At 47.1% G+C, this 57671-nt stretch carries 56 protein-coding genes, 3 pseudogenes and 2 riboswitches (2 of these 61 cut by a window edge); of the genes and pseudogenes, 11 read left to right on the top strand and 48 right to left on the bottom strand.

All coding sequences use genetic code 11. The features are described 5' to 3' along the window. The 16 genes and pseudogenes from M3650_RS18530 to M3650_RS18465 form a co-directional block, all read right to left on the bottom strand. Positions 1-280, bottom strand: partial view of a non-ribosomal peptide synthetase gene (locus M3650_RS18530; RefSeq protein WP_251576864.1) — the 5' end (the start) only. The gene continues 5792 nt to the left of window position 1, outside the view; only the first 280 of its 6072 coding nucleotides appear in the window; it begins with the start codon at positions 278-280; its stop codon lies off the left edge, out of view. Between the two features lie 253 nt (positions 281-533). Then, the gene (locus M3650_RS32655) at positions 534-758 is read right to left on the bottom strand and encodes a phosphotransferase (RefSeq protein WP_369011133.1); all 225 of its coding nucleotides are present in this window, start codon (positions 756-758) and stop codon (positions 534-536) included. A gap of 445 nt (positions 759-1203) precedes the next feature. After that, positions 1204-1884: a phosphatase PAP2 family protein gene (locus tag M3650_RS18525; RefSeq protein WP_251576863.1), complete on the bottom strand. Its 681-nt coding sequence runs from the start codon at positions 1882-1884 to the stop codon at positions 1204-1206. A gap of 52 nt (positions 1885-1936) precedes the next feature. After that, the gene (locus M3650_RS18520; protein WP_019421135.1) at positions 1937-3064 is read right to left on the bottom strand and encodes an FtsW/RodA/SpoVE family cell cycle protein; all 1128 of its coding nucleotides are present in this window, start codon (positions 3062-3064) and stop codon (positions 1937-1939) included. Between the two features lie 10 nt (positions 3065-3074). Continuing rightward, complete coding sequence (gene ftsW / locus M3650_RS18515; protein WP_019421134.1) at positions 3075-4211, bottom strand: putative lipid II flippase FtsW; 1137 nt, start codon at positions 4209-4211, stop codon at positions 3075-3077. Positions 4212-4338: 127 nt separating this feature from the next. Further along, positions 4339-4890, bottom strand: a complete 552-nt coding sequence (locus M3650_RS18510) for a hypothetical protein (protein WP_251576862.1) — start codon at positions 4888-4890, stop codon at positions 4339-4341. Between the two features lie 92 nt (positions 4891-4982). Continuing rightward, the gene (locus M3650_RS18505; protein WP_251576861.1) at positions 4983-6368 is read right to left on the bottom strand and encodes a sensor histidine kinase; all 1386 of its coding nucleotides are present in this window, start codon (positions 6366-6368) and stop codon (positions 4983-4985) included. A 4-nt stretch (positions 6369-6372) separates the two neighbouring features. Further along, positions 6373-6582 carry a winged helix-turn-helix domain-containing protein gene (locus tag M3650_RS32310; RefSeq protein WP_311295103.1) on the bottom strand — a complete coding sequence of 70 codons (210 nt, stop codon included), beginning with the start codon at positions 6580-6582 and terminating at the stop codon, positions 6373-6375. 26 nt (positions 6583-6608) lie between these two features. Further along, positions 6609-7076 carry a response regulator transcription factor gene (locus M3650_RS18500; protein ID WP_311295102.1) on the bottom strand — a complete coding sequence of 156 codons (468 nt, stop codon included), beginning with the start codon at positions 7074-7076 and terminating at the stop codon, positions 6609-6611. 355 nt (positions 7077-7431) lie between these two features. Further along, positions 7432-7606, bottom strand: a riboswitch (M-box (ykoK) riboswitch). A 163-nt stretch (positions 7607-7769) separates the two neighbouring features. Continuing rightward, complete coding sequence (locus tag M3650_RS18495; protein ID WP_251576860.1) at positions 7770-9842, bottom strand: serine hydrolase domain-containing protein; 2073 nt, start codon at positions 9840-9842, stop codon at positions 7770-7772. A gap of 159 nt (positions 9843-10001) precedes the next feature. Beyond that, positions 10002-10796, bottom strand: coding sequence for a GNAT family N-acetyltransferase (locus tag M3650_RS18490; RefSeq protein ID WP_251576859.1), 795 nt, complete (start codon positions 10794-10796; stop codon positions 10002-10004). 140 nt (positions 10797-10936) lie between these two features. Then, positions 10937-11203 carry a CD3324 family protein gene (locus M3650_RS18485; RefSeq protein ID WP_251576858.1) on the bottom strand — a complete coding sequence of 89 codons (267 nt, stop codon included), beginning with the start codon at positions 11201-11203 and terminating at the stop codon, positions 10937-10939. Positions 11204-11446: 243 nt separating this feature from the next. After that, on the bottom strand, positions 11447-11941 hold the full coding sequence (locus M3650_RS18480; protein ID WP_251576857.1) for a Ger(x)C family spore germination protein: 495 nt from the start codon (positions 11939-11941) through the stop codon (positions 11447-11449). A 64-nt stretch (positions 11942-12005) separates the two neighbouring features. Further along, positions 12006-12467, bottom strand: a pseudogene (locus tag M3650_RS18475) (spore germination protein); the annotation flags it as partial. 359 nt (positions 12468-12826) lie between these two features. Further along, the gene (locus M3650_RS18470) at positions 12827-13273 is read right to left on the bottom strand and encodes an RlpA-like double-psi beta-barrel domain-containing protein (protein ID WP_251576856.1); all 447 of its coding nucleotides are present in this window, start codon (positions 13271-13273) and stop codon (positions 12827-12829) included. Between the two features lie 24 nt (positions 13274-13297). Next, positions 13298-13870 (bottom strand): hypothetical protein, encoded by a 573-nt coding sequence (locus tag M3650_RS18465; RefSeq protein ID WP_019421117.1) that lies wholly within the window; start codon positions 13868-13870, stop codon positions 13298-13300. Between the two features lie 268 nt (positions 13871-14138). Here M3650_RS18465 and M3650_RS18460 point away from each other — a divergent pair, with 268 nt between their 5' ends. Further along, on the top strand, positions 14139-14672 hold the full coding sequence (locus M3650_RS18460; protein WP_251576855.1) for a ClbS/DfsB family four-helix bundle protein: 534 nt from the start codon (positions 14139-14141) through the stop codon (positions 14670-14672). A 305-nt stretch (positions 14673-14977) separates the two neighbouring features. Here the strand turns inward: M3650_RS18460 and M3650_RS18455 are convergent, their stop codons facing one another. From M3650_RS18455 to M3650_RS18440, 4 genes are read right to left on the bottom strand one after another with little or no spacing between them, the layout of a single operon-like run. Next, positions 14978-15796, bottom strand: coding sequence for an SPL family radical SAM protein (locus M3650_RS18455; RefSeq protein ID WP_251576854.1), 819 nt, complete (start codon positions 15794-15796; stop codon positions 14978-14980). A gap of 24 nt (positions 15797-15820) precedes the next feature. After that, entirely contained in the window at positions 15821-16534 is a 714-nt protein-coding gene (locus M3650_RS18450; RefSeq protein ID WP_251576853.1) for a 2OG-Fe(II) oxygenase, read from the bottom strand. Further along, a complete protein-coding gene (locus tag M3650_RS18445; protein WP_251576852.1) occupies positions 16527-17075 on the bottom strand; it encodes a methylated-DNA--[protein]-cysteine S-methyltransferase in 549 nt (182 codons plus the stop codon). Before M3650_RS18445 ends, M3650_RS18450 begins: the two co-directional genes overlap by 8 nt. Further along, positions 17059-17724: a bifunctional transcriptional activator/DNA repair enzyme AdaA gene (locus M3650_RS18440; protein WP_483311760.1), complete on the bottom strand. Its 666-nt coding sequence runs from the start codon at positions 17722-17724 to the stop codon at positions 17059-17061. The genes M3650_RS18445 and M3650_RS18440 overlap by 17 nt, the downstream gene beginning before the upstream one ends. Positions 17725-17870: 146 nt before the next feature. Here M3650_RS18440 and M3650_RS18435 point away from each other — a divergent pair, with 146 nt between their 5' ends. After that, positions 17871-18854, top strand: a complete 984-nt coding sequence (locus tag M3650_RS18435; protein WP_251576851.1) for a DNA-3-methyladenine glycosylase family protein — start codon at positions 17871-17873, stop codon at positions 18852-18854. A 78-nt stretch (positions 18855-18932) separates the two neighbouring features. Here the strand turns inward: M3650_RS18435 and M3650_RS18430 are convergent, their stop codons facing one another. The 4 genes from M3650_RS18430 to M3650_RS18415 form a co-directional block, all read right to left on the bottom strand. Further along, on the bottom strand, positions 18933-19850 hold the full coding sequence (locus M3650_RS18430; protein ID WP_251576850.1) for an ABC transporter substrate-binding protein: 918 nt from the start codon (positions 19848-19850) through the stop codon (positions 18933-18935). A gap of 171 nt (positions 19851-20021) precedes the next feature. Continuing rightward, a complete protein-coding gene (locus tag M3650_RS18425; protein ID WP_251576849.1) occupies positions 20022-21641 on the bottom strand; it encodes a helix-turn-helix domain-containing protein in 1620 nt (539 codons plus the stop codon). Between the two features lie 250 nt (positions 21642-21891). Continuing rightward, a complete protein-coding gene (locus tag M3650_RS18420; protein ID WP_285848533.1) occupies positions 21892-23241 on the bottom strand; it encodes an alanine/glycine:cation symporter family protein in 1350 nt (449 codons plus the stop codon). 150 nt (positions 23242-23391) lie between these two features. Continuing rightward, positions 23392-23490, bottom strand: a riboswitch (glycine riboswitch). A gap of 390 nt (positions 23491-23880) precedes the next feature. Further along, positions 23881-24858: an aldo/keto reductase gene (locus tag M3650_RS18415; RefSeq protein WP_251576847.1), complete on the bottom strand. Its 978-nt coding sequence runs from the start codon at positions 24856-24858 to the stop codon at positions 23881-23883. A gap of 290 nt (positions 24859-25148) precedes the next feature. On the opposite strand from M3650_RS18415, the pseudogene M3650_RS18410 reads away from it, so the two are divergent. Then, positions 25149-25636, top strand: a pseudogene (locus M3650_RS18410) (IS30 family transposase); the annotation flags it as partial. 102 nt (positions 25637-25738) lie between these two features. Here the strand turns inward: M3650_RS18410 and M3650_RS18405 are convergent. Continuing rightward, positions 25739-26953 (bottom strand): MFS transporter, encoded by a 1215-nt coding sequence (locus M3650_RS18405; RefSeq protein ID WP_251576846.1) that lies wholly within the window; start codon positions 26951-26953, stop codon positions 25739-25741. Positions 26954-27227: 274 nt separating this feature from the next. On the opposite strand from M3650_RS18405, the gene M3650_RS18400 reads away from it, so the two are divergent. Together M3650_RS18400 and M3650_RS18395 are read left to right on the top strand one after the other, a co-directional pair. Continuing rightward, positions 27228-27809, top strand: coding sequence for a histidine phosphatase family protein (locus M3650_RS18400; RefSeq protein WP_019421096.1), 582 nt, complete (start codon positions 27228-27230; stop codon positions 27807-27809). 165 nt (positions 27810-27974) lie between these two features. Next, entirely contained in the window at positions 27975-29369 is a 1395-nt protein-coding gene (locus M3650_RS18395) for a hypothetical protein (protein ID WP_251576845.1), read from the top strand. Between the two features lie 93 nt (positions 29370-29462). Here the strand turns inward: M3650_RS18395 and M3650_RS18390 are convergent, their stop codons facing one another. Both M3650_RS18390 and aroC read right to left on the bottom strand, forming a co-directional pair. After that, complete coding sequence (locus tag M3650_RS18390) at positions 29463-29933, bottom strand: hypothetical protein (RefSeq protein ID WP_251576844.1); 471 nt, start codon at positions 29931-29933, stop codon at positions 29463-29465. 277 nt (positions 29934-30210) lie between these two features. Continuing rightward, positions 30211-31269, bottom strand: a complete 1059-nt coding sequence (gene aroC, locus M3650_RS18385) for a chorismate synthase (protein ID WP_251576843.1) — start codon at positions 31267-31269, stop codon at positions 30211-30213. Positions 31270-31387: 118 nt separating this feature from the next. Between aroC and M3650_RS18380 the strand changes: the two genes are divergently transcribed. Continuing rightward, entirely contained in the window at positions 31388-32281 is an 894-nt protein-coding gene (locus tag M3650_RS18380) for a LysR family transcriptional regulator (RefSeq protein WP_251576842.1), read from the top strand. 13 nt (positions 32282-32294) lie between these two features. Here M3650_RS18380 and M3650_RS18375 read toward each other — a convergent pair. Further along, positions 32295-32470 (bottom strand): annotated as a pseudogene (locus M3650_RS18375) (nucleotide disphospho-sugar-binding domain-containing protein); the annotation flags it as partial. A gap of 11 nt (positions 32471-32481) precedes the next feature. Next, on the bottom strand, positions 32482-33918 hold the full coding sequence (locus M3650_RS18370; RefSeq protein ID WP_251576841.1) for an MFS transporter: 1437 nt from the start codon (positions 33916-33918) through the stop codon (positions 32482-32484). Positions 33919-34208: 290 nt separating this feature from the next. Between M3650_RS18370 and M3650_RS18365 the strand changes: the two genes are divergently transcribed. After that, positions 34209-35009, top strand: a complete 801-nt coding sequence (locus M3650_RS18365) for an alpha/beta hydrolase (protein WP_251576840.1) — start codon at positions 34209-34211, stop codon at positions 35007-35009. A gap of 591 nt (positions 35010-35600) precedes the next feature. Here M3650_RS18365 and M3650_RS18360 read toward each other — a convergent pair. The 10 genes from M3650_RS18360 to hppD form a co-directional block, all read right to left on the bottom strand. Beyond that, positions 35601-36488, bottom strand: a complete 888-nt coding sequence (locus M3650_RS18360; protein WP_251576839.1) for a metallophosphoesterase — start codon at positions 36486-36488, stop codon at positions 35601-35603. Continuing rightward, positions 36485-36715: a hypothetical protein gene (locus M3650_RS18355; protein ID WP_251576838.1), complete on the bottom strand. Its 231-nt coding sequence runs from the start codon at positions 36713-36715 to the stop codon at positions 36485-36487. Before M3650_RS18355 ends, M3650_RS18360 begins: the two co-directional genes overlap by 4 nt. Next, on the bottom strand, positions 36702-37883 hold the full coding sequence (locus M3650_RS18350; protein WP_251576910.1) for an acetyl-CoA C-acetyltransferase: 1182 nt from the start codon (positions 37881-37883) through the stop codon (positions 36702-36704). Before M3650_RS18350 ends, M3650_RS18355 begins: the two co-directional genes overlap by 14 nt. Before the next feature lie 79 nt (positions 37884-37962). Continuing rightward, positions 37963-39081, bottom strand: a complete 1119-nt coding sequence (hisC, locus tag M3650_RS18345) for a histidinol-phosphate transaminase (protein WP_251576837.1) — start codon at positions 39079-39081, stop codon at positions 37963-37965. A 28-nt stretch (positions 39082-39109) separates the two neighbouring features. After that, a complete protein-coding gene (locus M3650_RS18340; RefSeq protein WP_251576836.1) occupies positions 39110-39769 on the bottom strand; it encodes a 3-oxoacid CoA-transferase subunit B in 660 nt (219 codons plus the stop codon). Continuing rightward, positions 39766-40494 carry a CoA transferase subunit A gene (locus M3650_RS18335; RefSeq protein WP_251576835.1) on the bottom strand — a complete coding sequence of 243 codons (729 nt, stop codon included), beginning with the start codon at positions 40492-40494 and terminating at the stop codon, positions 39766-39768. Before M3650_RS18335 ends, M3650_RS18340 begins: the two co-directional genes overlap by 4 nt. A 22-nt stretch (positions 40495-40516) precedes the next feature. After that, a complete protein-coding gene (locus tag M3650_RS18330; RefSeq protein WP_251576834.1) occupies positions 40517-41698 on the bottom strand; it encodes a homogentisate 1,2-dioxygenase in 1182 nt (393 codons plus the stop codon). A gap of 24 nt (positions 41699-41722) precedes the next feature. Next, positions 41723-42688: a fumarylacetoacetate hydrolase family protein gene (locus M3650_RS18325; RefSeq protein ID WP_251576833.1), complete on the bottom strand. Its 966-nt coding sequence runs from the start codon at positions 42686-42688 to the stop codon at positions 41723-41725. Between the two features lie 26 nt (positions 42689-42714). Continuing rightward, the gene (locus tag M3650_RS18320; RefSeq protein WP_019421080.1) at positions 42715-43326 is read right to left on the bottom strand and encodes a flavin reductase family protein; all 612 of its coding nucleotides are present in this window, start codon (positions 43324-43326) and stop codon (positions 42715-42717) included. Between the two features lie 27 nt (positions 43327-43353). Next, the gene (hppD, locus tag M3650_RS18315; RefSeq protein ID WP_251576832.1) at positions 43354-44466 is read right to left on the bottom strand and encodes a 4-hydroxyphenylpyruvate dioxygenase; all 1113 of its coding nucleotides are present in this window, start codon (positions 44464-44466) and stop codon (positions 43354-43356) included. Between the two features lie 308 nt (positions 44467-44774). Here hppD and M3650_RS18310 point away from each other — a divergent pair, with 308 nt between their 5' ends. Continuing rightward, the gene (locus M3650_RS18310) at positions 44775-45068 is read left to right on the top strand and encodes a YerC/YecD family TrpR-related protein (RefSeq protein ID WP_019421078.1); all 294 of its coding nucleotides are present in this window, start codon (positions 44775-44777) and stop codon (positions 45066-45068) included. 352 nt (positions 45069-45420) lie between these two features. Here M3650_RS18310 and M3650_RS18305 read toward each other — a convergent pair whose 3' ends face one another. The 6 genes from M3650_RS18305 to M3650_RS32650 all read right to left on the bottom strand — a co-directional run bounded on the left by M3650_RS18305 (position 45421) and on the right by M3650_RS32650 (position 50930). Then, on the bottom strand, positions 45421-45582 hold the full coding sequence (locus tag M3650_RS18305; RefSeq protein ID WP_251576831.1) for a hypothetical protein: 162 nt from the start codon (positions 45580-45582) through the stop codon (positions 45421-45423). 146 nt (positions 45583-45728) lie between these two features. Further along, positions 45729-46646, bottom strand: coding sequence for an IS1595 family transposase (locus M3650_RS18300; protein ID WP_483311759.1), 918 nt, complete (start codon positions 46644-46646; stop codon positions 45729-45731). 661 nt (positions 46647-47307) lie between these two features. Further along, positions 47308-47682 carry a 6-phosphogluconate dehydrogenase gene (locus tag M3650_RS18290; protein WP_251576830.1) on the bottom strand — a complete coding sequence of 125 codons (375 nt, stop codon included), beginning with the start codon at positions 47680-47682 and terminating at the stop codon, positions 47308-47310. Positions 47683-47982: 300 nt separating this feature from the next. Continuing rightward, complete coding sequence (locus tag M3650_RS18285; RefSeq protein ID WP_251576829.1) at positions 47983-49326, bottom strand: TldD/PmbA family protein; 1344 nt, start codon at positions 49324-49326, stop codon at positions 47983-47985. Positions 49327-49329: 3 nt separating this feature from the next. Beyond that, the gene (locus M3650_RS18280) at positions 49330-50718 is read right to left on the bottom strand and encodes a TldD/PmbA family protein (protein ID WP_251576828.1); all 1389 of its coding nucleotides are present in this window, start codon (positions 50716-50718) and stop codon (positions 49330-49332) included. A gap of 2 nt (positions 50719-50720) precedes the next feature. After that, complete coding sequence (locus tag M3650_RS32650) at positions 50721-50930, bottom strand: GNAT family N-acetyltransferase (RefSeq protein WP_369011131.1); 210 nt, start codon at positions 50928-50930, stop codon at positions 50721-50723. Between the two features lie 355 nt (positions 50931-51285). On the opposite strand from M3650_RS32650, the gene M3650_RS18275 reads away from it, so the two are divergent. The 3 genes from M3650_RS18275 to M3650_RS18265 all read left to right on the top strand — a co-directional run bounded on the left by M3650_RS18275 (position 51286) and on the right by M3650_RS18265 (position 54129). After that, positions 51286-51597, top strand: coding sequence for an SRPBCC family protein (locus M3650_RS18275; protein ID WP_251576827.1), 312 nt, complete (start codon positions 51286-51288; stop codon positions 51595-51597). A 134-nt stretch (positions 51598-51731) separates the two neighbouring features. Next, positions 51732-52379: a spore cortex-lytic enzyme gene (gene sleB, locus M3650_RS18270; protein ID WP_251576826.1), complete on the top strand. Its 648-nt coding sequence runs from the start codon at positions 51732-51734 to the stop codon at positions 52377-52379. A 271-nt stretch (positions 52380-52650) separates the two neighbouring features. Continuing rightward, on the top strand, positions 52651-54129 hold the full coding sequence (locus tag M3650_RS18265) for an aldehyde dehydrogenase family protein (protein ID WP_251576825.1): 1479 nt from the start codon (positions 52651-52653) through the stop codon (positions 54127-54129). 8 nt (positions 54130-54137) lie between these two features. Here M3650_RS18265 and M3650_RS18260 read toward each other — a convergent pair whose 3' ends face one another. The 3 genes from M3650_RS18260 to M3650_RS18250 form a co-directional block, all read right to left on the bottom strand. Further along, positions 54138-55157, bottom strand: a complete 1020-nt coding sequence (locus M3650_RS18260; RefSeq protein WP_251576824.1) for a sulfite oxidase — start codon at positions 55155-55157, stop codon at positions 54138-54140. Positions 55158-55323: 166 nt separating this feature from the next. Then, complete coding sequence (locus M3650_RS18255) at positions 55324-56367, bottom strand: hypothetical protein (RefSeq protein ID WP_251576823.1); 1044 nt, start codon at positions 56365-56367, stop codon at positions 55324-55326. Positions 56368-56569: 202 nt separating this feature from the next. Continuing rightward, a protein-coding gene (locus M3650_RS18250; RefSeq protein ID WP_251576822.1) for an elongation factor G crosses the window boundary here: on the bottom strand, positions 56570-57671 show its 3' portion. It continues 878 nt past the right edge of the window; only the last 1102 of its 1980 coding nucleotides appear in the window; its start codon lies off the right edge, out of view — the gene reads right to left on this strand; its stop codon occupies positions 56570-56572.

Below are 57671 nucleotides of genomic sequence, written 5' to 3'. Positions count from 1 at the left end.
CCGTTTTCGAAAAATCAACATATTGAGTTTCCTCAACCGAATGTGATTTCACGTATTGCTTGACTTCTCCCTGATCGGTTATCACTCGAATCCGTAAAGCATCATGCTGCTTAATAACGGCTTGAACGGACTGCTTCAATATATCTGGGTTGATGGAACTGAAAAAGGTCACTGTCCTTGAGAGAGTGCACACTGACGTTCTGGGGTATAATTTGTCGATATACCATATTCTTTGCTGAGCACGAGTTAAAGGAAATTGTTTATTGAATTCCTCTTTCATTACATCTCCTCCATTAAAAGGGAATATAAGAAATTCATTGATTTTCATAGTAATATACTCTATCAATGATGTCGAAGTAAGGGGAATTATGTAGTATATTAAAATGTTTGTTTAAGATTGTAATAGATTATGCGCTTTTAGCGAGATAAGTCGGCCAGCTTGTAACCGTGATGCGAATATTACTGAAAAGGACTGCGTCAAATGAATTAGTCTCCGCGACCATTCCTTTTTCACTAGGTTGATAAAGGCGTCCTCATTTCCTTCCTGAACGCGTCTCATGGATCGCAATGTCCTTAACACACCAGCTGTATTGACACTCATCGAAATCAAACATCGTTATAACATTATGATTAACCATAAAATTGCCTACTTTAATGTCGCCGTGAATAAGACCGTATGATTCTTTATCTTGTTTGAGATACTTTAGCCACTCATGTCTTCTCTTTATCAGTTTAAAGGCCTTAGTTAATTCATGCATTCCCCCGGTAATCCTGCCGCAGTTCTTAAACATATCCACATCATTCAACCACTGGTGACAATAAAAAATGAGCTGCTGCTATGAATAATCTCGAAAAGACGACCTTGATCAGAATAAATGGGTCCATTTTTTCTCCTCCATTCTTATACTTGATTAAGAGCGGAAGCAACTCTTTTCCTCCATGTGCAGGAAGTAAAACATCTGGATACAACCACATTGTTCACCTTCTTTCGGGGTGCATTTAGCAACTATAGATGAAACTTGTCGAGCCTTGTTGAAACTGCCTCGGAACTCTCTTGAACAATTGGATTATTACTTCAATAAAATTACAGGTGGCTACGTTTCCAATTTCCGTCTCCCCCGTATTAAGCATAAAAGACTCGCGAGTCTTTAACTCCGCGAGCCTTTGGCTGTCTATACAGGGTAGCAATATATGCAACAATTATTAAACTAAACCGACATGTGTGTTATTCTTTCGATGGCGTTGTTCCATATACCATTGGAACACCCATATCATAAGGGCCAACCAGAACCCGCTCGCCATCAATCCGCCGATAATGTCGCTTGGATAGTGCACGCCAAGATACACTCGGCTTACACCGATCATGGCAATCATGACGCAACTAGACACAATCAGCAAAATACGTCCTGGACGCGAAGCGATATGACGCCACAATAGAAATGCAAGCGCCCCATATAACCCGATTGCTCCCATGGCATGGCCGCTAGGGAAGCTGTAACCGGTCTCCTCTATCAAGCGGTGGACGATTGGGCGTTCCCGATGGATAACTATTTTTAATAATTGATTCATTACCGCAGATCCGCCTAACACGGCGATCAAGAAAATCAATTCCATACGGTGCCCGAGCACGAAGTATAAAAAAACCAGCGTTAACACAGCAATTATAATGGCATATTTGGTTGAGCCTATGGAAGTGAAGAGTTCCATTACTTTGGTTAGACTCGGAGATTCAAAGCTTTGTACGAATGCGGCAATATTCAGATCAAATGGGTTTAGCGGCTGACGGTTGATTGCAATGGCCAACGCGCCAAAGCCCAACAGAAGCAAAAAACCAAAAAACATCGTATAATGATTCGATCGGGGTTTTCTCTGCTTATATCTCAATTTGTGTCCCTCTTTCGTTTAAAAGATCGCTATAGATAGTAATCAAGAAAACCTATATTTCTAAAATAATTTCGTCTTTATGAATATGGACACTTAAGACCAGTCCAATTGAAATCATATTGGTAAGCAATGAGCTGCCTCCATAACTTATGAAAGGCAAGGAAATACCTGTCAAGGGAACCAATCCGATATGCATCCCTATATTCACAAAAATCTGAAAGACTAACATGCCCAAAAGCCCTAGAACAAGGTAAGAGCCCGCTAACTCCCTGCTCTCTTTTACGATGAGAACCAGCCGATAAATTAGCATAAAATACAGCAGCAAAAGTATCGCAGAGCCCAGGAATCCATATTTCTCGCCAATTACGACGTAGATAGAATCCGAATAGGCGTATGGAATAAACCCGCGCCGCAGAAAAAATCCAGTGTCCCCGCTTAATCCGCCTGAACCTATCGCACTCATTGCATTTTTAACATGCCATGACTTATCGGGATCGCTGGTTGGGTCGAGAAAAGTCTGTATTCTCGACATTTGATGAGGCTGCACAAGCTTAGATAACAAATCGTGATCCGCATAGTACAACCAACAAATGGCCCCAATCAAAAGTGCCATCACACTGAAGCACAGCAACATATAAAGGGCACGTATGTTGCCCATCCATAGCATGCTTAGTAATACTCCAACAAAGACAAGCGCAGTGCCTAAATCAGGCTGCTTCATAATAATGATAATGGGAACTAAAAAAACGATGCAAATAGGAAATATGTCTTGAACCAGCCGAAGTTGTTCACCTGCCCGCTTCTGCAGCAGATGAGCGGCTAATAAAACCGTAGCTAGCTTCATCATTTCGGAAGGTTGTAGCTGAAAGCTTCCAATACTCAACCAACGGACCGCTCCGTTAATGTTCTCTCCTGTGAACATGACTAGAACGAGCAGGCCAATTCCGATGCCATACAAGATATAGGACAGCTTTCCAATCAATATGTTGTAATCGAATACCGCCACAAGCAGCATCGGAACGCAAAACACACCGAATAACACTATGTTGTTCATATGAAGGCCATTCAAATTGGTACCCGAAGTGGCTTCGTAAATAGCTACAGTGCCAATGGCGATTAGACAAACCATGATGAGTAAAGTCAATATATCTATTTTTTTGAGTTTGCCGATAAAAATCATATAGAAACCTCTATTTCATTTCTTGTGAATTGTTATTTCGTTCTTGCCACCTTCGATTGTTATCCCGGGATATACTCAGTAAAATTCCAGTGCTTGCCATACACAATATTAAAGAGGAGCCACCATAGCTGATAAAAGGAAGCGGAACTCCCGTAATGGGCAGACTCCCGGTTACAGCTCCAAGGTTCAGCAGGAATTGAATGAATATCATCGTTACGATTCCCATTCCCAGCATTACCCCAAATGGGTCATTACTCCTGATTGCCGCAGTAAAGCCTCGCCAAAGAAACAGAAAAAAAACAAATACGAGCAAAGATGTGCCGACAAATCCGAATTCTTCTCCGATAACAGCGAAAATAAAATCCGTGTGCGCTTCTGGCAAATAAAAAAGCTTCTGGACACTTCGTCCAAATCCTGTGCCCGTGAACCCCCCATGCGCTAAAGCATAGAACGATTGAATCAGCTGATACCCGGAGCCAGACTGGTCATCAAACGGATTTAAAAAAGAGCTGATTCGCTGGAGCCGGTAACTTTTACTGAACGCAAGATAAATAAAAATCGGTACAAGCCCCAGACTTAGCATGAAAAGATGACGCAAATCAATACCGCCGATCACAATGATCGTGCTTGAAATAAAAAACAAAATTAACACGGTGCCGAAATCCGGTTGCATCATGATAAGCAAGAGGATGAAACCAACCATAACCAATAGGGGCAGCACTCCTTTTTTGAAATCCCGGATCCGTTCTCCTTTTTTGCTAATCAAAGCTGATAAGTACACGATGAGTGATAACTTGGTGAATTCAGCCGGTTGAAAAGTAAAGCCGCCCACAAAAAACCATCTTTTTGCTCCATTGATGTTAACACCGCCAATCAACACCAGTACAAGCAGCAATAACGACATAAGCAGAAGGAATGGCGCAACCTTTTTCCACATTGGAAAGGGAATGCTCATAAAAAATAGCATGATAACGAGTCCGGCGAAAGCAAATATGCTCTGTCTTAATGCGTAATACCACGGACTTTCATGCTTAAAGGTGACGATGGACGAACTGGCGCTAAAAACCATAGCCAAACCAAAGCAGACCAGTAAAACCGTTAAAAAAAGCAGCAAAAAATCCGGACGGCCTTTTATTTTACCTTTCAAATCGGAAAACACCTCCTGAAAAAGCGCGGCCGATTGGACTTAATCCTTCATGGAACCCTGCCTTATCATCGGTTTTCGTAGATGATCAAAACAAAAAAGCTCTCCTGTAAGAGAGAGCTTGCGGATATCACCTGTGCAATTGGATAGACAACCCGCTCCCGCCCAGATCAAATTGGCCGCGGTATCCTTTTTTGCCCCATAGTGTCATGGCATTATCCCTCCACACGTAAACATCCAGCCCTTTTTCTCCTGCCCCCAAGGTCCATCCCAGAATGATGTCGGAGAGTCCGTCCTCGTTAACATCCGCAATCCCTGCGTAGTCCAAGCCGTAGCCGAAGCCTTTCGTATCCCAGACAATCTGCCATTCTTCATCCTGCTGCTTCAACAACGCAGCCTTTCGTATCCTTTCGTTACGAGAGCTCTCTTCATATACCACGACAGCCTCATCGATGCCGTCTCCATCCACATCTCCGAATGAAATGCCTTTACTCCCTTCACCATGGGCCGAGACTAGCAACCTAGCTCCGTCAGGCAGTAAAGTTCGAAGGATGTCGCTATGGAGATTCTCTTCAGACAACGGAGACTTAATCAAATCGATGGGGGTAGCAGGCATGCTGCACCCGCCAATCCACAACAACGTAGTCACAATGAGTCCTGTCCACATCTGCTTACCCAACATTCTGTTCCCGGCTCCTCGCTTGTCATTGTTCTATTCTCTATTTTATATGGCTGCAAAAAATAAGAGGTTATGAAAAAGTTAAAGTTCCTTTGTTAGTTGCGTGGAAGATAAATATAAACCTTAGTTCCCTGTCCTGACTGACTGTCGATCTTTAACTGTCCTTGGTGCAGCTTGACGATTTCATAACATATGGATAATCCCAAGCCGCTCCCGGCAGCACTGTTATTCCCCTTGTAAAACTTTTGCAAGACATGCTCGATGTCCTCCTCCGCAATTCCCGCTCCCGTATCCTCGACGGTAATGACGACCTGTTCCTGAGACGATTGGGTGTACACTTTAATGATTCCATTTGGACCAGTAAATTTAAGTGCGTTGTCTAATAGATTAATGAGCACTTGCTTCAACCGATTTTCGTCAGCGTGAATGACGGGCAATGTATCGTCTGCCTGCACCTCCAGCGAAATGCTCTGTCTGGCAGCTCTTGGAGCCAGCTGCTTACCGATATGCCGAAGCAAGTCCGCAAGATGAAGCGGGGTGCGGGATAGCACAATTCGTCCATTGTCCAGCTTAGAGAGATCCAGTAATTCGTCCACCAGCACGGTTAACCTGTCGGTTTCCGACTCAATGATTTCAAGCCCGTCTGCAAGCATAGCCGTACCGTCCTTCGGCTCCGTTTTTAAGGTTACTACCCACCCTTTTATGGACGTTAACGGGGTGCGAATCTCATGGGAGACGGATGAAATGAAATCGTTTTTGAGCTGTTCGTTTCGCCGTATTTTGGCTGCCATCGTATTGAACGTATCCGCGAGCGTTCCCAGCTCGTCCCGGTACCGTTTTTTCGCTCTTGCCGTGAAATCGCCTTCAGCCATTTGTTCGGCTGCCAGCTTAAGCTCCGTAATTGAACCCGTAATTGTCCTGGACAGGAAAATGCCGAGAACGGCAACAATCGCAACGACAATTAGACCGACGGAAATAAATATGACAGTAATATAGCGGATGGTTGCCATCGTGTCGGTTAGAGAAGTGACAAATCTGACTGCCCCCACTGTCATATCCTTAGCCTGCAGCGGATAAGATACGGCTAATACGGTGTCATGCACGGATGGCTCACGTCCCTTCCAGATTCCGACGGTTCCGCTGCATGCCTCTTGCACATCTGGATAATCGAGCATATTTTTCCCGTCTTGAGCTCCCGCAGAGTCCTGAAGAAGCTGCCCGGAAGAACTAATAATCTGCACTTGTGCGGCGGTATTTTGAGAAAATCCGTTTAATAGCCGTTCGGACTGCTTCTCTAATTCTTCCTCGGCAAAATATTGATGAAAAAAAGAAGCGGATATTTCCGCTTGATTCACCAGGATTCGTTCAACATTGTGATAGTAATAATAGTTCACCGACGCAATTAGAAAAATTTCCAAAATACATACTGTAATTAAAATGACGGCAAAATAACTTCCCACTAATCTTTTTTGGATGCCCAAAATTTCATTCTTCCTTTCTCCAACGGTATCCTCGTCCCCAGACGGTTTCGATCAGCCGCGGCTTGGAGCAGTCGTCTTCAATCTTTTCTCTTAGCTTGCGAACGTGAACATCTACGGTCTTGGGATCTCCGACAAAATTCACTCCCCAAATCAGATTCAGAAGGTCGTTTCTGGATAAGGCTTTATCGGGATATTCCAAAAACACCTTAATCATTTGATATTCTTTCGGCGTTAAATCGATTAAACAGTCAGATTTAAATAACTTGTTAGCATCCAGATCAAGCCGGATCGCGCCAGACTCGAGCACCTTGCGTGAGGTCCCCCCGCATGCTGGGTACGGCGCAGCACCGTTCTGATTCTCGCGATAAGCTCTAACGGATTGAACGGCTTTACGATGTAATCGTCAGCACCAAGTTCAAGCCCCCTGATCTTGTCCAAGTCTTGTCCGCGCGCAGTGAGAAAGACAATCACGATATAGGGATCGATTTCTCTTAGCTTCCTGCAAAACTCAAAACCATCTATATCGGGAAGCATGATGTCCAGAACCACTACATCCGGCCGAGTTGCGGCGAGACTCTGTAAAGCCGTCGCTCCAAGTGCAGACTCAGTGACTGTGAATCCGTTTCTTTCCAAATTAATCGATACAAAACGTCTTATATTGTCATCATCCTCAACAATGAGCACATGGTTGCGGTGTAAAGATTCCATAGCTGCCTCCCCAAGGCCCAATCCAATTCATTGGGCTAATAATGAAATAAACGATCACAAAAAAGCTCTCCCTGGCATCAGGGAGAGCTGACTGTTGTATGTGTTATCTCATTCGCTCATTAGTCAAATACGCATATTTAAATAGACCTGCCCTGCCAGTTAGAGCCGCCGGGAATATACGTAAGGGAAACATTTGAGAGCGAAGAGAACACAGTTCTCCCTTTTTGCATAGTGCTGATGATTATATGATACACTACTCGGAAGACTGTCCATTCGGAAGTTCCCCCCTTTTCTAAATAAAATGAAAAAACCCTCTAGTATGACTAGAGGGTGTAATGAATGCACACAAAAAAACATCCGTTCCCCCAAGCCGAGTTTTGGCACTATACAACGTAAAGAGAATCATTCATCTCTTAGCCACGTTATGAAAAGCCTTAATCCGGCAATCCCTGTTCTACCCATTGGCATCTTTCGATGTTTCCGGGCAGTGGCCTGTATTTGTATAGGAGCCTCACCTAACGAGGACATATTTATTACTTCTGAATCGTATCCCTATCGCTTGCAATTGTCAATAGCCAAGGTGAAAATCATAACGATTTGACCAAGTGAGTAAATCTTTCTCTAGTGGAACTCCCCACTTCCCTTAATAAAAGCGGGTTCAGCGCCGCCGCGCAAACCTGCTGCATGATGAAATTATTTCAGTGAAATTCCGAATTTCGCGCCAGCCTCGCCTGCGAATACAACTGTTCCGCTTTGCGGCAGCACGATCTCGTTCTTGCCGCTGACGACCGTGTCGTTCACGCACGCGCCTTTTTGATCGTATACAACGAAGGCGCCTGTTTCCGGCATATCAACCAGCATCGTCTTTCCTGCGGCTGCCGCAGGAATGCTGTACCATTTGGCATATCCATCCGCTTGGACGGTAACAGAAGATTGCTTGCCCGCATAGAGCTGCTTTACAGCCTCTTCGCGAACATACAGGCTGCCGGCTACATCCAAATATTCAATGCCCTTTTTCGTATAAAAATTGTGTTCCATCGCATCTCTGCTGCCCAAAAACGGGATTTGCAGTTCGCTGACCGCTTTGTCCGCCCCTTTTATCTTTTTGTTCGCCCAATACCCAGAAGCATCTGTAACGGTGGAGACTTGGATGGAAGGCATAGAGATGTAATACCACATCGATGTATATTTTTCGTTGACTGCATAATATTTCTTGCCTTCACGATTCGCCCATGCCGCAGCCACATCTGCCGATAATGGATTGGCTTCAAGCTTCTCGGCAGTATATTGCGACAGCGCCGTCTGTCCAAGGCCCGGCAAGGCGGAATACGTTCTAACCCATAAATAGGTCCGTCCGTTGTCCTCTGTAACAAAGCTGGCCTTTTCGCTTCCATCCGCATTAACGAAAGAGCCATCAGCGGTGTACGTGTATTTCGCAACGGGGTATTCAGGCAGCATAATCATGGACACGGACAGCTCGCCATCAGCGCTGACTTCTATCTTGGCCAATTGGTTGAAAGCGCCGTAAATGCCTGCGTTCTTCGCAACTTCCTGCGGCATGTTTGCCTTTACGGGCACGCCATGCGACTTCGCCGGTTTCCGTTCTTTAATAACGCCCTTCTCTTGCAGCGCGCTTAGCAGCATCTCATTCGCCAATAATTGATCGGTCATGCTGTCGCCGCCCGAGGAGAGAACGGCTGCGGCCATGTTATGCTCCGGCAGAACGACCAGCGATGAATGATACAGTATCGTATCGCCGCCTTTCGTGAGCGCCTTAATGCCGTAATCGCTGAATGGGAACATGTTCACACTATCCCAGCCGAGCCCGAACCCGACTGACGAATCGGCATCTTTCGGCCACATGCCTCTTTTGTACTCTTCTTGCTCCATTGCCTTTAGCGATTTGTCAGAAAGAATGCCGTCTGCTTGCCCCGTGAAGATCTTTGCAAACGAAACGATATCTTCAGCTGTTGAATAAATGCCGCCCGTTCCGATGACATTTACGGTGTCTCTTGGAAGCTGCCCTTCATAAGTTGGATAATAGAGTCCTGCCATCCTGGATGGATCTATCTGTTCCAGCGGCGTCTTTGTATTGGTCATGCCTAAAGGCGCTGTAAAATACTTGTGTATAAATGATGTGAAGTCCATGCCGCTTACTCTCTCAACCAGAATCTCAGCTAACGTAAAGCTATCGTTGCAATACACCGAGAACGCGCCCGGATCTGCCTTTAGGCTTTGAACAGCCAGCTGTTCCAATAATGCATCATGCGCATGGGTGTCGTTATCGTCGAACAACATGGCATTCCCAAGCGTAGCTCCGCCAAGACCGGAGGAATGGTTCAACAACATGCGCGGAGTAATTCGTTTGTAACGATCGTCTTTCATTTTAAAGTCGGATATATAACTTGCTACCGGCGCATCCAAATTCACCTTTCCTTCATCCACCAGCTTCATCACTGCTGCCGCGGCGAACATCTTACTCGTTGATCCTACCCCATACATCGTATCGGCAGTCAGTCCCGTGTTCCCCTCTTTATCGTTCGTGCCAGAATGGCCTGATACGACGATATTGCCGTTATCAATGAGTGCGTACTGCACGCTTGTGATACCGTATGTCTCCGTTAAAAGCGCGGCCTTCTCAGCAGCTATTTTCCGGGTTCGGTCGTAGCCAAGTTCATTGTTGTTGCTTTCCGCCATCGACATCATTGGAGCGAGCATGGATAGCATCAGCGTCACTGCCAGTGTCACTGCCAGTCTTTTTCTCATTTTGTTGCCTCCCAGTATTCATTGTGTTAATCATCTATATTACGAATAATGTGCGCCAATCGTTCAATTACTGGCTTATAACAAAAAAAAGCGTGCAACCTTTGCATCTCTTGATACAAGGTTGCACGCTGAAAGCCCGGCATACAAGCGGACTCCATGTCATTGAACTTTCAACATATTTCTATTTTCATACACCGAGATATTGCACACCGCTCTGAATCCGGCTCGCCGATACAGGTTTGCGCCTGCCTCTGACGCTTGCAGCACACATAGCCCGTCATAGCTGTTCTTGATCTCTGATAAAATAGAGTTGAACATGGCGGAGCCCAGCCCTTTTTTCCGCTGCTCTGGCAGCGTCGCTATATCATAAATTCCAACGCTGCTGTTAGAATACATTGCAGATCCTATGCATACTACCTTTTCATTAAGTAACCCAATAAACAATTTCAGATCTGAATGATTGTATAGAGTTGATTCTGAAAGGCTATCATAGTACTTTCTCACGTACATGCCTTCCATACGATTCCCGAATAAAGAGGACAAGGCGGCACCAAATTGCCTTACTTCCATCGGTGAACTGACTTGTCTGACCGAAAAGCCATCCGGCATTTCCGTTGCAGGATGCAAGTCCGATGTATATGCATACATGCCGGCATTGACTTCGGCGAGAAGCAAGCCATGATTCACGATTGCTTGCCGGGTGCTATCTCTTATATTGTCCCAGCACCATAAAGACATCGGGAAATTCTTATCCGTAAAATAGTCCACCGTTTCATGAAGCAGACGCTTATCATCTGCGCTATCTTTGAACAAGACAGTGATATTGAACGTGTCTGCCGGCATGCCGCAATCCACATATAAGAATTCATCCGTTTCTTTGATGGACATTCCTGTGCTTTTATTTGCAACATACGAAACCTTGTATGTAAAGTTGTGTTGAATCATTGCAGCCATTTTTTGATCGTTCATGTGAACCTCCACCACATTTTATTGTTTCCTAAGTTCAGCATATAATAAAATGGCCAAAGTTCTATCCCTTTTATTCTTTACAACTATTCTTAACACACAGGAACAGCCCTAAAAGAAGCTTTTTATTATTCCTTTACATAAACAATTTTCCGTATGCTGTCATATGAAAGGCTGTATTCAATTGCAAGTTGTTGAATGGAACAACCCGCCTTGAATTTTCTCTTTATTTCCTTATTTCTTTCTATTAAATAAAGCCGATATCCTGATGTTTCACCCCATTTTTTGCGGGCAACGCGCGGTCTGGGGATGTATAGGATCTCGCCATTGATATGTTTTTGGATTTCCGATATCAATTCTTTCGGCAATACATCATTGGCATTCTTATATTTCATTCCAACTCACTCCTTAAAAATATTGACTTAAGGAATGCAAGTCTGCGTTCTAAACAAGGTAGACAGTCAGAATGAATGTCGGCGATCATTTATTTATCTCCATGCAACCATCGCCATTTGTTTATCGTGCAGACGTTGCATGGAGTTCCGTGAAGATAATAGCCGAAGGAAAAAACATGTACTCACCTCCACTTATTCATAATTACTCAATTGTACCATAAATGTAATCTTGGATGATTTCTTCTATCCCATACGATTAGCCGGCAGCGGCATGCCTTCCTTATTCAAACGTGCCTGTGCGTACCAGATTGACCTGAACGCGGGACTCAATCTTTGCCTCGGGAAACAGGGTATGCCATTTTTTTTTATAAATAGATCGCGTGTAAGCGTGTCTGCGATTTCTTTGATGCCTTGGTCGCCTAGCTTGCCGTCGAATAAGACAACCCGAACCTGACCGTTAACCAAAGTTCGGGAAAGCTGCCGATTGAGATAAATGTTGGCGCCTTTACTGCTATTAGCCGTGCAAGACACCACTTTGGTCTTCTGCTTCGCTTCCGGTTCCGGATTGATGAGAACAGCCGTGACACGCAATTTATCCTCCTGTTCGGCTTCTTGTGCAGCGTCGTATCCGAGGGCAATGGCAATCCCTAGATTTTCTAGAACGATTGGCTGTACACAGCCATTGAGCACGCATAAGCATAGGATCGCAAGGCACAAGGCGTTCAAGGCGGATTTCATTTTTAGTCCCCCCTTTTATTTTCATTTTTCCACCAGGCTGCAGCATACGTCAGTGCGAACAAAATAGAATGTTGCTGGTGAAGCCAGCTTGGACGGCGGCTTGGACGGCGGCTTGGCCGATAACGATACCGCCGACGATGCCCATTGTCTGTCCAACCTTAGTCGGCAGCCTCGCTCCCGCCTCGCGCAGCAGTTCCATCGTCACTTCTAATATGAGCGTCTTGAACAATGGCGGAAACGGAACTCTAGACCGGGATTCGATCAACCATACAAGCAAGGAGGAAGGAATTATCTCATAATGGAACGTCAGCGCCGCCACATAAGCTGGGGTCAAAAACACGGAAACAAACAAAGCCACCACCCGCAATCCGCGGAGAAATGTCCCGATACCCCAACCAAAATAGCGGTCTTCGGTCGACAGGAAGAAATCTATGAATTCGCTCGGCCCTATAATCGCCTGCGGACTGCCGTCCGCCAGAATGACGACTTTGCCTTCCATTAGCGAATGGCTGGCGAGATCGATACGCATGAGACGGGGCGGACAACCAGATCGGCACTATCGTGGAATTGCGCAAGCAGCTTTTCCCGCAGCGTATTGGCGTAGAGCGTCATCGCTTGACCGCCTCCTTTGGGCTTCGTTAATGTCGCGTTGTGCGCTTATTTTCGTGGTGGTCGCTTTGCATAATCAAACAAATTATTCCCTTTTATTTTACATATCATGCAAATGATGTTATCGCCTCCATTATCATAACTGCAGATGATGCAGTCAGCGCCTTCATTCTTCAAACAGAAAAAAAGAGACAGCCAAAGCCGTCCCCTTCCAGCAAAACAATACCCGTGTTTTTAATAGTAAAAGACCGCCCCAAGGGCGGCCAGAGACTAGATTCAGGAGATGACCGTGTAGCTGAATTTCTTTTTGCCGAAGTTGATAGCTGCTTGATGTGTTGTTGAGTTATATTTTCCAAAATAAACATCGATCCATCGATAGGTAAGCTTTCCGGCATTATTAAGATCGCCCGTATCTTCAACAATGAATGTATTTAAAGAGTATCCTCCAGGAATCGTAATCCGTTGATTATTATTCAATACAATCATTGCTCCAAATCGATATGTAGGTTTATTCCAATTGCTGCTGCCCCACGAAGATGGATGAACAGCAATCCCGCCAATATATGCGCCATTACCACTTGCGAATACAGGACTATTGTCTCCAGAGGCTCCGGTATATGCTGTAAAGTCTTGATTGGTATAAGTGGTATCTGCAAAAGCCGCTGAGGAGGTTGTAAAAGCTAATACAACAGAAATTAACATTGTAAAAAGCGATTTTTTCATAGTCATTCCTCCTTATGTAATCTATTAATTCATGATCTCTCCTGAAGAAGAGTCATAAATGATTTGTTGTAATTTTGTTGAGTTATCAAGACCGACCACTGTAATTGTAGATTGGCCATTTAATACTTGAAGAACAAAATGATAGCCATTAGCCCAATCGATACCAGGCAATAGGTTACGTTCTTGTTTACTCTTTTTTACTAATTGAGGACTATCAATATTGATTTCTTCACTTGAGACGACCATTTCAGGAATATAAGGGCCGACTCCGGGATACACCTTTTCTACAATGCCATCGCGTATGGACACGACTGCCCGTTTATGATCTGGAGTACTGACTTGTAAGTTCCACCTCCTCCTCCTGCCGTCCTGCCCGCTTTTTTTTCCAAGCTCATCATCTACACTTGTCAAATAAAGCGGTACAGCGCCTGAATCCCATTTTTTTGCTTCTAGCATGCCTGCATGTAAGGCTTCCATTACAGTTAATTGTTGTGGATCGAAATGGATAGCTTTGGAATCGGCTATATTCCTTTGAACAACGAAAGCACAAGCAAATATGATGACAATGCCTAACAAAGTGTAGATTTTTTTCTTCATATTTCGAATACCTCTCTACATCTACTTAGTAAACTCTAGCACGTTGCCTATAGACTATTTTAAATCTATCAGATGATAATATATATCAGCAATAGCTAAAAATGACTTATTATGTCATTACATCAAAATAGTTCTTTAATACTATTTATCTTAGAGTACCCCGCTTGATTTCCTTCACGTGTTTCGGTCAAATCAATATAAATATGACGTACTGTTGTCATGTTATTTATGCCATAATACAATCAATTGAATGATAGGAGCTGAATGTATGGCGACGTATGCTTATGCAAGCAAGACGGATTTGAAAGAAGAGATTCACAAAAGATATTTATTATTAGATGGCGAGTATAACGATATTGATGATAGTCAAAAAGACATCAGACTGCCTGAAGTGGATAGAACACCAGCAGAAATTATTGCTTACCAATTAGGCTGGCTCAATCTTGTTATGAGTTGGGACAAAAACGAAAAAGAGGGGGAAGTGGTGCAGATGCCTTCTCCTGATTATAAATGGAATCAGTTGGGCGAATTGTATCAATCGTTTTACAAAAATTATTCGGATTGCACTCTAACTGAATTGCGTCATTTATTTCGCGATTTAGAAAAGAAATGGTTAGATTGGATTGATAATTTAAGTGACGATGAACTCTATACACAAGGTGTTCAGAAGTGGACCGGTGATAATCCGAACTGGCCAATGATTAGATGGATTCATATTAATTCAGTTGCACCATTTACATCTTTTAGAGCCAAGATTCGCAAGTGGAAAAAGAACCATGCGAAAGTGAACCTTCTTCCTTGACCTTAGAACCATTCTTTTCTTCCAAAATGATCTCTGCCTATTGACCAATACCAGCTCTTCTTCCATCCATTTGTCCGCAGTCATGCAACCAGATTATTAATGATGCTGCGTAGCGCTTGTTTTCAAAAGTATACTGCGGACACCAACAGGCCTCCATACCCGATTCGTAGTTTCATGTACCCAAAAAGAATGATTTTCAGTAGATAGCTTCACGGAGGCCGATATTGTATTACGTAATAAATGAAAAACACCATCCTGATAGGATAGTGTTAAGACGCAGCCTGAATAGGGTAATACAATTTTTATTAAGGCGCAAAGCCTTTCTGACTCAAATAGACTTGCTCTTTGGAAAACACCTTTAGCAATCTTTCATATACAATACGATATGCGGAAGGATCGTACCATTTTTCCAGACCAATTCCTTCGTACATTGAATATATACCTAGATTCTTGGTTCTTTTTCCTCCGCTGCCGTCTCCCATGAAATAATCATCCACACAGATGCGGCTGACCAGTCTCTTTAATATTTCCGGAAACTGTTCACTGCTGGGCAACACCGGGGCTATGGTTGCTTGTACCGGCACACCTGCATCTGTCAAAAGCTGCAGCGTCTTTAACCTTGCGCTAATCGGCGGGGCGCCCGGCGTAAAATGTTTACGTATATCTTCTCGGTCTGTTTCAACGGTCATGCTCACTCGCACTCTATCCTTTAATAGAAGTAATAGATCAATATCTCTCCGGACTAATGGACTTCGGGTCTGCACAAATAAAAAATCCGGTGGATCTTGAACCATTACTTCCAACAAGGATCTAGTGACTTTCTCCTTGTGCTCAATGGGTTGGTATGGGTCAGTGCTGGATGACATGAAGATTGTCACCTTCCCTTTTTCCTTCGCTCTGCGAAGCTCTTTGCGCAGAATATGGGCCGCTTCCTGCTTGATGTCCACCCAAGTCCCCCATTCCTCCTTACGGAATATCGAAACAGGCATTTGACGCACATAGCAGTATGAACAACCAAATGAACAGCCTGTATATGGATTCAGGGAGTGGCTATAATCGGACAGAAACCCTGTTCCTTTATTAAGAAGCGTCTTTGGATATTTGTAAAAAAATTCACTCTTCACACCCGAATCCCCCTGCGAATACACTCATTTTGCATTGTGGAAAATGATACCCAGACTGTACCTAATGCCCGATGTAATCGTACTGACGCCGTGTCGAAGCGTAGCTCTATAGTACCCGCGCGAGCCGGAAACAGGACGGTGATTCGTCGGGAAGATAAGCCCTGCTCCTTGTTCCAGTGTAATAACATGTCCCCTGCTTTGCGCCCTCGGCCTTTGCTCCATTAGCAGGAATTCCCCGCCAGTGTAATCCGTCTCTCTCTGATTCAATGCAAATACGACTTGGAATGGAAAGAAAACTTCTCCATACAAATCTTGATGCAGACAGTTGTATCCGCCTGCTTCATATTTAAGTATCAACGGTGTTGAGCGCAGCTGCTCCTGCTGGCGGCACTGATCAAGAAATTCTGGCAGCTCGGCCGGATAGATGGCGTCACGCCCGAGCTGTTCCAGCCAACGATTAGCCGTTTTGGCGAGTTCAAGGTAGAAGGTTACACGAAGCTGTTGCAACAACCCGGGAAGAGGCTCTCGATAATACTTGTATTCCCCACTTCCGAACCGGTATCTGGCCATATCTATTGTACTTCGAAAATTGGATTCCTCATCATACGTATCTATAATTGCACGACACTGCTCTTTGTCCAATAGAGGTGGAAGTGCAGCATAACCCTTCTCGTCCAGCGAGAGCTGCAGCGAATTCCAGTCCATAGAAGCAATGCGCTCTGCGAGACGATTAGGCATGCAGCGGACTCCCTTCGATGAGCGAGCTTTCACATTCCAGCTGCAGCAGCTGCGTCTTCATGTCCAGACCGCCCCGATAACCGGTCAGCGCGCCGTTTTTACCGATTACCCGATGGCAAGGGACTGTAATTAATACCGGATTGGCGCCAATAGCAGCTCCAACAGCACGTACCGCAGCCGGTTTTTGAATGTGATTCGCAATGTCGGAGTAGGACTGAGTCTGCCCGTACGGAATTTCGCACAGCGCGTTCCATACGGCTAATTGAAACGAAGTGCCGTAAAAATCAAATGTCACTGTAAAGGTCTTGCGCTTCCCTTGGAAATACTCGATTAATTCAGCCGCATACGGTTGTAATTTCTCATCATCCTGCACCGTAACGCTGTTCGGAAAACGGCTCTTAACCCAATGGGACAACTCTTCAAATGGCTTATTCTGAGAACCTACGTAACAAAGTCCTTTTGATGTTGCAGCGATATGCATGTGCCATTGTTCATGAACAAGCAAAGTCCAATAAATCGCAGCATTATTTTTTGCTTTCATTGTCCAGCACCTCCGTGGTTATTTTGCTACTGTTTAATTGGCGATAGTCTGTAGGCGTATGCCCCGTTCTCTTCTTGAACAAAGTTATAAAATAAGCTGTGTTGGGGATGCCTACATACAGGGCAATCTCCGCGATTGCTTTATCCGTAGTGGCAAGATACTCAATGGCCTTCGCAATTCTCGTCCGCTGAATATATTCAACCGGAGTTATTCCCTTGATCCGCTTGAAGGTGCGATGCAAATGATAGGGACTGCCATGACACACATCCGCCAGCGTTTCCAGCGTTATAGTTTCACTGTAATTCATGTCAATGTATTGCGTGATTTGAGCCACCCAATCATCATCAGGCAATCGTTGTCCGCTCGGTTTACATCGTTTGCAGGGACGAAAATGTTCTGACATGGCCTGCTGGGCGCTTTGAAATATGCGTACATTTTCAATATTAGGAGGCTTGGATTTGCAAGACGGCCGGCAAAAAATACTCGTGGTCTTTACGGCGTAAAAAAACTTATCATCGTAGGACGCATCGTTTCGCGTTATGGCTTGCCACATTTCATCCGTTATGCCTTCCCCGCCTGTACCTGCAGTATTTGCGATTTGAGTTGCGATGTGCATATACTCATGCTCATGCCCTGTTTGATTCTTCATCGTGTTCGCCTCCACACACAGTATAACCCCAATGATGGCCGTATGTACGCTTCTAAGAATATAAAAGCAAGATATCAAAATTGCATAAAATCATTTTGTGTTACAACTAAGAGTGTAATGTTATTGATATGAATGGGAGGATTTTTATGAAAAGGAATACGATAAATCCGGAGTGGGATGACCCATATTTAATAAACGTGCCCAGTCTTCCGCAAGCCTCCTGGGAAGATAACGGGCAACAATTAAAATTGTCTGTGCCGAAAGAATTCAGCTTTTCCGAAAATATGAAATACCTGTCTAACGCCCCTAATGAATGCTTGTTTCATATTAAGGATCATAGGATCTACAAAGCTGTCCCGATCGGTCAGGAAACGCCAATCATTGAAATTAGCGCGGAACATGAGAACGTGCTTACCATCCGTTTTTTGGGGAATACAACGCCTTCTCGCCAAGAGGTTCGTGCCGCGGTGGCGGGCTATGTAAGCGAGTGGTTTGATTTGGAGACCGATTTGCGCCCGTTTTATGATTTGGCCAAAAATGATTTATTGCTGCACAGAGCGGTCAGTGAGTTTTATGGACTGCGCAATGTCGGAATTCCCGATCTATTCGAGGCATTATGTTGGGGAATCATCGGACAGCAAATTAACCTTGCCTTTGCTTATACCTTGAAAAGACGTCTCGTAGAAAACTTCGGCCGCAGCGTGGAGCTGGATGGAGAGCAATATTGGATCTTCCCCTCCCCTCATGAAATCGCGGCATTGGCGGTTAGCGATTTGGCTGTATTGCAAATGACAACCAAGAAAAGCGAATATCTCATTGGGGTAGCCCAACTGATCGCCGAAGGGAAACTGACTAAAAAACGATTGCTGGCCACAGGGGACTATAAAAAAGCGGAAAAGATGCTAGTAAGTATCCGGGGGATCGGACCGTGGACAGCTAACTATGTTCTGATGCGCTGTCTGAGAATTCCTTCTGCGTTTCCCATTGATGATGTCGGTCTGCACAATGCAATCAAACATCTTATGGGCACCGAACAGAAACCAACCAAAGAAGAGATCTTGCAGCTATCTTCAACATGGACAAATTGGGAGTCCTATGCCACTTTTTATTTATGGAGATTCCTTTATTAAGCTCGTGATGACGAGTACAATCAACAACAAGCGCCATCCGCATATGGATGACGCTTGTTTTACTGAAATGCCTGTCTCTTATTTTTGGGTAAATAGCTTTACCGCTTCTTCCAAAGATTTAAGCTGGCCTATCGCCGAATAATCCAACCATGGCTGTTGTTCAATCGCATGCACATTGCCATTTTTGACGGCCTTCATATTTTTCCAGATAGCACTCTCCTCCAACTCTTTGAACAGCTGCTGTGCGGCAGCGTCGACGGAAACCTCAAGCAAGATATGATCAGGATCGAAATCCGGCAGCAGTTCTCTGGATATGGCTTGCGGTCCTTCCTTTCCTTGTCCCATGTTTTCCAATCCTTTGGCAGGTTTAATCCCCAAGTCTTCGTAAAGCAACGAGCCGTAATTACGGTCTAGCCCGTATACTCTGAATTCTTTTTTGAGCACGCGCAGAACCATCACGGTTTCATCTCCAAGAGCTTGCTTAACCTTTTCTTTCGCACTGGCGGCTTCTTGATTATAGTTGGAAATAAACGCGTCAGCTTCTTTTTCCCGTCCTGTCGCCTTGCCGAGCTGCAACAATTGATCTTGCCAGGTCGAATTTCTAAAATTAAGCACAATCGTTGGAGCAATTTTCTCAAGCTCCTCCTTTTTCCCCTGTATAAGCTCCTCCTGTGCAATAATAAGGTCTGGTTCAATGCTCACGATCGCTTCAAGGTTGGGATCTTGAGAATTTCCTAAATTTTGTGTGTTGTTCATGAGATCAGCTACATGAGGGAGAAACTCCTTTCCTTTTTGGGTGACAGCACCTGCCGGAGTAATTCCCAAAGCAAGCAAATCGCTCGTAAAAGGAATGGATAGCACCGCAATCCGTTTGTCTGATCCTGCTGCTTTGGCATCTTGCTTATTATCGATGGCATCAGCTTGAGACAGTGTTGCTTGATCCGTTCCGCCTTGTGTATTCGTCGACGCTGCCCCGCTGCAAGCCGTAACAACCATTACTAGCAAACAACATATGAAAGTAAACATCATGGTCCGATGGCGTGTAAACATTTCGAAAAAACCCCTTTGAGTTGAATTATTATGTAGGATGATAATGATAATCATTATCATGATATCATTCCTCTGAAAAATCCATGTCATATCTTTAGATTTGAATTTGGATTATCTTCACCTTAATGCCGTGAGCAGCGTCACCGCTTCGTCCAACTGCTGATCGATAGAACGCGGAGCATATACCATCCATTTGTCCCAATCCAATACATATACCCGATTATGCTTGACCGCCGGATGCTGGTTCCAGCTCTCACTCGCTTGCCATTCTTTTAATCTGCTTTTTGCCTCTCCTTCCGTCTTGACCACGATGAAAAGATGATCGGTTTCGTAATCAGATAGATTTTTTGTGGTTGCAGACGTCCAATTAAAAACCGTACCAGGCATATGCTTATCCATTTCTTTTTGTATCCGATCCGGGGGGGTTAACTGCAAGGAACGGTAAAACACATGCCCGATATTTCGTGCGCCATAAAGCTTCATTCTGTTATCGACAAGCGTAAGCAGCCCAACCGTTCCATCGCCGATAACCGCTTTTACTTTTTTTTGCTCGCGTTCCGATCTCTGTTCGTGGCGTTCTATCCACTCTTGAGCTGCCTGTTCTTTGCCCACAAGCCGGGCTATTTCATGCAAATGTCCGAACAAGTCCAATCGCGTCCAGGGAATCGTCACAATCGGTGCAATGTCACCTATATACTTTCTCATTTGCAGCGAAATGTGGTCCTTGCATAAAATCAAATCAGGCTTTTGCTTTAATAAAGTTTGTCTGTAGGCTTCCCATGCCCGATCATAGATCGGCTTGGTCATGGATGGCGATTCCTTATCGATGTGTGTTGCGAATGGCTTTACGCCTAGTGTTAATAAATGATCGGTATAAGGATGCGAAAGAGATACGATATTGCTATGATGTTTCTTAATGTACACGGTTGGCGCTATGCCATTGCACACTTTGAACCTCCTGCTGAAATAAAACTCATCTTTATATCCAACATCACGGGCGATGTCACGAATTTTCTTGCGCGATACCAGCAAGTGCTCCTTTGCCTGGTTCATACGCAAATCGGTCAAATACTCGATTGGGCTTTTCTTCATTTTTTGTTTAAAAAGCTGGGAATAGTACGAGGGGTGCATACCCGCCATGTCCGCCAGCTTCCCTAGGGTGATATCCGTATGATAAGCCTGCTGCATGTACTGAATCGTGCCTTCCAGCGATTTTTCGGTGCGCTCGGAAATAGGCGCCGCTTTGTTATCCAATAGTACGCACAGCAGCTCATGCAAGTACAATTGCTTGCGTGAATCTTCCATTTCGTTTAGAGAAGCTCTGCCCCTAGTCAATAATTGAATCAGATGCCGAACGCGTTGGTACTGCTTGACCCGTATTTCCCCATGTTCGGGAAGCGTTAACTCCTTCTCATACACTCTTCTCAGCTCGGTCCATTCCGTAACGCGAAACATGTCAAACGCAATTCTGTACAGACTCAGACATTGAGTCGGGTCGCTCTCAGCTGCAACTACGAAGCCAGCAGGCAACAAATAAACGGATTTCCGTGATAGATCTATCGGTTGAAGTTCATCGTTCATGTATAATTTTCCGTGACCCTCCGTCACGAACAATAAGGTATGAGAAGCAAGCTCATGTCTCTCCCAGCCCGACGTAGCATCGACTGCTATGCATTCGATTTGTTTGATTTGAAGCAATGCTTTATGTAAAAAAATATGATGTTTCCCTTCGTCCACTTCTCTTTCCTCCAGCTTCATCTAAATCTAAGCATAATAATTTTTCCATATGAGTAAGAATGATTCTCAATGTCAGGTTCTTATTTTCTCATGCTTGGTTCCATCTGTCCAATGTTCACAGCACAGAATTAACAAGATGCCTTGATTTACATAAAAAAATCTCGTCTCCCTAAGAGACGAGATGAACTCGCGGTACCACTCTTGATAACAGATTGAACAACAAATGAAGCAGCTCCGACCTTTCATCCTCTCACTTTTTATGTGTTTTCATATGCTTCAGATAAAGACGGGTTTCCGTCACAACCACACCGGATAGACCTAGCAGTGCGACGAGGTTCGGCAGAGCCATTAAGCCATTCACAATGTCCGAGAGCTGCCAAATCAGCTCAAGCTTGATGAACGCGCCCAGACCGATCAGGACGATGAACACGATGCGGTAAGGCAGAATGGATTTGACTCCAAATAAATATTCCATGCAGCGTTCTCCGTAATAATTCCAGCCTAGAATCGTGGTAAAAGCGAACAGTATAAGGCAAAACATCAAAATGATGGATCCATACGGCATAGCTGCATCAAACGCCGCTTGGGTCATCTCTGCCCCATCAGTCGACCCGTTCCAAACCCCGGTTATAATCAATGTCAATCCCGTCAGAGAACAAATAATAATCGTATCGAAAAATGTGCCCGTCATGGATACAAGCCCTTGCTCCGCAGGCCACTTCACCTTTGCCGCAGCTGCCGCAATCGGAGCGCTGCCCAGACCAGATTCATTGGAAAATACACCTCTTGCGATACCATTCCGAATCGCCATCATGACCGTTGCGCCTAGGAATCCGCCCCCTGCTGCTGTCGCGTTAAAGGCGCCATGTAATATGAGCGACAGCGCATGAGGAATCTGATCCGCAAAAACAATAAGGACAATGCTGCTCGCTATTAAATAAATAATGGCCATCACAGGTACGACTTTGGTCGTTACATGCGAGATGCTCTTGAGCCCCCCAATTGTCACCAATGCTGTCAAAAGAGTCACAACACCCGCCGTAACCACTACGGGGATGCCCAAGCTTGACTGCGCGGAAGACACGATTGCATTGATTTGCGGGAAGGTGCCCACTCCAAACAGTGCAACCAATACTCCGCTCACGGCGAAGAAAACGGCAAGCGGTTTAAATTTAATGCCCAAACCTTTTTCAATGTAATACATGGGGCCGCCTGATATCTGTCCATTATCGTCAATCTTCCGAAATTTTACGGCCAATAGTCCTTCTGCATACTTGGTTGCCATTCCAAAGAACGCTGCCAACCACATCCAAAATAACGCACCAGGTCCACCTATTTTAATCGCAGTAGCTACCCCGACAATGTTGCCCGTACCGATCGTTGCCGCCAAAGCGGTAGCTAGCGCACCAAAGCTGGTTACGTCACCTTCGCCTTCATTTTTAGCTTTGAACACGAGCTTCAGGGCAAGAGGCAGACGAATCACCTGCAACAATCCAAGGCGGAATGTAAATATAATTCCCGTTCCTACCAACAAAATAAGAAGCGGCGGCCCCCATACAAAACGATTCACGCTGCCTAACCATTGTTCTAACATGTGCATAGAAATTCCCCTCATGATCTTTATTTATTGCCGAACGACATGAAAAAGAGCCAAATCGGTTGATTTGACTCCGGGGACATTTTTGCAGAATAGCAAATACGAGGATAAGTGAAACTAGTCACAATTCCAACGCAAAACGATGCCTGCACTTCTGCAATCCCTGTCCTTTTACCTGAGAGTTTTAACGTGTGAAATCACCCGTATTGCCCCTTCGGTGCTCCATGACGGAGTCTCTCCAGAGTCCTGTCCATCTACGGTCCTGCTTGCATTGCATTCGAATTCATCATTCGATAAATCAAGCGCCTGAGAGCTTTACCCCTTCGGCCAGACTGCTGCCTGTCTCCCGTAAACTTCATCCAGCTATAAAGTTTTATACTACATTATAGAGAACAGACTATCATTTCGCAAGGCTGATTAAATGGTAATATATCCCCGGAGGCTCACTTTAACCTTCGCTTATGCACGTTCATGAATATATGCAATGAATATGCAATAAAAATGTACATTATGCGTATTTCTCCCTTTTCTGCCTATAGAGCATTATGATATGGGCCTCCAGGATGATAAAAAAATCTCGTCTCATGAAGAGACGAGATGAACCCGCGGTGCCATTCATTTTATCGAATCAGGAAAATTTTACTACTCCGGCAAGCGGTAAACAGCGAACGGCTCTCCATAACGGAAAGGATAACTGATTTGATCCAGCTCTTCCAGTTGATTTGCATCAAGCTTTATCGATATGCTGTGCAGATTCTCCTCTAGTTGTTCAACCTTTGTAGCACCTACGATAACCGTTGACACGGAAGGTCTGTGAATGAGCCAAGACAGGGAAAGCGCACCGGGAGTGCAGCCTAAGTCGTGAGCAACACTGCTAATATTTCTGCTCAGAGTAATGCGGTCATCATTAAGGAACTTACTAAAGTTGGGATCGGTTTCCGCCCGCGAGCCTTCCGGTACCGCTTCCGTAGAACTGTATTTCCCGCTCAAAATACCACCGGCAAGCGGAAAATACGGGATGATGCCAATCCCCTGATCCTGACATAGAGGGACGAGCTCTTGCTCTGGAGTCCGATCGGCGAGAGAGTAGCTTGTCTGAATGGACACATAGCGGTTCAATCCAAGGTGCTCGCTCATGCCTACAGCCTTCATCAACTCCCAAGCCGCATAATTCGATGCCCCGATGTAACGTACTTTTCCCGAACGAACCATGTCGTCCAACGCCCTTAACGTTTCTTCCAGCGGTGTATGGGGATCGAACGTGTGGATTTGATAGAGATCGACATAATCCGTCTTCAGCCGCATCAGACTGTTGTCCAGCTCTTGCTGCAAGTGGTAACGCGACGACCCGCGATCATTCGGACCTTCCCCGCGAACTAACCCGGCTTTTGTCGCCAACACCACGTTATGACGTCTTCCTTCCAATGCCTGTCCGATAATTCGCTCCGATTCGGTGTTCGCATAAATATTGGCCGTGTCTATGAAATTGATCCCGTGATCCAAAGCCTTATGTATAATTCGGACCGAGGTCTGTTTGTCGGAACGTTTCCCGAATGCGTTCGTCCCTAATCCTAATGCAGACACTTTCAACCCGCTATTGCCAAGGCGGCGGAAATTCATGATAACCAGCTCCTCTTTTCAATATTCATAGTGCTGTTTATACGTAGCAATTATACCATTAAGGTAATTTGATTATATAATCATCTTTGTAATTTGAATTAACAATGAAACCATTAGAAGCGTTGTAGAAATCAATACGCATTTTATTAATTTCAATTGTGTACATATTTTACACCTTATGTGTTAAATTATTTAACAACTCATTACATTCACTTGTAACTGCATCTCCACCTTCTTTTATATATTTCCTAACCGAGTCAGCTTGACATGGCCTTCTGGTACAAGGGAGCATTGAAGTTCTTCGACACAAAGGAAAACGCCGCAAACCAGCAGAAACACGCGGACGATTCAATATCGGAAGAACAATCAGCCAGCGTCCCAAGGAAGTACGAAAGCGTGAGAGCTTTGGGCATTGGGAACTCGATACGGTCGTATCCAGTCGTGGTAAAAGCAAAGCCTGCGTAGCTACCTTTGCAGAGTGTAAGACACGCTTGTACCTTGCTGTGAAGATGTCTGATCGCACTGCTTCTTCCATGGAAGAAACATTTGATAAAGTAGCTAAGTCCTATCCTACGCCCACGTTTCAGACGGCGAAGGTCTATTTCGCTGATCCCTATTTGTCATGGCAAAGAGGAACCAATGAGAATGCCAATGGGCTCCTCAGAGAGTTCTTTCCCAAGGGACATGACTTTGCTAGGATCACAGAGGAAGAACTTCACATGCAATAGAATTGATTAATAACCGACCAAGAAAATGTCTTGGGTGGAAAACGGCGTAAGAATCATTCGTGAGTGAACTGTCGCACTTAGCTTGACAATCCGTCTTGATAAAAGAATATACAAACCGCAAAATTTCCAATCGCCCCCCATTAGACAGATTTTCAGGTGCGCAAGCTGGGTTCAGAGGTGCTCACTCTAATGGCGAAGAGCGCTAGCATTGCCGCAACTGCACCGACTGCAATCATCGTCGAAAATAAAATTTTGTCCGATGTTTTCAACAAGAGTGATGCAACCATTGGACCTGCTGCCACACCCACAAACCGCATGCTGCTGTAAAGGGAGCTGATTGTCCCCCGCTGTTCCTTCTCAATGCCATCAGTTATAAAGGAATCCAGGCACGGCAAAGATGCTCCAATGCCTAACCCTGCTGCACTCAGGCATGTAATGACTGCGGCTACGGAATCGAACAGTAAACATCCCCCCACTGCAGCGGCTGACAATCCGAATCCTACACATACGATCCATTTCATCCAGACTTTATTTTCCCCGATACATTTGCCGGTCATAAAGGAAGCCGCACTCAAGATTGCTAATGGAATGGCCATGATGCAGCCTTTCAAAATGCCCTTATAACCATGCATCTCCTCTAATGTTTCAGACAAAAAGAACAGCAGCCCAAACAGCATAAACATGCCGATGCCTCCGATCATAAACAACGCCATGAGCCATCTGAAATTATCCTTTAACAACTGAAGGATTGTATGAAGAAATATTCGGATAGGAACAGGCTTTTTCTCAGGCTTCTGCGGCTTCTTAACAAAAAAGAGGACCAATGTAATGGAGATGAAGCAGAGCACTGGTATAGACCAGAATGGAAGATACCAGACAATAGCAACCAACGCGGATCCCAATATAGGACTTAATACTTTGCCAGAAGTATTGGCCGTCTCAATCATGCCAAGTCCGCTGCTGACGTCTTTCTCATTGTCGAACATATCACCGACCAGAGGCAGCACGATGGGCATGGCGCCCGCCGCTCCGATTCCCTGCAGCACGCGACCTAATAATATGACGGTATAGGAGTTATCCATCCATACCGCAGCTGCGCCGCATACTGCGCCTCCCATCGCCGCGATGAGAAGACTGGGAATAATGACTGCCTTGCGACCTAGCCGATCGGATAAATATCCGGCAATGGGTATGAGTAGAATCGCCATGACTGAATAGCTGGTAATCAGCAAGCTGGTATGGAATGTACTAACATGTAATTGCCTCCGTATCTCAGGAAGAACAGGAATTAACATGGAGTTGCCTAACGTCATGATGAGAGGGATAGATGAAAGAGCTAATAAATCAGCCCGTTTGTCCGTTTGCAAATCGACACCTCCATACAATTAATGAATTCAAATCTCCTCCTCTGGTTAATCTGTGCGACTGATATAAAAGTTATACTTATCAATTCCATAAAATAATCTTATATGTAATAAAATGGTTTGTAACAAGAACATGGGCATTGGTCTGACATTTTCAGCGAAGCCGACATTCAAGGTATTTGTCGGAGTGCTCTATATCGTGAATAAATAACTGCTCCAAGTCTAAAATAGGTCTGGCACGATACTTATTTCAAATAGAGGAGTGGCTAAATACCCAATGTCAACCAAGCTATATGTCATACGCCATTGTAGGGCCCAACAGGGCCTGACATTGAATGATCCCGACACGCCTCTTACGCGAGAAGGTGTTCAACAGGCGAAGCTGCTAGGTGAGTTTTTACAGCGCCAAGGTGTAGTAAGTACAGATAACCTTCTCTCTAGTCCCTACCGTCGTGCGTGTGAAACGGCGAACATCATCGCTGAAAAATTACAGCTTTCGGTGTCTATCAATGACAAATTAAAGGAGCTGAATTTGGGTAATGTCAGCCGTAATGAAGATATAGGGGCCATCCTGGCCGAATTACGTGTGCATTTCGAACACCCGGAAAAGAAATTTCCCCAGGGAGAGTCAAATCACGAGGTGCAGCAGCGGGTTAGCGAGCTGGTAGATCAACTTTTACGGGGCGGTGAACAACAAACGCATCTATTGGTTACCCACCAAATTACAATGACACTGCTGCTGCAGCGTTACGATGCTCGATTCGGTTTCGAGACGTGCATGGAACTGACGAATCCTGATGTTTTCTTGATTGAATTTGCAGATGGAGAGGTACAACAAATACGGCATATTTGGACCTAAAACGGCTGAAAACTTTTATTCGTTTCATTGCAGACGATATGAGATTTGCACAACTCTATTTGTTCACTGTTATATATTTGTACTAGTATTCTGTTTTTAGGGATAACTTTATTTATGTGGGATAAGTTACATATGTAAATAAATTTATATAACGGAGGATGTACGATGCTTGAACGAAACGATGTGCTCACGAACGGAGAAGTTACGTTCGAACCCGATATAAGGAACCTTCCGCAATGTGTTGAAGATGTCAGAAAGGCCATCGTTTCCAATATTCCCGGCCCGCCTGACCCGACGGATTACCACCAACTGCGCGGCAGATTGGAGGCAGTACGCAGAAAGCTGCCTGTTCTGTACCGGGACGCAGTCGTTGAACCATTCCTTAAAGCGCTGGATCAACTGGGTCCAGAAGGGTTCACCGACATTTTAATTCACGATCCCCGTCGCGAAGGACCAGCCTTTCTACTGTTCGATATCGCACAAACCATACTGCAGAACGGTGAAGGCTACAACGCGGATGCCACTGACGCTTTTCAGGAGATGGTAAGCGATCTGTACGACGGTTTTTTAAGCGCTGAAGACAGAGCGAGAGTGAAACGTCCAGACTTGAGCATGATACCGCCGCTCGTTAAGTGGGGGAAGCCGGAATTCGGTCCGTATACCATCCCGATTGACGGAACAGCCCAGATAGGCTTGAAAACGGGTATCGTAAGTCTTCCTCCCGCTCATGCCCAACGGGGCCTGCTGGCCTGGTCCAGCTTGGGCCACGAAACGGGCGGGCATGATATTTTGCATGCCGATACGGGGCTGCTTGAAGAATTAGCGGATACGGTACGAGCGGCTCTTCTTGCGAACAATCTCGGAGATGATTTGGCTGAATATTGGGCTCATCGTATAGACGAGACGGCATCAGACATCCTAGGGGTACTCAATCTGGGACCTGCGGCAGGGATCGGTTTGATTGGTTATTTCCGTGGAATCCGGGCGGCCACTTCGGGAATTCCCGCGCTCAAAAATATCGGTTCGGAGACTGACGTCCATCCAGCTGACATTTTGAGAGGATATTTAGCCGCCTATGCCGTAGGTATCCTGCAATTCGACCAAGCTAATATCTGGGAGCAGCTCATCGAGACAGAAACAGACAAAGATCTGACCCACATCCGTCTGGAAGGAAAAGTTGTCGGCGCTGAGGAAGCCAAGCTGTCTGCAAAGATCGTGGCCGCCGCCATCATGACGACGAAGCTGCATACGCTGGAAAATCACAGTTTGGACCAAATTCAGAATTGGAAAAATCGGGACGAGTCCCTCACTGCGCAATTACGAGCTTTGTTGAGCACCGCGGGTCCGCTGCCTGAACATATGCGGTCTGGATTCTACGCAGCTCACGTGGTCGCGGCCGCCGTGACGGGCGCCTTGGTGCAGCATGCGGAAATCGACATGATTTTTCAGCGGATGATACTTCTGTTAAAATCGATGCATGATCAGAATCCATCGTGGGGACCTCTGCTTGTTTTGCATCCCGGCGATATCGTGCGCCATCGCGTATACCAGGAAGACTGATCCAAAAAACGATAGGAAGCTCCTCACCCGAGCTGGTCTCGGTGGAGGATCTTTCTGCTTGATGGGACTTCTGCCCTATGTGTGGGAAGTTTGTTACGTTCGTAGGGCTTGAGCAAACCATCCGAACACGGTTTTTGACGCCGTGCCTCCAGTACCATGAAAAGCCTCAAACGACCCTGCCAGCGTGTAAAGCGATCGATTTGTAACATCCGTAAACAGGTAACCCGTATAGATTTGGATTGCAGTAGCATTGAGAACTTGATAAGGGTTTTGGGGAGTCGGACTGCTTGTAGTCAATCTTTGAAATGTGAGCTTAAGTGAATTTTCGTCCCAAAAACCAATAAGCGGTTCTCCAAATATAGTTCCGGTAACAGTTCCATCATTACCAATATTTTGAATTTGCAAAAGGCCTCTATAACCATTAGCAACGACACTAAATGATAAGACGGGCAGGCTGGCAATACGGGATTCTGTTTCAGTTATCTGTTCAGTGCTCGGGTATAAATATGGTTCTGTTGATGGGCTCACGCCGTAATAAGGGTATACATGTCTGCACATAGTCATCACTTATTCCTCCAATTTAAATATACTCCAAGATATCTTATTCACTGTGTATTGAATTGGGTGATTGTCTATGTACAATTCCAAATTATATACCCCTTACAATTCGCAGCAGTCCCTCCATCATCGCAGTGACTTGATGGGCAGGATGGCGTGGCATCGCCTGAGAGCTGTATCAACCTTATAAGGTCACGGCAAAAATGCCGCTCATCATTTGACTGGATGGCATGTAGGGACTACTGCTGCTCCATTACAAGTTCAGTTTCCGGAACAAATCCTGTCATGCATGAATCAAGGCAGCTTGACGCTTATATTGATCTTCAACGACAAGACAAGCCATTGCTTCCACAACGGGTACGATTCTTGGACATATGCAGGGGTCATGTCTGCCCTCTGTCACGATTAATTGTTCTTCGCCATGCACATTCATCGTTTTTTGGGGAAGAGAAATCGAAGAAGTGGGTTTCACGGCGACTCTAAAAATAATTTCATTGCCCGTGCTTATTCCTCCAATAATCCCGCCCGAATGATTGCTCAAAAAACCGGAGGAGTCCATCTGGTCGTTATGCTCGCTCCCCAGCATTTCCGCTGCTGAAAAACCGGCGCCGAACTCTATGCCTTTAACTGCTCCGATGGATAGCATTGCTTTAGCAAGCTCCGCGTCTAATTTATCGAACGCTGGCTCGCCTAGACCGGGATTCACCCCTCTAATTCTACACTCCACAATCCCGCCGCAGCTATCGCCAACGGAGGCCAAATGATGAATTTTCTCGATCATTTTGCGAGCGGCCTCCGGATCGCATGCTCTGACCGCATTTTGTTCAATCTCACGTTCAATAAATGCATCGCATTTGATTCCGCCGATTTCCTTGGTGTAGGCCACGACAGACACCCCTCGATGTTCGAGCAATTTGCGCGCCACAGCTCCCGCGGCTACCCTTCCGGCCGTCTCTCGGCCGGAAGCTCGCCCGCTGCCCCGGTGATCCCGGATGCCGTACTTCTTTAAGTAAGTAAAATCAGCGTGTCCGGGACGGAATGCATATTTGATATCATCATAGGCTTCGGGTCTCATGTCTTTATTGTGAAGCATAATAAAAAGCGGGGTTCCCGTTGTCTTTCCCTCGAAGACGCCAGATAGAATTTGGATAATATCATATTCCTTCCTTGGAGTAGTAACGGAAGATTGCCCTGGTTTTCTGCGATCCATTTGTGCTTGAATGTAATGCTCGTCTATTTCCACGCCAGGAGTAACACCGTCAACGACTACCCCGACAGCCTCTCCATGCGATTCGCCAAAAGTAGTGATTGTAAATATATTGCCAAAAGAATTTCCAGACATAGCAATAAGCCTCCCCATAGTTACGTTGACATCCATCATCTGATTTCATTATAATTTCTGCAGTGAAATAAATGAAATTCAAATATACTAGTCTTGTCATAGAGAGGATTAATATCATATGCATATGGAATGGTATCGCATATTCCTATACACAGCCAGAGCGGGGAATTTAACAAAGGCAGCGCAAGAGCTTCATATTACTCAACCTTCGGTTAGCTATGCAATTAAGCAATTGGAAGCCTCCTTGGGAGTGAAATTGTTCGATCGCCTTTCCAAAGGGGTGAAGCTGACACCCGAAGGTGCGGCATTGCTGGGATATGTGGAACAATCATTCTCGTTGCTGCAAGCCGGAGAAGATAAAGTGCATTCCCTCAAGCGCCTTTCCGCGGGAGAACTTCGAATCGGCGCAAGCGGCCCCATCATCAAGCACCTTTTAGTACCGCCCCTTGATAAGTTTCATGCTCAATATCCAGGAGTCCGGATTCGTCTTTCGCAAGGCAGAAGCGCTGAGATTCGAGAACAGCTAAAAAACGGTCAAATTGATTTGGGATTTGTCCATCTCCCAATGTCTGACCATGAGCTCGATGTGAAGCATCTCGCAACCATTCAAGATTGTTTCGTTGTAGGCCATTCCTATCGACATCTGCTGGAACATCCGGTTACTGCCCGGGAATTAATAAAAATACCGCTGCTTTTGCTCTCTAAGGGAAGCAGCACCAGACGCTACGTCGAAGAATGGCTCTTCTCACTTGGAGTCACTGCCGAAGTGGACATTGAGCTAAGCAGCATGGATATGTTAATAGAATTGGCTCATCGCGGTTATGGAACTGCTTTCGTGACGCGCTCCTTCATTAAGCAAGAATTGAAGGAACAAAAGTTATATGAACTTCAATTGACAGACCCGATACCGGAGCGTTCGATCGCGGTCGCGACGCGCCGAGATATTTCTTTATCCATATCGGCCAATCATTTTCTGAATATGCTCACCGCGTCGCTTGACGATATGAGATAACATTACCTCTAGATAGTGCAGATCTCAAAGCATCAGACGTCAACTTGTTTTTATCCACGGCAATGCCCGCTCCAAGCTCTTGCACCCGGTTGGCCAGAGAGGTTGAGCCGATGTTAATGGAATCATCACCAGAGGGACATTGTAATACAAGGCTTCACTTGTACTGTTCATCCCGGCATGTCCGATAAATTAAACATCAACTACGATGAAGCCGTTACATCGGAACCTTTCACATCGTAAAGCGTATGAGACACTTCGTGAATCTGAGTTGTAATGCGGAAAGAAGTCACCAAGCTTAGAAGCACGAAGCATAACTGGAGAGATAAAGCCATCATTACTCCGGTGAATATCCCCCATTGAAATGTCTCGCTTAGGGCTATGAGAGCGCCGCTTAATCCAATGCTCAATCCAATACTAAACGAATCAATGAATTGAATCGTTGCGGATACCTCTCCTTCCTTCCCTGCCTGAGCATGCTGCAGTGCAATCGCTCCCGTAGTTGGATTGGCTAATCCTACACCAAATCCTGTAATGATTTGTGAAATCAATGCGATTGCAATCCCGCCGCCTGGAAATCCGATGGCTATTATCACGAGTGTTACCCCAACGATCATAACCCCTATACCGAAAATCACCCGTTTTTTTCTGCCATGACCATGATCTCGTTCATCGAGCTGGGATTGCAGCCACGCTGCGGCTGACCAACTTAATGCTCCTGCAGCCACTATCAAACCTGCAAGTTCTTCCGATAAACCTTTAACTTCGGTTAGAGCCAAGACAACGAAACTTTCGGTAGCAAAGTAGCATGCAACATATAACCCTCTAGAAACAATGGTTGCCGGCAAACCCCTATTAACTAAAAAGGTGCCTGCTGGAAGCAGCTTTCGCAAAGGCTGAATCATGATGATAACTCCAACAACAGAAAGCGCAATTCCTTTCCAATCGGATATAAAACCTAATCCGGATAGCAGCAAGCCCGTTCCAATAGCAAGTAATATGGCGTATATTTCTTTATAACTGCCTTTTTTAGCTGATGTGCTTTTAGTTGGTATGTTGCGAAAGGAAGGAAGCGTTAAGCTTAACGCTAGGACAATCAAAGGAAGAACAATCCAGAAGACGAATCTCCATGACACATAAGCAGCTATAAGTCCTGCCACATAAGGGCCAATTAATGCAGGTAGAACAAATGCGATTGAAAATGCAGCTAAAATTTTAGTTCTGAGAGAGTCAGGATAGCTTAATGTAACGCTGTAGTATACACAAGTTATGAGGGCGCCTGCACCAAAACCTTGAAAGGCTCTTCCTGCAATAAGCATGTACATATGAAATGAAACAGCCGCAATAATGATACCTATAACAAAGATAATAAAAGATGAGATGATCGATTTGAAAACACCGTGCTTATCAATCTGTTGTCCCATGACCATGGTGCCTATGATTTGAGATAACAGAAAGGCACTAAATATCCATCCATATAAATGGATACCATGTAAACTTTGTGCCAGTTTAGGCGCTATCGTCGTAATGGCCAATCCTTCAAATGCTACGGTAGTAAGGGTCAAAATAATACCGATGGTCAATGCCCTGTACTGAACGTCGAAAATCCCAATCTTTTTAGAGTTTATTGTTTTTGTCACCTCCTATACTAATCGCAACCATAGTTGTCATATGATTAAACCTCACTTTAATAGATGTGACCATAGTTGCTACGACCATTATAATCATAGCCATTAATGCTGTCAACAGCGTCAGATCGGCGCAATATTCCCGTCTTCGGCATATGGTATAGGCAGATGCACAAAAATGATGAGAAGGTGAATGAAACATGTATCATTACCTGTATCAACCTCCTTACTTTCGGCCATATACTTACTCCCCTTATCCCGTAACCGTTCTGCATCCTTGCTCGCACTTGGCGATGAGGAGCATGGCCGTTACGGCCCCAACCGAGCCCGTATATGCAGAATCCCTAGAACCAGCCGTGAGAATAGAAAGGCCGCTTACCTTTGTCCTTGTCCACGGCGCGTGGGGCGACTCCAGCTATTGGAACATGACCGCCGAGAGACTGCGCAATACAGGCAACAAGGTGTACACCCCCAACCTGCCGGGACACGGCAAAGATCCGAACAAAGCAGTGACCCATACCAATTACGTTGATGCCGTCGTAAACTTTATAACGGAAAGAAATTTGAACAATATTGTCCTTGTAGGCCATAGCTTTGGGGGCACGGTCATTTCCAAAGTGGCGGAACGGATTCCTAGCCGCATTAGGCGTCTCGTGTTTATGGATGCGTTTGTCGTTGCAGACGGAAATAGCGCTGCGGACGAGATTCCGCCGCAAGGCAAAGCTTTATGGGCTGATCTTGCGAAAAAATCGAAAGACAACACGATTATGCTGCCCTTTCCAATCTGGCGTGAAACGTTCATGAATACGGCCAGCCTCGATCTGGCGCAAAAGGTTTATAACACGGTTACGCCCGAGCCAGCTGGTCCATTGTTCGAGAAACTTGATTTAACAAAGTTCTACCGTCTCGACATCCCTAAAAGCTACTTCTACCTCACAGAAGACACGGCGGTGCCGCAAGGCGAGCAGTATGGGTGGCATCCGCACATGTCGAGCCGCCTCGGTCTGTTCCGCTTGATTACCGCAAAAGGCGACCATATGACTCCCTTCCATACCAATCCGACGATGGTAGCGCAGAAGCTGGTTGAAGCAGGCCGCGATTAGAAGTTCAGCACTCATCCACATCCGTCCCCGCTGCTGTTCGAGGTCGAGCAGCTGGCCGGGACGGACACGCCTTAAGGCGTACCATCTCTCAACAAGCAATACATTAACACTTCATCATCAACGAAATGCTCCGTTCGTGCAATGTGCGTTCAGACTGACGGTGATTCGCTTCATCCACCTCTTTGCTTCATTCTCCCCATCCTTCAGGAGGCGACGCGCCCAAGGGCGACTCTCGTTATCAGTCATTATGAGGGACCGCTGTATGGCCTGGTATATACGAATTGGCAGGGATATCATCCCCGTCGTCATCCTTCCTGACGGTATGGGAGAATGGACATAAGGAAAATTTGCAGAGTAATTTTACAGCCTATTCTTATTTTATGAGTTCTTATCTTCATCTAAAAACGAGCCAATCGCCGATCAAGCATCCTTTCTTAGTTCCTCTGGCTACCGCTAGCGACAATCTCACCGCCTTGATTACCTCCGGCCGGTCCTAATTCAATCAAATAATCGCAATAGGACAATACATAGGGATCATGCTCGATTAATAGGACGGAATGGCCGGTAACGAATTGGGATTGGAGGAGTCAATTAAGACTTCCTGTGCTGGAGTTGGATTACCGTCAGTTCCGGCGCGCTCAGAAAGCGGATGGGCAATTCCGTTGTGCCGATACCGCGGTTGACATAGAGCCGCAGCGGTTTATTTTGCGTGTTCGCATCGTCTACAGCATACCACCCTTCCACATATTTTTTGGCCAACGGCGGCGTATAGATCGTTCCGAACCACGGAATTTGGACTTGTCCGCCGTGGCTATGGCCGGAGAGCTGGAGATCAACTGGATAGCTCATAATAAGGTCCGCAATATCCGGTTCATGCACCAGAAGGAGGTTAAAATCTTCCATTTGCAGCGGTTGAAGGGCTTGGGGAATATCAGGATTGCCCAATAAAAAGTCATCCAGACCGCTGATTGTAATGCTCTCCCCGTCATCAGCCGTAATTTTTCTTGCTTCGTTCACGAGAACCGTAAATCCGGCCCCCTCCATATACTGCTTGTACAGCCTGCTTCCCCCGCCTCCACGGTCATGATTGCCGAACACCGCATACTTGCCCAATGGGGCTTGAATCTGAGCTAATATTGGCTGGGCGCCTTTTCTTTGCGAGCCGTATTGATTGAAGTTGTCTATCAAGTCACCTGTAAACACCACGATATCCGGCTGCTCCTGATTGATTCGATTCACTAATGTACAGAGCTGGTTATGCGCATAGTTTTTTCCTAAGTGAACATCTGAAAATTGAAGGATTGTCTTTCCGTCAAAGCCATGAGGAATAGTAGGGCTTGTTATATGATGTCTGGTCACCGTTAAGGTTTTAGGCTCCATGTCATAGCTATAGAATAGTATGCCTGCAGTAAGCAGCAAGCTTGCCAACAATCCAATAAGCGTGCGTTTTGTGCGTTTAACGCTGATGTTGTGATTCATCTTCTCACCTCGCGTTTATCATAAGCCGGCTTTGTTACACCAGTATGACAAACAAAGAAGACACTGCGGCTTCCAGACCGCAATGCCTTCCATATCTGAGTGAAAATAAATAGACCTTCATATCGAAGGCCCAGATAGATGTGGGCAATCCATTCAGGAGTGGATTGTCCGTCAAGCGCGTTCTTCAGCGCCATATAGTTGACATCTGTTGCATTATACTTGTTCAACGATGACAGCGACTCCGTGACCACCGCCTACGCATAGGGCAGCGAGACCCGCTGCCGCCTGCCTTCTCCTCATTTCATGCAGCAGCGTAACCAGAATGCGCGCTCCACTTGCTCCAATCGGGTGTCCTAACGCAACGGCGCCACCGTTTACGTTTACGATAGCCTCATCGAGTCCTAGTTCGCGCATTACCGCAATCGACTGTGCGGCAAAGGCTTCGTTTAATTCCGCCAGATCAATATCTTGTATGGACATTCCCGCCTTCTGTAAAGCAACCTGCGCAGCAGAGACCGGTCCCATGCCCATAATCGACGGATCAATGCCTGTGGAGGCGTAGGAGCGGATGCGTGCAAGTATGGTGAGCCCGAGCTCCTTCGCCTTGCGCGATGAGCAGACCACAACCGCTGCCGCCCCGTCATTGATGCCGGAAGCGTTCCCGGCCGTTACGGTGCCGTCTTGCTTGAACGCAGGCTTCAATCGTGCCAACACATCCGCCGTTACATCTGGTCGAGGGTGTTCATCCGATTCCATCATGGTTACATGGCCCTTCTTGTCCCGCAACGCCACATTTACGATCTCATCGGCAAATCGCTGCTGTTTCCATGCCTGTTGGGCACGCTGCTGACTTGTTAACGCAAACGCATCTTGCTGTTCTCTTGTGATTTGATATTTCTCTGCTATGTTTTCCGCTGTCATCCCCATATGAATGTCGTAAATGGCACATGTAAGCCCGTCTTTCATGATGCTATCCGCAACCGTCCCATCTCCTAGGCGGTAGCCGGATCTGCCTTGCTGCAATAAGTAAGGAGCCAGCGACATATTTTCCATCCCGCCTGCTACGATCAGTTCGGCGTCCCCTGCCTTGACGGCTTGCGCGGCCATGATGACCGCTTTCAGGCCTGAACCGCATATTTTATTAACCGTAACCGCCGGCACCTCATAGGATAGGCCTGATCGGACTGCAGCCTGACGGGCGGGACCTTGACCGAGACCAGACTGCAGCACATTCCCCATTACGACCTCTTGTACTGCATCAAGGGGGATTCCCGTTCGCTCCAGCGTTTCTTTGATGACCAATGCGCCCAGATCAACGGCCGGCACTTGACTCAATCCTCCCATAAACGAGCCAATCGGCGTTCGCACGGCGCTCGCAATAACGACGTCAGTCAGACCATCACCTCCCCCGCTTTTTTAGCAAATCACTTTTCCTGGGCTTAGCTAATCCTTGCTATCCCCGTTTATCCCCGGTTCACCGTGGTTCATTCCCATCGTTGATGACCCGTTGGAGCGCTGTAATAAAGGCGTGGTTCTCTTGGTCCGTTCCGACCGACACACGGATGGTATCTGGATATCCGAGCAGACTGCCTGAACGCACGATGACGCCTTGCGCGAGTAAAGCTTGAAACACATCATCCCCTGATTTTCCCAGCTTCACCATCAAAAAATTGGCGTGCGAAGGAAAACAGGACAGCCCCATTTGTTCCAGTTCGTGCTGCAAACCGTTTCGAGCCTCTTCGTTGCGTCGCGCGCAGTCCGCCGCAAATGGAGCGTCGTCCAGTGATGCGATGGCGGCAGCCTGAGCCAAGCGGTTCGAATTAAACGGTTCTTTTACTTTAATAAGCTCTTGAACAACGGACGGATGCATCAAGCCGTAACCTATGCGCAGCGCGGCTAGACCGTATATTTTAGAAAACGTGCGCAGAATGACCAGGTTCGGATGACTCGCGAGCAGTGGAATGGTTTGCAAAAACGCGGGGTCTGACACATATTCGCAATAGGCTTCGTCGATGACGAGTATAATGTGGCTTGGTACCTCTTTGATAAAAGAAAGCAGTTCGCTGCGCCCGACAATCGTTCCCGTGGGATTGTTTGGATTGCACACGAATATCATTTTGGTGTTCGTACCGACGGCCTGCAGCATTCCGGCAAGATCGTGCACGCCGTCGATCAGCGGCACAGTTATCGGTACGCCTCCTTCGATGCGCACGTTGGTCTCATAGCGCGAAAAGGTGACATCGCCCATGATCGCTTCATCGCCTGCTGAAATGTAGCTCCGCGTCAGCAATCGGATAATCTCGTCAGAGCCGTTGCCAACAATAATGCGCTCCCGCTCGATCCCGAGGTGAACGGATAATTTTGCCGCTAATTCGGGAGCTGTTCCTTCCGGGTACAAGGCCGATTTATCCATTTCGCGAATGACGGCTCGTTTCGCCAGATCCGAGCAGCCGTATGGATTTTCGTTCGACGCAAGCTTGGCGATGTCGGTAAGGCCGAACTCCCTTTTTACCTCTTCAATCGGTTTGCCTGGAACGTAAACGCCCAGATGCTCAATCTCTTTCCGGGTCGGAATTTTGACCGAAACATGCATGAGAACATCCTCCTATACAATAGTACCGTCACAACGTATTTGCTGTCCTAAGATCGGGGCTGACCGTAAATGAAGCTTCGGTCTTTTGCCGAATCGCTTCTACGCTGGCTCCTTGCTGGGTTTCAATCAATACCATGCCTTCCTCCGTGAAATCAAATACGGCCAAATCGGTGATTAACCTGTTAACGACCCGCCTGCCCGTTAACGGCAGACTGCACTGACGTTTAATCTTGGGTTCGCCGTGCTTGTTCACATGCTCCATAATGACTACGATTCTCTTGGCGCCGCTCACCAGATCCATAGCTCCGCCCATGCCTTTAATCATTTTCCCGGGTATCATCCAGTTCGCGAGATCGCCTTGTTCCGATACTTCCATTCCACCTAAGATAGCGACATCGATATGACCTCCCCGGATCATGGCGAACGATTCGGCACTGTCGAAGTAGGAAGCGCCTTGCACGGCGGTTACCGTTTCTTTGCCCGCATTGATCAGATCCGGATCTTCGCTTCCTTCCAAAGGATAAGGACCGATTCCGAGTAAGCCGTTCTCGGAATGAAGCATGACGCTGAACTCCGGTGGAATTTCACCTGCGACGAGCGTCGGCATGCCGATTCCCAGATTCACGTTCATGCCGTCCGCGATTTCCAGCACGGCACGCTTGACGATGACCAGACGAGCGTCGCTCATCTCACTCCCTCCGTTCCCTGTGAGGCGGTTCGAAGAACGGTGCGCCGTTCGATCCGCTTTTCATAGCCGGTTCCGAGCAGCAGCCGTTGCACGTAAATGCCAGGCGTATGGATGTGATTCGGATCCAATTGTCCTGTCTCGACTATCTCCTCCGCTTCGGCAATCGTAACTTTGGCTGCGGCCGCAGCCAAAGGGTTAAAGTTCCGGGCCGTATTCCGATAGATTAGATTACCGATCGTATCTGCCTTCCACGCTTTCACAAACGCAAAATCGCCGACAATCGCTTCTTCCATAATGTATGTGCGGCCATTGAATTGTTTATGCTCCTTGCCTTCCGCAACCGATGTACCGACTCCCGTTGCCGTATAGAAGGCCGGAATGCCAGCTCCGCCTGCCCTTATCCGCTCGGCCAGCGTGCCTTGCGGAACGAGCTCTACCTCGAGCTCGCCGCTAAGAAATTGCCGTTCAAAGATTTTGTTCTCCCCCACATAGGAGGAGATCATCTTCTTGATTTGGTTATTGGCTAGCAGGAGACCTAGCCCCCAGTCATCCACTCCGCAGTTGTTGCTGACGATGGTTAAATCCTTCACTCCCTTGTCCCGCAAGGTCAATATCGCTTGTTCGGGGATTCCGCATAAGCCGAATCCCCCCACAATCAAGGTAGCGCCGTCCCGAATGTCTTGAATGGCCTCTGCGGCGGAATGTACCACTTTCCCCTTATTCATTGCATGCGCCCCTTTCATCAGCTTACACGGTAGACGTTGTTTCTGGCGATACTGCGCACCAGCTGTACATATATCGGGGATCCTCATACTGCAGCGCCTGTTTCACGACACGAAGCGGGCGGAAGGTGTCGATCATCACCGCTAGCTCCAACGTTTCCTTTTTACCGATGCTATCTTCAACCTTGCCAGGATGCGGGCCATGGGGAATTCCCGATGGATGCAAAGTGATGGACCCCTCCGTTACTCCCTTCCGGCTCATGAAGTTGCCTTTGACATAATACAGCACTTCGTCGCTGTCTACGTTGCTGTGAAAATAAGGAGCGGGAATCCCCTCCGGATGGTAGTCGTATAAGCGGGGAACGAAGGAGCAAATGACAAAGTTATTGCCTTCGAATGTCTGATGGATTGGTGGCGGCATATGAATGCGCCCCGTAATTGGCTCGAAATCCCCGATATTAAAAATCCACGGATATAAATAACCGTCCCAACCTACGACATCGAAAGGATGATGGTTGAAGGTATGTGCATGAATAAAGCCTCTAGATTTCGTTCTTACCTCGAACTCTCCGCATTCCACATGGGTTTCGAGCTTCTCGGGTCCGCGAAAATCCCGCTCGCAGAAAGGACTGTGTTCGAGCAGCTGTCCATACGGATTGCGGTAGCGCTTGGGGGTTGTAATCCAACTGTTCGTTTCCACTACCAGCAGCTTGGATTCTCCTGCATCTGGAATGATCCTGTAAATAGTTCCTATCGGGATGTTAATATAATCCCCTGGACGGTAATGCAGCGTTCCGAACATGGTTTCGACGCTCCCTGTTCCTTCATGCACGAACAAGAGCTCGTCCCCGTCCCCATTGCGGTAGTAATAATCCATGGATTGGTTCGCATTCGCAACGGCGATGAGCACGTCTTCGTTGCCCAGCATATAGCGTCTTCCATCAACGGCATTGCCCGTTTCCTTGCATCCCCCAGTCAGCAGATGCCGATGACGCAGTGCTCCTTGTTCCTCGAATTCGATGTTGAATTTCGCATGTACTTCCGCTCTGCTGACAGCCGTAGGCGGATGATGATGATACAATATCGATTGGATGCCCGAGAATCCTTTCGTACCCATTACTTGCTCGCGATACAAGGTACCGTCTTCCTTGCGGAACATCGTATGCCTTTTCTTCGGGATTTCTCCCATCTGACGATAATAGGCCATCGAACACGCCCTCCTCTCTTCCATTCAATTCCGATCTGACAAACCGCACACCGACGATTCTCCGATGATGTTGCGCAGCACGCCAAGTCCCGTCACTTCAAGTTCGACGACATCACCGGGTTCAAGCCAGCGATGCACTTCCGTCCCAAGTTCCAGAATGCACCCCGTTCCGACCGTCCCCGACCCGATGACATCACCAGGGTATAGCGTTGCATCCGCCGACGCCCTTGCTATCATGTCCCCGAAGGTATAATGGATGTCGCGGAAGTTGCCGCGTGACAGCTCCACGCCATTGACGCGGGCCGTCATTGTCAGATCGTACCGCTCACCCGCTCGGTGCTGTTCCAACTCGTCTACGGTGACGAGGTACGGGCCGAGCGACGTGGCGAAATCTTTGCCTTTTGCCGGACCGAGTCCCACCTTCACTTCTTCCCTTTGGATATCGCGCGCGCTCCAGTCATTCATGATGCAATAGCCAAAAATATATGATTCCGCTTCGCTAGTTGAGATGTTTTTGCCTTCTTTTCCTATTACGCAGGCAACTTCCAATTCATAATCCAATGAGGTGCATGCAAGAGGCCGTCTCACCTGCTCACCCGGACCGATGATGGCCTGATGATTGGTGAAATAAAAAACCGGGAACCGGTACCACTCTGGAACGACATCCAGCCCCCGTCTTTGTCTTGCCGTTCTCACATGCGCTTCGAATGCGTAAAAGTCGCGCACACTCGGCGGCTTCGGAATAGGCGCGCACAATATAACGTCTTTCAACGCATAAACGGCTTCATGGGCGGACAATTCCTCTACATCATGACCAAGATCTTGATCAATCCGAACAACGTCAGCCATATGCTCCTGCTGGCGCACAAAATCCAGCAAATCTCTAGGAAGCCGGCCTCCGCTAATGGCGTGCATATCAATAATGACATGATCCTTCAGCCAGCCGGAACGCGGTTCCCCTGAGCCGTTGTCAAAGGTCACAAACTTCATAGGCTCTTCCGTCCCCCGCTCAAGGTCTACTTTTTTCTTTCCAGGACGAACGTGTCGGACACGGCCCGGGTGTACACGTGGCCCGCCATGCGCCCAATGGGAAGCAGCTTCTCGGCGTTGATCTTCCCGTCGGCGTACAGCTCGTCGTTAATATGCATGAACGCTACTTGGCCGATGACCAGACTGCCCGCGCCCGGCTGTTCGCCGAAGGTGATGATATCGTGGAGCACGCATTCCATGTGGACGTCGCTCTCCTTCACCCGGTAAGGACGAACGATCTCACTAGGGACCTTCGTCAGCCCCGCCGCTTCAAATTCATCGACGTCGGGGCTGTATTCGGCGGCAGTCTCATTCATCGGCTCAACGATGCGTTCCCCGACGATGTTCACGACAAATTCACCGGTCGCTTCGATGTTCGCAAGCGTGTCTTTCTTACTGCCGTCCGTCCCTCTGCGCATCGGAGCGAAGCAGACCAACATCGGCTCCGCGCAAATGGCCGTAAAAAAGCTGAACGGGGCAAGATTAGCCGTGCCCTCCCCGTCTATTGTGGAGACGAAGGCAATCGGACGCGGCAGGATGGAGCCGATTAACAATTTGTAAGCATCTTTCCAGTGCAGTTCGTGCGGTGCGATTTGCATTCGGAATTACTCCTTCCCGCAGCCGTGCTACAAGTTGCCGCGGCGCTCCTGTTCCCGTTCGATCGACTCGAACAGCGCTTTGAAATTACCTTCGCCAAAACCGACGGCTCCCTTGCGTTGAATAATCTCGAAAAATAATGTTGGTCTATCGACAAGCGGCTTCGTGAAGATTTGGAGCAAATATCCTTCATCATCGCGATCAACTAATATTTTCAATTCTTTCAGTTTTTCGATGTCTTCATCAATGCGTCCTACCCGCTCTGACAACATTTCGTAATAGGAATCCGGTGTGTTGAGAAATTCTACTCCGTTCTCGCGCAATTCCTTTACCGTCGTTACGATATCATTGGTGAGCAAGGCAAGATGCTGGACGCCCGGCCCATTAAAGTATTCCAAATATTCTTGAATTTGCGACTTTCGTTTGGCCGTTGCCGGCTCGTTGATCGGGAATTTAATTCTTCCTCCGTTGTGCATCACTTTGGACATCAGAGCAGAGTATTCCGTACTAATGTCTTCATCATCAAAATGAATCATTTGTTTGAAGCCCATGACGTTTTCGTAGTAAGTCACCCATTCTTCCATTTCCTCGACGTTGCCCACTACATGATCGATGCCAATGAGTCCCGATGGTTGGAAAGGAATGACATCTTCCACCGTCTGATAACCAGGCAGGAACAAACCGCTATAATTGTCTCGTTCTATTAAGGTATGAATCGTATCGCCATAAGTGCCGATAACTGCTTTTTTCACCATGCCGTGTTCGTCCGAATATTCGACCGGTTCCATAATGCCGATTCCTCCGCGCGACACCGCATCTTTGTAAGCCTTTTCAACATTATTTACCCGCAAGGCGACATCTTTGACGCCGTCACCGTGCAATTTGGTGAATTCGGCAATCGGATGGTTGTCGGAGAGAGCGCCGGATAAGACGAAACGGATTTTGTTTTGCTCCAGCACATACGACACCTGCTCCCGATTTCCTGTTTCCAACCCGGAATAGGCAACGGGACGAAATCCATATGCTTTGACAAAGAAGTGCATCGCTTGTTTTGCATTTCCTACATAAAATTCAATGTAATCAATGTCCTGAATCGGGAAAACTTCTTGCGCCGTTTGTTCGGTTATCGCTTGTTTTTTCATGGAACATCCTCCTACTTGGCATCATTGGCTTCTTACTATTGAAAGTATATGACGAATACCAATAACTAGCAAAAGCGTGCTCGAACGCGAACCTGCTCAATCGCATGCGTGTATAAACGCATTTGTACATACACGCATAAGAACACTATCGCAGGCATGCATAAATACAATGTTGCTTTACTGCAATGACAATCTCTTAAATGTGAATATTTTTTGAACAAAATAGCAGGAGATTGGCCGACGATGTCAAAAAAGATAGATGCACACTCATTCGCGGTATTCATTTCTAATTTCTGGAGTTGATAGTTATGCATGCCAAACGATCAGGCGATCCGACGATCGAGCAATTGCTAGGGGTTATTATGAAGTTACGAAATATGGATGAGTGTTACGGTTTCTTTGAGGACTTGGCGACTCCAAAAGAACTGCAGACGTTGTCCCAACGGCTCGAAGTTGCTAAGATGCTGTTGAATGGAAGCACCTATATGGAAATTGAAGCGGAAACCGGCGCGAGCACGGCCATCATTTCACGAGTCAAGCGAAGCCTGCATCACGGCAACGGCAGCTATCGGCTCATGCTGAGCAGGCTGGAACAGCAATAACCCGGAATGCAATGCGTTCCGGGGCCATCTGTCAGTTCGCCATACATTGACTCTTCGTCATGAACGAAATGTTCCGTTCGCTAGAGTGTCAGCAAGATTCGATGTCGAATGACATCTTGGGGAGCTGCGTGCTCAAAAGGGGCTCTTTGAACAACCTTTATGTAAGAAGGGTTCGTCAAAAAGCCCTTTTGCCCACTAACCCCATTATTCAGAAAATTGCGAACCCTATCGAACGACCATTTGGCAAAGTTCAATTGAAGGACTCAGTCCCTACGTTTCGTTTACAGAATCGGCACTCCACCCGCAATACCGTTCTTTTTGTCACATCTTGTTCCCTAACTCTATCTGGTTATCACCGCGCATCTGCTGAACTGCAGCACGCTTCCCATAGCTTATGCATTTGCAAAAGCAGACCATCTGAATAAAGATGAGCTCGAATTTCGTATGGATCCAACGATGCATCATCCGATGCAACACCGGTCAACTTGACTCTGTTCACCATACATTTGGCCATAGCTCGTCTTCTTTCGAATTGCTCCTATCTGCAACATGTAAACGCTCTCATAAAAATGCAGACAGTACCCGTGTGATAGAGTAGCTTCATGTTCAAATATAAGCAGTCTCCACGTAAACGATAGTTTAGAGAAAAGAAGCTACGTCTCAGGCAGCAAGGGGCATTATCTTTCTACACGTTCTTCTGCAGCGTCTCCATGCTACTGCTGTAAAGGTGTTCATTGACAGGCATTGTTCAGTTAACCGCTCCCAAATGGATACCTGTTGCGATTCGAGATTGCGGCGGTAGCAATATTCGTTCAAATAAGCTTGCAAATAAGTTCCGCCCAAGCCGTGAAACGTCTTATTTATCCAGGCTTGAACGTGATCGGCGATATAGCGAAGCACATCTGGTCGGCGAAAACGGAAATGGTGCTTCATGATGTCGATCTTGCTTGTAATCGAAGATACGTGCTGTGAGACAAAGGCCGTCCGCCCGGCAGTCAACAGGCTCTTGTCGGACGACAAATGATTGCGTAATACTTGCTTCATTTTCACATAGGTGGGGCTGTTATCCGCGTGTACGGAGGCAGCAATGAGATAAGGATGCTCCTTAGGGTGCAGCTCAAATAAAGGAGTGTGCTCCGACCCATAGTATGTCAAAGCGGCACGAACGTCATGATCAAACGGACACTCGGCATCTGCAGCGCCCATGACCGCTCTAAGCTTATGCAGCATCGCCCAAGCCGTCTTGTACGTCACTTGGATGATCCTACTTAGCTTCACCGCATTAATCCCCTCTTCGGTTCTTGAAATAAGCCAGATGGCAGCCAACCACTTCCAGAGAGCCGTATGGCTTCCTTCCATCACAGTTCCAGCAATAAGAGAGCATTGATGACGACAGGAGCGACATTCATATAGCGGCAGCCTGCGCGAACGTATCGTATACGCCTCTCCATGGTTGCAGCGAGGACAGACGAAACCATGAGGCCACTTTCTCTGAAATATCTCTTCTACGCACCTATCCTCAGAATGAAAATACGCAAATAATTCCTCCAAACTCTCAAATGACAGCTGCCCCGTCATATTCCCACCTCCTCAAAAAAAGAGAACATTTGTTCTTGTTATACAAATTATAACAAACAAATAGTGAGGTTTCAAGTAGGACGCTTTTCATCTACATCTACATTTACATCTACATCTACATCTAGATCTACATCTATCCTATCATTCAGTACCGGGCCTTTCATTACGCAACCTGAATTATTGGGAGAGTGAACAAAAAAGCACTTCTACGAACCTTCCCTTGCCAACCTGAATTATTGGGAGAGTGAACAAAAGAGCACTTCTACGAACCTTCCCTTGCCAACCTGAATTATTGGGAGAGTGAACAAAAGAGCACTTCTACGAACCTTCCCTTGCCAATCTGAGTTAGTGGGAGAGTGGACAAAAGAGCACTTCTACGAACCTTCCCTTGCCAATCTGAGTTAGTGGGAGAGTGGACAAAAGAGCACTTCTACGAACCTTTCCTTGCTCAATCTGAGTCATTGGGTGAGGACCACACCAACTAGTATTGAGTATGAGCACACGGAAGAGGGAACCTGCATTATTCAAACTCACACCGATGGAACGGATTGGGATTCGTTGGAGAAAACAAAAAATAGGCATCACGTCTTCCAGACCGCGATGCCTTCCACAATGATTCCGAGCAAGCTTGCAATGAACACGCATACTCATTCGCTGTTCGTTACACCCAAGTCATGAAATAAGTATTTGTGACCTGAATTTGGTTGCGCTCGGCCCATTTGAGCAGTTCTTGAGTATGCTTAGCGTCCACGAACTTAAAACAGTATTTTGTTGGAACCGCTTTCTTTCCTTTGAGCTGCAAGCCGATGGCGGCGTGTTGATATCCCTTTACTTTAATCATTTGAATTTGATTGGCATCCAATTGATATCCGTTAATGTTTAATGTTTCGGACCCATCTCGTATTTCCAACATACGCTTGCCTAATCTCACGTATGCTTCAATCACGAGCGAAACAACCAGTATCGCCATTACAGCCAGCTGCATGAAGAACAGAACAGGAAATGTCCGCTCAGCCATCATGGCCACCTGAAGCATTGCAACACTAAATAATACGGAGACCGCCAAAACCATTTTTGTTCGCGTAGGATATTTTATTCGATACCTCATTTTCATATCCGCCCCAATCTGTTTCATTTACAAATTGCTACATGTGAACCTTTGTTCCTTATTATACCATATGTATTAACAATTTTGACACATTCTTTTCACAAAATAGACATTTTATTATCTAGATATCTATGATCTCCGTGATTTCAAACAAAAAAAGACCCAGCAAGTTACTAAGAACTGCTGGATCTGAGCAAATACAATTTTTAATGTTTCCTTCAGAGCTTGTTACGCTCCAGAAATCGTTAACGACTTTATTTTGAGCGATGGTGAATTGCACTTGCCTGTGAAGCGCAAATCGTTGCCGACTTCTTCGATTTCATTTAACACATTAAATAAATTGCCAGAAACGGTAATCTGATTGACCGGCCGCTTCACTTTCCCGGCTTCAATCAAGAAGCCGATGCAAGACAACGAAAATTCACCCGAGACCGCATTGGTGCCCGCATGAAGTCCCTGAAGCTGCACAATCATTAATCCTCGTCCGGTGCCTGCAATCATTTTCTCCAAGGTGACTGTGCCAGGCTCTACATATAAGTTATGTGGTGCAATCCCGATTTTGCCGCGGTAGCCGCCTTTAGAAGCGTGTCCTGTTGAATCGATTCCGGACTTTTTCGCAGTCTTCCCGTTATGCAAAAAGGTAAGCAGCTTGCCCTCTTTTATAATTTCATTGCGCCGCGTCGCGTGTCCTTCCGCATCAAAGGCACATTGGGCAGGAACGTGCGGTATGAGCGGATCGTCCACGATCGTAATATTGCTGCCGGCTACCTGCTCGCCCAGCTTTCCTTTTAAACGAGAAAAATCCTTATCTACCGCTTCCGCAGAAAAAATAGTGGTGTAGGCATTCAAAAGCGTACTCGCTGCATCATTGCGGAAAATAACCGGATAATTATCCGATGCAATCGTATCGGCATTCAGCTTCGACACAGCTTCCTGTACCGACTTGCGTGCGATATCCGCAAAATTGATTTCATCAAAGTCTTGCAGTGAAAAATCGAACCACTCGCCCGTCGTCGTGTCGGCTGCGTCTCTGGCTACGACAGAGATGCTGCCGACTGCTGAGCTGTACTTGGCCCGGCAATCCAGCCCCCGCGTATTGGCGATCAGGACCTCGCTCTCGGAGATCGTTACAGACGAGCTGCGCACCATAGCAATGCGCGAATCCGCTTCCACGGCGACCGACTCCATCTCAAGAGCGGCATCTATCAACGCTTGCGGAGCAACGTGATTCAGACGTTCCGAGTACGTGGTTAATTCGGGATAGCTCGCGGAGCCCGCGAACAATTCGTCGTTCTCTTCACTCTCCATCACTTCCGCATTGTTGCGCGCTTCATCTATTAAATAATCAATCACTCTCTCATCGATCTGTTCGGAATAAGCATAGCCCATCTTGCCGGCGAATTCGCCGCGAAACGATAGACCCCCGCTCTCTTTAATCGTATATGCGTCAATTTCCCCTTTTGACACCCGTACCGTAGTAGAACGGACTTGCTCATAATAGATCTCCATATTGGAACAGCCGGACTCGATTCCTTTTGCAAATAACTGCTGTTGAAATTGTGTAACGTCCATGTCCTACTCCCCCTTTCTGCCGCCAACGGTCATTTCAGACACCCGTATCATCGGTTGACCGCAATTCACCGGAATGCTGCCGCTCAATGATCCGCACATGCCTTGTCCGTGATCCAAATTATCGCCGACCATATCGATTTTTTGCAAGGTCTCGATTCCTTTTCCAATCAACGTCGCCCCTTTAACAGGCTCTTCTATCTTCCCGTTGCGAACGATATACCCTTCATTGACGGCAAAGTTGAATTCGCCGGTCGCTGTATTTACAGATCCGCCGCCCATGTACTTCGCATACAGCCCGTATTCGGTATTGGCGATAATCTCCTCGGTTGTGGAGTCCCCCGCAGCAATAAACGTATTGTTCATTCGAGAGGTAGGCGCAAATTGATAGGACTGGCGCCGTCCGGAACCCGTGGATGCCATTCCCATTTTGAGGCCGCCCAATTTATCGATCAAGTAGCTCTTCAAAATCCCGTTCTCAATCAGCACATTGCGCTGTGTGGGAGCTCCCTCGTCATCTATATTTAATGACCCCCAAGCATTCGGTATCGTTCCATCATCAATCGCCGTCACGAGCGGCGACGCCACCTGCTCACCCAGCTTATCTGCAAACACGGAAGCCTTCTTCGCCACGGATGTCGCTTCCAATCCATGCCCACAAGCCTCATGGAAAATGACACCGCCGAAGCCGTTGTCGATAATGACCGGCAGCTTGCCGCTTGGCGCGTACTTGGCATTAACCATCGTCGTCGCTATACGAGCTGCTTCCCGAGCATAACGCTCAATGTCCATTGTCTCGATAAACTCCATGCCAGCGTATGCGCCAGGTCCCAGATAGCCGGATTGCTTCGTTGCGCCAGCTTCCGCGATTGCATTGAATCCCATACGTGTATAGGTACGGCAATCTTCGACAAGCAAGCCTTCAGAATTAGCGATGCATACGTTTTGCACTGAGTCTGTTAATGTGATGGATGTTTGCGAAATTACTGGACTATAATCCTTCGCTGCGGAATGCGCGCGTCTCATCCACTCTATTTTGCGGGCTTTGGCGAAGTAGCTAGGATTGAATTGAATGACGTGCTGATTCGGAATCGTCGTTCTTCGCAAATCAATCGTTATATCCTTCACCTGTCCACGAATCGCTTGCGCCGCGGATGTGGCGACTTTAATCAGATTGTCCTCGCTGCAATCGTTCGTATAGGCATACACGGCGAATAAACCGTTAATAATTCGAATGCCTACACCATAATCACGGCCTGATAGGGCGCTTTCCACAATGCCCCCAATCATGCCCAAGCTGTTGGCTGTTTTGTCCTCCACAAATACTTCTGCAAAATCCCCGCCTGTTGCCAGTGCGGCTGTCAACATATTCTCGATTAACGCTGGATGCAGCATGTTCATCCTCCTAGCTTAATGATGATTCTGTTTTGGAACATACGTATGTTCAGCAAAACAAGAAATTTCAACAAATGGTTGATGCAATGGTCCAGAATGATGCTTCCATAGCCGCGATTTTGATAATCCGGATCCACTACCATATCACGTATGTACGTTCCGCTTATAATATAAGCACCAATTAAATTTTGATTAAGCCAAAATGAACGCACCCCTCCCTTCGCATCATAATGACGAAGTTCTCCCTGAACTCGTCAGGCTGACTGTGATAATAGTCAGTTCTCCAACCATTTTCTTTGTTTAACTCGTAAATAAGGAATCGTCACCGTTTGACATATAGCTCTATAAAATTTCGTTATAAACCTTGTTATTCCTTCATACTTCGTAAACATCGTTAAATATAAACATCCCGTGCAGAGTTAATCTTCACGCCATGTGATTTCGCGTTTTCACCAAATCGGCGAAGGTTGGAGACACCCGCTAAAGAATAATGACCGACCGATAATTGATGTCCAGAGACATCACCGACGCCAGTACCTCGGACTCCTTTTTTTTAATACGGCTTCCATGGGAGATGCCGATTACAAAAGAAGACTTTATTCAACAGCGGCTGATTTAGTATGGAAAGCATGGACAGAATCAGAAAGAATAACAGCATGGCTTGCTCCGGCGGCTGAGATTGAACCCAAAAGGGAAATGGTCGACGTAGAGCTTGAGCCTGCCAGCAATGGCACGATGGTTACGCTCAAACACGCAGGTTGGCAAGATTCAGAGGAATGGCTAGCCGCAATAGAATGGCACATTCAGGCTTGGGAACAAATGTTAGCAAGCTTAAAATCCAACATGGAATCAGATAACGGAGTGCTTTGTTGCAAATAAATTGAAGCTATGACGTGCCATGCGGAGAAAACAGACTAAGCCGAGCAAGGTCTTCCATTTTTGTTTCCAATATCATTATATTGAAACCGCTGTTAAGCGTCTCTATAATGGCAAAGGAAAGGAGGAGAACGCAAATGAAAAAAATTCTACTGCCTTTTCTGTTAGCCGCAATTGGCTTGACAGCCGTTCTGCCATCGTCGATGGCCGTTGCAGCCCCTGCCCCTACGATCCAATACGGAAATAATAGTGGTGACGTATGGGATATCCAGTTTCGTTTACAAATGCTAGGTTACTATAACCAATCGTTGGATGGCAGGTTCGGCAACGCTACAACGCAAGCCGTACGCCAATTTCAACGAGATTACGGGTTAAAAGCGGATGGCATCGCCGGTCCGCAGACGTGGCGGGTATTGAAAAAGGTATCGGTCAATGCCGATGAACTGACCATGCTGGCGCGCGCCGTGCACGGCGAAGCCCGCGGCGAGCCTTATACCGGTAAAGTGGCGGTTGCGGCGGTTGTATTGAATCGCATGCAGTCTCCCCTGTTCCCTGACACGGTGGCTGGCGTCATTTTTCAGCCGCGGGCATTTACAGCGGTTGACGATGCCCAATACTGGTTGAAGCCTGATGAAATTGCCTATGCCGCGGCATGGGATGCCGTGCGCGGCTGGGATCCGACCAACGGAGCGCTCTACTATTTCAACCCGGATACCGCCACTTCCGCGTGGATCTGGACCCGTCAGCAGACGGGGAAAATCGGCAAACACATCTTCGCCGTTTAAGTGCGATTATATATGATTCCGCATCTCTCATAACGGATGCATCCTCTTGTCTTGGGGGCGGGCTGGTTCGAATTATTGGCGGACCGGACCGCCCCTTTCGTTTTCAACCTTGTCCGACCTGTTCCATTTACCTTACGTGCATCTTCCCAGCGGACTCTGCACAATAACTTGTCCCCTAACGGGAATGATCCGTTTCCTATAAGAATACATATCTCTTGAAGGCCTATAGAGCCGATGTAAATGACAATTCTCACGAAGGAGTGATTGCGTCTTGTCACGGGTCCAAATAAGTCCGAAAGTAGAAGCGTTTTTGCAGGGCACCAAGAAGCTGTACATCAATGGAGAGTGGGTCGATTCCGTCCAGAACAATGTATTCTCATCCATCAATCCGGCCACGGGGGAAGTGCTCGCGGTCGTCTCAGAAGCCAGGGAGGAAGATGTGGACAGAGCGGTCAAAGCCGCTCGCGACGCATTTGACCAAGGAGAATGGTCGAGAATGAGCGCTGCGGATCGCAGCCGCCTCATCTATAAGCTGGCCGACCTCATTGAAGCGAACAAGCAGGAGCTGGCCGAACTTGAAACGTTGGATAACGGCAAACCGCTGCGGGAAACGTTGGCAGCCGATCTACCGCTCACAATCGAGCATTTCCGTTATTATGCCGGTTGGGCGACCAAAATTGTCGGACAAACCATTCCTACTGCAGGCAACTTCCTCACCTACACAAGACATGAGGCCGTCGGGGTTATCGGGCAGATCATACCGTGGAACTTCCCGCTTCTCATGGCGGCTTGGAAGCTGGGCGCCGCCCTTGCCACCGGCTGCACCGTCGTCCTGAAGCCGGCGGAACAGACCCCGTTATCAGCCCTGTACCTGGCTCAATTGACGCAAGAGGCGGGATTCCCGCAAGGCGTCATCAACGTCATCCCCGGCTTCGGGGAGACGGCGGGCGCTCCGCTCGTGCGGCATCCGCATGTCGACAAGATTGCCTTCACCGGCTCTACTATCGTCGGCAAATCCATCATGCGGCAAGCCGCCGACACCGTCAAAAAAGTGACGCTTGAACTGGGCGGAAAATCGCCGAACATCATCCTCCCAGACGCCGATCTGTCCCGAGCGGTGCCTGGCGCCTTGCGCGGCATTACGTTCAACCAGGGGCAGGTGTGCTCGGCAGGCTCGCGGCTCTACGTGCAGAAGAAATTGTACGACAACGTGGTTGCCGATATGGTGTCGGAGGCGCAGCGCATCCGAGTGGGCACCGGCCTTGATATGGATACGGAGATGGGACCGCTCGTATCGTCCGAGCAACATGACGTTGTGAAGCGTTATATCGAAGCAGGGAAAGCGGCAGGCGCGGAATTGGTGACCGGCGGCAGAGTCCCGCGCGAGCAAGGCTACTTCGTCGAACCGACGATATTCGCGCACGTCGATCCGAAGATGACGATCGCCCGCGAAGAAATCTTCGGGCCTGTAGTAGCGGCAATGCCGTATGATACGCTCGATGATCTGATTGAACAAGCCAACCATTCAGATTACGGTCTGGCTGCAGGCGTGTGGACGGAAAATCTGAAAAATGCGCACTATCTTGCTAGCAAGCTGAAAGCCGGCACCGTCTGGGTGAACTGCTATAACGTGTTCGATGCGGCCGCCCCGTTCGGCGGTTATAAACAATCGGGCCTTGGCCGGGAAATGGGCTCCTACGCGCTTGACAACTATACCGAAGTGAAGACGGTGTGGGTGAACATGGACTAGTAACTCCCCTACTCCACCTTCACATGAATGCGGGATATGGCATTGTAGCCATATCCTTTTTTATTCCAGCTTGCTGCCGCGGGCTGAATGTTTCCATACGAATCTCTTGCTCTGCATAGAATCGTATATTCGCCTAGTTGAGAGACGTCCCATCTATAAGTCCACAGGATCCAGGCATAGGGCTGGTTGGGCATTCGATGCAGGTCTGCTCTGACCCAGCTTTCCCCGCCATTCAGGCTAAGCTCGACACTGGTAATGAGTCCCGTACCCGTCCATGCGATTCCGCAGATTTGGATGGTTCCGGTATCGTGCAGACTCCTATCCAAAGGGAATTGGATGGTGGAGTTGACATGGACCAACGTAACGGGAATCTTCCCTTCATCGCTGTCCGTACCAGGTTCATAGACATAATCGACAACCTGAAAAGGCCCGGTGAAGCGCGCATCGAGGACGGTAATGCTCCGCAGCCATTTGACTGAGGCCATCGCGTACCATTGCGGAACAATCAGCCTCAGCGGATAGCCGTGCTTGTATGGTATTGGCTGTCCGTTAAGTTCATAGGCGACTAACGTATCCGGATGCAATGCCTTATCCAGAGGAAGGCTCCGGGCATACGGATACGTGCCTGCCATGTCTGTCCGGGTCCCGCAATCTCGTCCCGCGAACACAACCTCCCTGGCCGTCGGCTGCAATCCGGTATAATACAGCAGGTCTCTCAAAGGGACTCCTTTCCACATCCCCTGGCTAATCGCCCCCTCTTCCCACTGGATTCCATACACCTTGGGCTTGAAGCGCGCCCGTTTGTTGCCGCTGCACTCCAACGCAACGGCTATCTCTTTAGACGGCATGCTTAACAAATCTCGATAATGGAACGTCATCGAGTTCCGGACTTCTCCGTCAATCGTAACCGCCAAGGATTCCTCCGACAACACGGGATAAGGGAAATGATTTCTTATATAAAAGAAGCCTTCCGGCGTAACGGCTGCGGGCGAAAAAAAATGGATCGGACTTTCCTGATTTTCCGGCATTAAGGACCGGGTAATAAGATGCGGCTCGATATGCGGCCAGCGCAAGGCAATCACCTTCCAATTATATGGGTAGTGTTCATGTATATAGACTTGAGGTCTTGTTTTATTCGTGAAAAAAAGACACCCATGTCCGAGGTTCCCCTCGGACAGAGTGCCCAGCCAGCTACTATTGCATGACTCTCATTTCCCAAAATTGTCCCTTTTCATTAATATAAGCAGTTACCGTCGGCCGTCCCTTTTTCGTAAACGTATATTCCCAATGCTTGACTTTCACCTCATAGCCGGTCAGATCCAGATCGAAATGCTTTTTCGCCATCGGCTTGGCGGCGTTGATTGCCTTCTCTTTCGTGTAATATGGTTTGGCGAACGCTTTCTGGACATCTTTCGGCGCATAAAATTTGTTCAGCAGCTTATCATAGGTGACAGATCTCAGCTTCCCTGACGAATTGCCGATCCCGACTCGGGAACCAGCCTGATCCTGAAAATCGATCGTCTTGTTGAACTGGTTGTAATCGTAGAGGCTGACATGTGCTTGCTTACGCAGCTTGGAGGCGCCCGGCAGCTTCTTCATCGCTTCTTCCGCCGCTGTGACAATTTTTTGGTCGACTTGATCGGACGTTGTCAGTTTCCCCATAGAACTGACCTTTTTTGTCTTTGGATCGATGTTGCCATAGTAATCGTCATCCTCTGTTTCTCCACCGGAAAAGCTAAACGTTTCAAGTCCCCGATCATCTTTCGTGTAAGAAATAAAGTTAGGGGGCGTGAATTCACCCTTCAGTTCCAGAAGCCCCCACTTTTCTTGGATCTCTGCCTGTAAAGCTTTATCCGACTCCTCGAACTTATATGTTCTGTTTGCTGACAACCCTTTAATTTCTCCAGTTTGCTTGTCAACCTTTACATGATGCCCTTGCCCGGAAGTCAGCGTCCACTCGCCTTTATCTGCACCAACACCACTTTCTCCCGTTATGCTGACTAATTTCACTTCTTGTCCCGGGTCGAACTTCTGCAGCGCCTGAGTCGCTTGCTCGATAATTTTCGAATCCAGCTTCTTGAAGGCCTGCTGGAACCGCTCCTCCATCTCTTTCATTTCTTTCTCAATCTCTGCTTGACTGGCCGCATATGCAGGCGCATGTCCGGGAAGCAGCGGGAAAGCGGACAGCAGCAGTCCTGCAATAACAGTGGATGCAAGCATCGTTTTGTACCTTTTCATTTGAATCTTCCTCCTTGTGGAAATTACCTATTCCCTGATTAGATTGGGCAACCCTTCCTCCGGTTCCCTGTCCAACTGGATATTTTTATACGGATTGTCATTCGCTTTTCGTTTATTTGATTTATTCTTGGTGTTATCTCGGCCCTTTTTCGCATAACAAAGGGCCCTGGGACAGATGCCTGTCTCAGGGCCCGGTTCATAATCAATAAGCACGCAGGATATGGAGCATATACTCTTTTCGGTTCAACGGATTATAGTCCGCCCGCTTTCTCGTTGGATATTCGCCCTCTATTTTTTCAAATTTGTACGGGTTCGCCATAAACACGCCTTCGCCTTCCGTGAACGAGTGTAGACTCCGCTTGAATTCCTCCGTCGCTGCCACTGGGAGCGTCCCTGTCAACAGAAACGAAGCTTTACGCTGAACCGGTTCCTTGAATATAGCCTTTAGCCCTGACAATTTATGCATCGCCTTGCTGATCGCATGTTCGGGAACACTCAGTTCGAACTCGTTGATCGGTTCATATACGTCAGTGCCTGCTTGGGACAGTGCCTCCATTAACACAAGCGGCGTTAACTTCCTGAAGTCTCCGGCTACCGTTACCGGACTGCAGTAGCCCGAGTGTGTCAGCGTAACGACAATATCAGTGACCTCCCACCCGTATAAACCTTGTGCAAGCGTTGCACATACGGTATCTTCGATGGCCTTGTGGAACGCCAAGGGCAGCGAACCAAGTTCCACGCCTAGTCTATAGGTCACTCCGCTACCAGTTACGCCGGGCTCCACTTGGAAGCCTACTGTAGCATAAAAAGGATTTTCTGCCGCTCCCATCACTTCTGCAGCCTGTCCCGTTCCTTTTGGCTTTTCGATACAGACGATTCTTGTCTCTGAAAACGAGACGTCCACCTGATATTTTTCCTTAAGGGTCGTCTCAATCACTTCTTTTTGCACTTCCCCGAACAGGCGGACATAGATTTCATGATGGAAGTCGTCTTTCAGCACTTCGATTAACGGATCTTCTTCTGACAAGTCTACCAGAGCTCGATATAACCGGTGCTCCTGCTCCTTCTGCTTGGCTTCGATACGTGTTTCCAGCTGCGGGGAGGCGAAATGGATATCTTTGATTTTGTCAGACCACTCACCCACAACATCCCCGATTTTAATGTTCTTCAATCCCCACACTTTGCAAAAATCGCCGGCTTCCACGGTTTGTGACGGAATGGACTTCCCTTCACTGAATAGGTACAGCTTTTTGATTTTGTCTGCGTGCGTTTCAAGTGTGCCGTCCTTGTTTTTCCGGCTTACA

The organism is Paenibacillus sp. MER TA 81-3, assembly GCF_023713585.1.
GTDB lineage: Bacteria > Bacillota > Bacilli > Paenibacillales > Paenibacillaceae > Paenibacillus_B > Paenibacillus_B profundus.
The sequence above is the reverse complement of the archived record's forward strand: the minus strand, read 5'-3'. Positions and strand labels throughout refer to the sequence as shown.

Bases quoted from the DNA above. Each gene is read 5' to 3' on its own strand.
- M3650_RS18500 (WP_311295102.1), bottom strand. From the start codon at position 7,076: ATGGAATCTTTACACCGCAACCATGTGCTCATTGTTGAGGATGATGAC.
- M3650_RS18310 (WP_019421078.1), top strand. From the start codon at position 44,775: ATGCATGCCAAACGATCAGGCGATCCGACGATCGAGCAATTGCTAGGG.
- M3650_RS18450 (WP_251576853.1), bottom strand. From the start codon at position 16,534: ATGCCTAATCGTCTCGCAGAGCGCATTGCTTCTATGGACTGGAATTCG.
- M3650_RS32655 (WP_369011133.1), bottom strand. From the start codon at position 758: ATGCATGAATTAACTAAGGCCTTTAAACTGATAAAGAGAAGACATGAG.
- M3650_RS18290 (WP_251576830.1), bottom strand. From the start codon at position 47,682: ATGCTTCAGGTGGCCATGATGGCTGAGCGGACATTTCCTGTTCTGTTC.
- M3650_RS18360 (WP_251576839.1), bottom strand. From the start codon at position 36,488: ATGAATCACAACATCAGCGTTAAACGCACAAAACGCACGCTTATTGGA.
- M3650_RS18340 (WP_251576836.1), bottom strand. From the start codon at position 39,769: ATGAGCGACGCTCGTCTGGTCATCGTCAAGCGTGCCGTGCTGGAAATC.
- M3650_RS18380 (WP_251576842.1), top strand. From the start codon at position 31,388: ATGCATATGGAATGGTATCGCATATTCCTATACACAGCCAGAGCGGGG.
- M3650_RS18275 (WP_251576827.1), top strand. From the start codon at position 51,286: ATGGGAGATGCCGATTACAAAAGAAGACTTTATTCAACAGCGGCTGAT.
- M3650_RS18390 (WP_251576844.1), bottom strand. From the start codon at position 29,933: ATGACTATGTGCAGACATGTATACCCTTATTACGGCGTGAGCCCATCA.
- M3650_RS18480 (WP_251576857.1), bottom strand. From the start codon at position 11,941: ATGAAATCCGCCTTGAACGCCTTGTGCCTTGCGATCCTATGCTTATGC.
- M3650_RS18260 (WP_251576824.1), bottom strand. From the start codon at position 55,157: ATGCCGGAAAATCAGGAAAGTCCGATCCATTTTTTTTCGCCCGCAGCC.
- hisC (WP_251576837.1), bottom strand. From the start codon at position 39,081: ATGCATGTTTCGGTCAAAATTCCGACCCGGAAAGAGATTGAGCATCTG.
- M3650_RS18465 (WP_019421117.1), bottom strand. From the start codon at position 13,870: ATGAAGAAAAAAATCTACACTTTGTTAGGCATTGTCATCATATTTGCT.
- sleB (WP_251576826.1), top strand. From the start codon at position 51,732: ATGAAAAAAATTCTACTGCCTTTTCTGTTAGCCGCAATTGGCTTGACA.
- aroC (WP_251576843.1), bottom strand. From the start codon at position 31,269: ATGTCTGGAAATTCTTTTGGCAATATATTTACAATCACTACTTTTGGC.
- M3650_RS18490 (WP_251576859.1), bottom strand. From the start codon at position 10,796: ATGGCTGCAATGATTCAACACAACTTTACATACAAGGTTTCGTATGTT.
- M3650_RS18435 (WP_251576851.1), top strand. From the start codon at position 17,871: ATGAAAAGGAATACGATAAATCCGGAGTGGGATGACCCATATTTAATA.
- M3650_RS18420 (WP_285848533.1), bottom strand. From the start codon at position 23,241: ATGCACATGTTAGAACAATGGTTAGGCAGCGTGAATCGTTTTGTATGG.
- M3650_RS18365 (WP_251576840.1), top strand. From the start codon at position 34,209: ATGGCCGTTACGGCCCCAACCGAGCCCGTATATGCAGAATCCCTAGAA.
- M3650_RS18430 (WP_251576850.1), bottom strand. From the start codon at position 19,850: ATGGTTGTTACGGCTTGCAGCGGGGCAGCGTCGACGAATACACAAGGC.
- M3650_RS18460 (WP_251576855.1), top strand. From the start codon at position 14,139: ATGGCGACGTATGCTTATGCAAGCAAGACGGATTTGAAAGAAGAGATT.
- M3650_RS18280 (WP_251576828.1), bottom strand. From the start codon at position 50,718: ATGCTGCATCCAGCGTTAATCGAGAATATGTTGACAGCCGCACTGGCA.
- M3650_RS18470 (WP_251576856.1), bottom strand. From the start codon at position 13,273: ATGAAAAAATCGCTTTTTACAATGTTAATTTCTGTTGTATTAGCTTTT.
- M3650_RS32310 (WP_311295103.1), bottom strand. From the start codon at position 6,582: ATGATTAAGGTGTTTTTGGAATATCCCGATAAAGCCTTATCCAGAAAC.
- M3650_RS18320 (WP_019421080.1), bottom strand. From the start codon at position 43,326: ATGCAAATCGCACCGCACGAACTGCACTGGAAAGATGCTTACAAATTG.
- M3650_RS18335 (WP_251576835.1), bottom strand. From the start codon at position 40,494: ATGAATAAGGGGAAAGTGGTACATTCCGCCGCAGAGGCCATTCAAGAC.
- M3650_RS18285 (WP_251576829.1), bottom strand. From the start codon at position 49,326: ATGGACGTTACACAATTTCAACAGCAGTTATTTGCAAAAGGAATCGAG.
- M3650_RS18510 (WP_251576862.1), bottom strand. From the start codon at position 4,890: ATGTTGGGTAAGCAGATGTGGACAGGACTCATTGTGACTACGTTGTTG.
- M3650_RS18495 (WP_251576860.1), bottom strand. From the start codon at position 9,842: ATGAGAAAAAGACTGGCAGTGACACTGGCAGTGACGCTGATGCTATCC.
- M3650_RS18445 (WP_251576852.1), bottom strand. From the start codon at position 17,075: ATGAAAGCAAAAAATAATGCTGCGATTTATTGGACTTTGCTTGTTCAT.
- hppD (WP_251576832.1), bottom strand. From the start codon at position 44,466: ATGAAAAAACAAGCGATAACCGAACAAACGGCGCAAGAAGTTTTCCCG.
- M3650_RS18325 (WP_251576833.1), bottom strand. From the start codon at position 42,688: ATGAAGTTTGTGACCTTTGACAACGGCTCAGGGGAACCGCGTTCCGGC.
- M3650_RS18255 (WP_251576823.1), bottom strand. From the start codon at position 56,367: ATGAAAAGGTACAAAACGATGCTTGCATCCACTGTTATTGCAGGACTG.
- M3650_RS18395 (WP_251576845.1), top strand. From the start codon at position 27,975: ATGCTTGAACGAAACGATGTGCTCACGAACGGAGAAGTTACGTTCGAA.
- M3650_RS18415 (WP_251576847.1), bottom strand. From the start codon at position 24,858: ATGAATTTCCGCCGCCTTGGCAATAGCGGGTTGAAAGTGTCTGCATTA.
- M3650_RS18485 (WP_251576858.1), bottom strand. From the start codon at position 11,203: ATGAAATATAAGAATGCCAATGATGTATTGCCGAAAGAATTGATATCG.
- M3650_RS18305 (WP_251576831.1), bottom strand. From the start codon at position 45,582: ATGGCCAAATGTATGGTGAACAGAGTCAAGTTGACCGGTGTTGCATCG.
- M3650_RS18300 (WP_483311759.1), bottom strand. From the start codon at position 46,646: ATGACGGGGCAGCTGTCATTTGAGAGTTTGGAGGAATTATTTGCGTAT.
- M3650_RS18440 (WP_483311760.1), bottom strand. From the start codon at position 17,724: ATGAAGAATCAAACAGGGCATGAGCATGAGTATATGCACATCGCAACT.
- M3650_RS18330 (WP_251576834.1), bottom strand. From the start codon at position 41,698: ATGGCCTATTATCGTCAGATGGGAGAAATCCCGAAGAAAAGGCATACG.
- M3650_RS18520 (WP_019421135.1), bottom strand. From the start codon at position 3,064: ATGATTTTTATCGGCAAACTCAAAAAAATAGATATATTGACTTTACTC.
- M3650_RS18400 (WP_019421096.1), top strand. From the start codon at position 27,228: ATGTCAACCAAGCTATATGTCATACGCCATTGTAGGGCCCAACAGGGC.